General features: G+C 49.1%; 57 protein-coding genes (2 of these 57 running past the window's edge). 23 read left to right on the top strand and 34 right to left on the bottom strand.

All coding sequences use genetic code 11. The annotated features are described in order from the left end of the window. The 13 genes from emrA to OGX99_RS00700 form a co-directional block, all read right to left on the bottom strand. Positions 1-7: the 5' end (the start) of a multidrug efflux MFS transporter periplasmic adaptor subunit EmrA gene (emrA, locus tag OGX99_RS00760; RefSeq protein WP_286542303.1), read on the bottom strand. The gene continues 1,166 nt to the left of window position 1, outside the view; the window shows 7 of its 1,173 coding nt (coding positions 1-7); the start codon lies at positions 5-7; its stop codon lies off the left edge, out of view. A gap of 129 nt (positions 8-136) precedes the next feature. Further along, the gene (gene emrR, locus OGX99_RS00755) at positions 137-667 is read right to left on the bottom strand and encodes a multidrug efflux transporter EmrAB transcriptional repressor EmrR (protein WP_003037300.1); all 531 of its coding nucleotides are present in this window, start codon (positions 665-667) and stop codon (positions 137-139) included. A gap of 90 nt (positions 668-757) precedes the next feature. Beyond that, a complete protein-coding gene (gene ygaH / locus OGX99_RS00750) occupies positions 758-1,093 on the bottom strand; it encodes an L-valine transporter subunit YgaH (protein ID WP_151218178.1) in 336 nt (111 codons plus the stop codon). After that, positions 1,083-1,820, bottom strand: coding sequence for an AzlC family ABC transporter permease (locus OGX99_RS00745; RefSeq protein WP_151218177.1), 738 nt, complete (start codon positions 1,818-1,820; stop codon positions 1,083-1,085). Before OGX99_RS00745 ends, ygaH begins: the two co-directional genes overlap by 11 nt. Positions 1,821-1,942: 122 nt before the next feature. Further along, complete coding sequence (locus tag OGX99_RS00740; RefSeq protein ID WP_187253094.1) at positions 1,943-3,127, bottom strand: MFS transporter; 1,185 nt, start codon at positions 3,125-3,127, stop codon at positions 1,943-1,945. A gap of 149 nt (positions 3,128-3,276) precedes the next feature. Continuing rightward, on the bottom strand, positions 3,277-4,272 hold the full coding sequence (gene proX / locus OGX99_RS00735; protein WP_151218175.1) for a glycine betaine/L-proline ABC transporter substrate-binding protein ProX: 996 nt from the start codon (positions 4,270-4,272) through the stop codon (positions 3,277-3,279). Positions 4,273-4,461: 189 nt separating this feature from the next. Further along, positions 4,462-5,526, bottom strand: a complete 1,065-nt coding sequence (proW, locus tag OGX99_RS00730; RefSeq protein WP_278238482.1) for a glycine betaine/L-proline ABC transporter permease ProW — start codon at positions 5,524-5,526, stop codon at positions 4,462-4,464. Beyond that, on the bottom strand, positions 5,519-6,721 hold the full coding sequence (gene proV, locus OGX99_RS00725) for a glycine betaine/L-proline ABC transporter ATP-binding protein ProV (RefSeq protein WP_151218173.1): 1,203 nt from the start codon (positions 6,719-6,721) through the stop codon (positions 5,519-5,521). Before proV ends, proW begins: the two co-directional genes overlap by 8 nt. 354 nt (positions 6,722-7,075) lie before the next feature. Continuing rightward, positions 7,076-8,035 (bottom strand): class 1b ribonucleoside-diphosphate reductase subunit beta, encoded by a 960-nt coding sequence (gene nrdF / locus OGX99_RS00720; protein WP_151218172.1) that lies wholly within the window; start codon positions 8,033-8,035, stop codon positions 7,076-7,078. A gap of 10 nt (positions 8,036-8,045) precedes the next feature. Continuing rightward, entirely contained in the window at positions 8,046-10,190 is a 2,145-nt protein-coding gene (nrdE, locus tag OGX99_RS00715; RefSeq protein WP_187258896.1) for a class 1b ribonucleoside-diphosphate reductase subunit alpha, read from the bottom strand. Then, complete coding sequence (nrdI, locus tag OGX99_RS00710) at positions 10,163-10,573, bottom strand: class Ib ribonucleoside-diphosphate reductase assembly flavoprotein NrdI (protein ID WP_210905299.1); 411 nt, start codon at positions 10,571-10,573, stop codon at positions 10,163-10,165. Before nrdI ends, nrdE begins: the two co-directional genes overlap by 28 nt. Continuing rightward, positions 10,570-10,815, bottom strand: coding sequence for a glutaredoxin-like protein NrdH (gene nrdH, locus OGX99_RS00705; RefSeq protein ID WP_151218170.1), 246 nt, complete (start codon positions 10,813-10,815; stop codon positions 10,570-10,572). Before nrdH ends, nrdI begins: the two co-directional genes overlap by 4 nt. A gap of 204 nt (positions 10,816-11,019) precedes the next feature. Next, positions 11,020-11,451 carry a carboxymuconolactone decarboxylase family protein gene (locus OGX99_RS00700; protein ID WP_151218169.1) on the bottom strand — a complete coding sequence of 144 codons (432 nt, stop codon included), beginning with the start codon at positions 11,449-11,451 and terminating at the stop codon, positions 11,020-11,022. 90 nt (positions 11,452-11,541) lie between these two features. On the opposite strand from OGX99_RS00700, the gene pdxR reads away from it, so the two are divergent. Both pdxR and OGX99_RS00690 read left to right on the top strand, forming a co-directional pair. Then, positions 11,542-12,876 (top strand): MocR-like pyridoxine biosynthesis transcription factor PdxR, encoded by a 1,335-nt coding sequence (pdxR, locus tag OGX99_RS00695; RefSeq protein WP_151224232.1) that lies wholly within the window; start codon positions 11,542-11,544, stop codon positions 12,874-12,876. 122 nt (positions 12,877-12,998) lie between these two features. Beyond that, positions 12,999-13,349, top strand: a complete 351-nt coding sequence (locus OGX99_RS00690) for a DUF2002 family protein (protein WP_061068432.1) — start codon at positions 12,999-13,001, stop codon at positions 13,347-13,349. Positions 13,350-13,385: 36 nt separating this feature from the next. On the opposite strand, the gene alaE is transcribed toward OGX99_RS00690, so the two are convergent. Next, positions 13,386-13,835 carry an L-alanine exporter AlaE gene (gene alaE, locus OGX99_RS00685; RefSeq protein WP_151218168.1) on the bottom strand — a complete coding sequence of 150 codons (450 nt, stop codon included), beginning with the start codon at positions 13,833-13,835 and terminating at the stop codon, positions 13,386-13,388. A 555-nt stretch (positions 13,836-14,390) separates the two neighbouring features. Between alaE and stpA the strand changes: the two genes are divergently transcribed. Then, complete coding sequence (gene stpA, locus OGX99_RS00680) at positions 14,391-14,792, top strand: DNA-binding protein StpA (protein ID WP_187253087.1); 402 nt, start codon at positions 14,391-14,393, stop codon at positions 14,790-14,792. Between the two features lie 36 nt (positions 14,793-14,828). Here the strand turns inward: stpA and OGX99_RS00675 are convergent, their stop codons facing one another. From OGX99_RS00675 to OGX99_RS00665, 3 genes are all read right to left on the bottom strand, one after another. Beyond that, complete coding sequence (locus OGX99_RS00675) at positions 14,829-15,008, bottom strand: GDFGVC terminal motif YodC-like protein (RefSeq protein ID WP_151218167.1); 180 nt, start codon at positions 15,006-15,008, stop codon at positions 14,829-14,831. A gap of 80 nt (positions 15,009-15,088) precedes the next feature. Beyond that, positions 15,089-15,616, bottom strand: a complete 528-nt coding sequence (locus tag OGX99_RS00670) for a rhodanese family protein (RefSeq protein ID WP_151218166.1) — start codon at positions 15,614-15,616, stop codon at positions 15,089-15,091. Between the two features lie 9 nt (positions 15,617-15,625). Then, a complete protein-coding gene (locus OGX99_RS00665; protein WP_137346398.1) occupies positions 15,626-15,925 on the bottom strand; it encodes an ArsR/SmtB family transcription factor in 300 nt (99 codons plus the stop codon). Positions 15,926-16,109: 184 nt separating this feature from the next. On the opposite strand from OGX99_RS00665, the gene OGX99_RS00660 reads away from it, so the two are divergent. Both OGX99_RS00660 and lysM read left to right on the top strand, forming a co-directional pair. Next, entirely contained in the window at positions 16,110-16,268 is a 159-nt protein-coding gene (locus OGX99_RS00660; RefSeq protein WP_003037242.1) for a YqaE/Pmp3 family membrane protein, read from the top strand. Between the two features lie 95 nt (positions 16,269-16,363). Next, positions 16,364-16,813, top strand: coding sequence for a peptidoglycan-binding protein LysM (gene lysM / locus OGX99_RS00655; protein ID WP_137376263.1), 450 nt, complete (start codon positions 16,364-16,366; stop codon positions 16,811-16,813). Positions 16,814-16,825: 12 nt separating this feature from the next. Here lysM and csiR read toward each other — a convergent pair whose 3' ends face one another. The 7 genes from csiR to OGX99_RS00620 form a co-directional block, all read right to left on the bottom strand. Further along, positions 16,826-17,512 carry a DNA-binding transcriptional regulator CsiR gene (csiR, locus tag OGX99_RS00650; protein WP_151218165.1) on the bottom strand — a complete coding sequence of 229 codons (687 nt, stop codon included), beginning with the start codon at positions 17,510-17,512 and terminating at the stop codon, positions 16,826-16,828. Positions 17,513-17,557: 45 nt separating this feature from the next. Beyond that, positions 17,558-18,958, bottom strand: a complete 1,401-nt coding sequence (gene gabP, locus OGX99_RS00645) for a GABA permease (RefSeq protein ID WP_187253086.1) — start codon at positions 18,956-18,958, stop codon at positions 17,558-17,560. 136 nt (positions 18,959-19,094) lie between these two features. Beyond that, positions 19,095-20,378 (bottom strand): 4-aminobutyrate--2-oxoglutarate transaminase, encoded by a 1,284-nt coding sequence (gabT, locus tag OGX99_RS00640; RefSeq protein ID WP_151218164.1) that lies wholly within the window; start codon positions 20,376-20,378, stop codon positions 19,095-19,097. Between the two features lie 25 nt (positions 20,379-20,403). Further along, entirely contained in the window at positions 20,404-21,852 is a 1,449-nt protein-coding gene (gene gabD, locus OGX99_RS00635; RefSeq protein ID WP_151224231.1) for an NADP-dependent succinate-semialdehyde dehydrogenase, read from the bottom strand. A gap of 23 nt (positions 21,853-21,875) precedes the next feature. Then, the gene (gene lhgD / locus OGX99_RS00630; RefSeq protein WP_151218163.1) at positions 21,876-23,144 is read right to left on the bottom strand and encodes an L-2-hydroxyglutarate dehydrogenase; all 1,269 of its coding nucleotides are present in this window, start codon (positions 23,142-23,144) and stop codon (positions 21,876-21,878) included. A 19-nt stretch (positions 23,145-23,163) separates the two neighbouring features. Beyond that, positions 23,164-24,141: a glutarate dioxygenase GlaH gene (glaH, locus tag OGX99_RS00625; protein ID WP_151218162.1), complete on the bottom strand. Its 978-nt coding sequence runs from the start codon at positions 24,139-24,141 to the stop codon at positions 23,164-23,166. Between the two features lie 306 nt (positions 24,142-24,447). Then, positions 24,448-24,792, bottom strand: a complete 345-nt coding sequence (locus OGX99_RS00620; protein ID WP_044713312.1) for a PapB/FocB family fimbrial expression transcriptional regulator — start codon at positions 24,790-24,792, stop codon at positions 24,448-24,450. A 654-nt stretch (positions 24,793-25,446) separates the two neighbouring features. Here OGX99_RS00620 and OGX99_RS00615 point away from each other — a divergent pair. Beyond that, positions 25,447-26,121, top strand: coding sequence for a hypothetical protein (locus OGX99_RS00615; RefSeq protein ID WP_151218161.1), 675 nt, complete (start codon positions 25,447-25,449; stop codon positions 26,119-26,121). Positions 26,122-26,245: 124 nt separating this feature from the next. On the opposite strand, the gene OGX99_RS00610 is transcribed toward OGX99_RS00615, so the two are convergent. Continuing rightward, a complete protein-coding gene (locus OGX99_RS00610) occupies positions 26,246-26,821 on the bottom strand; it encodes a hypothetical protein (protein ID WP_071891779.1) in 576 nt (191 codons plus the stop codon). A 19-nt stretch (positions 26,822-26,840) separates the two neighbouring features. After that, positions 26,841-27,068 carry a PapB/FocB family fimbrial expression transcriptional regulator gene (locus OGX99_RS00605; RefSeq protein WP_229235785.1) on the bottom strand — a complete coding sequence of 76 codons (228 nt, stop codon included), beginning with the start codon at positions 27,066-27,068 and terminating at the stop codon, positions 26,841-26,843. An 820-nt stretch (positions 27,069-27,888) separates the two neighbouring features. On the opposite strand from OGX99_RS00605, the gene OGX99_RS00600 reads away from it, so the two are divergent. Beyond that, the gene (locus OGX99_RS00600; protein ID WP_052755115.1) at positions 27,889-29,259 is read left to right on the top strand and encodes a sensor domain-containing diguanylate cyclase; all 1,371 of its coding nucleotides are present in this window, start codon (positions 27,889-27,891) and stop codon (positions 29,257-29,259) included. Between the two features lie 56 nt (positions 29,260-29,315). On the opposite strand, the gene OGX99_RS00595 is transcribed toward OGX99_RS00600, so the two are convergent. Genes OGX99_RS00595 through OGX99_RS00585 form a run of 3 tightly spaced genes read right to left on the bottom strand, consistent with a single transcriptional unit; the run spans position 29,316 to position 32,267 of the window. Then, entirely contained in the window at positions 29,316-30,830 is a 1,515-nt protein-coding gene (locus OGX99_RS00595; RefSeq protein ID WP_151224227.1) for a tripartite tricarboxylate transporter permease, read from the bottom strand. 10 nt (positions 30,831-30,840) lie between these two features. Next, a complete protein-coding gene (locus OGX99_RS00590; protein WP_087050849.1) occupies positions 30,841-31,275 on the bottom strand; it encodes a tripartite tricarboxylate transporter TctB family protein in 435 nt (144 codons plus the stop codon). Positions 31,276-31,289: 14 nt separating this feature from the next. Next, positions 31,290-32,267, bottom strand: coding sequence for a Bug family tripartite tricarboxylate transporter substrate binding protein (locus OGX99_RS00585; RefSeq protein WP_151218159.1), 978 nt, complete (start codon positions 32,265-32,267; stop codon positions 31,290-31,292). A 152-nt stretch (positions 32,268-32,419) separates the two neighbouring features. On the opposite strand from OGX99_RS00585, the gene tctD reads away from it, so the two are divergent. Both tctD and OGX99_RS00575 read left to right on the top strand, forming a co-directional pair. Next, positions 32,420-33,094: a transcriptional regulator TctD gene (gene tctD / locus OGX99_RS00580; protein ID WP_003826032.1), complete on the top strand. Its 675-nt coding sequence runs from the start codon at positions 32,420-32,422 to the stop codon at positions 33,092-33,094. Next, positions 33,081-34,523 carry a sensor histidine kinase gene (locus tag OGX99_RS00575; protein ID WP_187253082.1) on the top strand — a complete coding sequence of 481 codons (1,443 nt, stop codon included), beginning with the start codon at positions 33,081-33,083 and terminating at the stop codon, positions 34,521-34,523. The genes tctD and OGX99_RS00575 overlap by 14 nt, the downstream gene beginning before the upstream one ends. Positions 34,524-34,596: 73 nt before the next feature. Here the strand turns inward: OGX99_RS00575 and OGX99_RS00570 are convergent, their stop codons facing one another. After that, positions 34,597-34,803, bottom strand: a complete 207-nt coding sequence (locus tag OGX99_RS00570) for a fimbria/pilus periplasmic chaperone (RefSeq protein WP_279574292.1) — start codon at positions 34,801-34,803, stop codon at positions 34,597-34,599. A gap of 1,012 nt (positions 34,804-35,815) precedes the next feature. Between OGX99_RS00570 and OGX99_RS00565 the strand changes: the two genes are divergently transcribed. The 11 genes from OGX99_RS00565 to OGX99_RS00515 are packed head-to-tail and all read left to right on the top strand — an operon-like array spanning position 35,816 to position 48,939. Continuing rightward, positions 35,816-37,231: an undecaprenyl-phosphate glucose phosphotransferase gene (locus OGX99_RS00565; RefSeq protein WP_151218158.1), complete on the top strand. Its 1,416-nt coding sequence runs from the start codon at positions 35,816-35,818 to the stop codon at positions 37,229-37,231. After that, entirely contained in the window at positions 37,221-38,507 is a 1,287-nt protein-coding gene (locus OGX99_RS00560; protein WP_151218157.1) for an outer membrane beta-barrel protein, read from the top strand. Before OGX99_RS00565 ends, OGX99_RS00560 begins: the two co-directional genes overlap by 11 nt. Position 38,508: 1 nt before the next feature. Further along, the gene (locus tag OGX99_RS00555) at positions 38,509-39,066 is read left to right on the top strand and encodes a polysaccharide biosynthesis/export family protein (protein ID WP_151218156.1); all 558 of its coding nucleotides are present in this window, start codon (positions 38,509-38,511) and stop codon (positions 39,064-39,066) included. A gap of 2 nt (positions 39,067-39,068) precedes the next feature. Next, on the top strand, positions 39,069-41,198 hold the full coding sequence (locus OGX99_RS00550; RefSeq protein WP_187253081.1) for a GumC family protein: 2,130 nt from the start codon (positions 39,069-39,071) through the stop codon (positions 41,196-41,198). Beyond that, positions 41,195-42,406, top strand: coding sequence for a lipopolysaccharide biosynthesis protein (locus OGX99_RS00545; RefSeq protein WP_151224225.1), 1,212 nt, complete (start codon positions 41,195-41,197; stop codon positions 42,404-42,406). The genes OGX99_RS00550 and OGX99_RS00545 overlap by 4 nt, the downstream gene beginning before the upstream one ends. Then, positions 42,403-43,773 carry a capsular biosynthesis protein gene (locus OGX99_RS00540; protein ID WP_286542292.1) on the top strand — a complete coding sequence of 457 codons (1,371 nt, stop codon included), beginning with the start codon at positions 42,403-42,405 and terminating at the stop codon, positions 43,771-43,773. Before OGX99_RS00545 ends, OGX99_RS00540 begins: the two co-directional genes overlap by 4 nt. Positions 43,774-43,777: 4 nt before the next feature. Beyond that, positions 43,778-44,767 (top strand): glycosyltransferase family 2 protein, encoded by a 990-nt coding sequence (locus tag OGX99_RS00535; RefSeq protein ID WP_151218153.1) that lies wholly within the window; start codon positions 43,778-43,780, stop codon positions 44,765-44,767. A 14-nt stretch (positions 44,768-44,781) separates the two neighbouring features. Then, entirely contained in the window at positions 44,782-45,993 is a 1,212-nt protein-coding gene (locus tag OGX99_RS00530; RefSeq protein ID WP_286542290.1) for a glycosyltransferase family 4 protein, read from the top strand. A gap of 1 nt (position 45,994) precedes the next feature. Continuing rightward, the gene (locus OGX99_RS00525) at positions 45,995-47,107 is read left to right on the top strand and encodes a glycosyltransferase family 4 protein (RefSeq protein ID WP_187253078.1); all 1,113 of its coding nucleotides are present in this window, start codon (positions 45,995-45,997) and stop codon (positions 47,105-47,107) included. A gap of 2 nt (positions 47,108-47,109) precedes the next feature. Further along, positions 47,110-47,517 (top strand): hypothetical protein, encoded by a 408-nt coding sequence (locus OGX99_RS00520; protein WP_151218151.1) that lies wholly within the window; start codon positions 47,110-47,112, stop codon positions 47,515-47,517. Between the two features lie 30 nt (positions 47,518-47,547). Continuing rightward, entirely contained in the window at positions 47,548-48,939 is a 1,392-nt protein-coding gene (locus tag OGX99_RS00515; RefSeq protein WP_286542287.1) for a DUF4832 domain-containing protein, read from the top strand. 46 nt (positions 48,940-48,985) lie between these two features. Here the strand turns inward: OGX99_RS00515 and galE are convergent, their stop codons facing one another. From galE to OGX99_RS00500, 3 genes are all read right to left on the bottom strand, one after another. After that, a complete protein-coding gene (gene galE, locus OGX99_RS00510) occupies positions 48,986-50,002 on the bottom strand; it encodes a UDP-glucose 4-epimerase GalE (protein WP_187258883.1) in 1,017 nt (338 codons plus the stop codon). A gap of 67 nt (positions 50,003-50,069) precedes the next feature. Further along, positions 50,070-51,008 carry a glucosamine inositolphosphorylceramide transferase family protein gene (locus tag OGX99_RS00505; RefSeq protein WP_151224222.1) on the bottom strand — a complete coding sequence of 313 codons (939 nt, stop codon included), beginning with the start codon at positions 51,006-51,008 and terminating at the stop codon, positions 50,070-50,072. Positions 51,009-51,231: 223 nt separating this feature from the next. Further along, positions 51,232-51,867 carry a carbonic anhydrase gene (locus tag OGX99_RS00500; RefSeq protein WP_003037157.1) on the bottom strand — a complete coding sequence of 212 codons (636 nt, stop codon included), beginning with the start codon at positions 51,865-51,867 and terminating at the stop codon, positions 51,232-51,234. A 259-nt stretch (positions 51,868-52,126) separates the two neighbouring features. Here OGX99_RS00500 and OGX99_RS00495 point away from each other — a divergent pair, with 259 nt between their 5' ends. Beyond that, complete coding sequence (locus tag OGX99_RS00495) at positions 52,127-52,636, top strand: anti-virulence regulator CigR family protein (protein ID WP_286542284.1); 510 nt, start codon at positions 52,127-52,129, stop codon at positions 52,634-52,636. Between the two features lie 78 nt (positions 52,637-52,714). Here OGX99_RS00495 and OGX99_RS00490 read toward each other — a convergent pair whose 3' ends face one another. Further along, positions 52,715-54,463 (bottom strand): sigma-54 interaction domain-containing protein, encoded by a 1,749-nt coding sequence (locus OGX99_RS00490; RefSeq protein ID WP_286542282.1) that lies wholly within the window; start codon positions 54,461-54,463, stop codon positions 52,715-52,717. Between the two features lie 380 nt (positions 54,464-54,843). Between OGX99_RS00490 and dpaL the strand changes: the two genes are divergently transcribed. Next, positions 54,844-56,079 (top strand): diaminopropionate ammonia-lyase, encoded by a 1,236-nt coding sequence (gene dpaL / locus OGX99_RS00485; RefSeq protein WP_286537828.1) that lies wholly within the window; start codon positions 54,844-54,846, stop codon positions 56,077-56,079. 11 nt (positions 56,080-56,090) lie between these two features. Further along, positions 56,091-57,227 carry the 5' portion of a YgeY family selenium metabolism-linked hydrolase gene (locus OGX99_RS00480; protein ID WP_187253074.1) on the top strand. It continues 48 nt past the right edge of the window, so the window shows 1,137 of its 1,185 coding nt (coding positions 1-1,137); the start codon lies at positions 56,091-56,093; its stop codon lies off the right edge, out of view.

Raw genomic sequence — 57,227 nt, 5'->3', positions numbered from 1 at the left:
CGCTCATGTTGTTCTCCACGATCTTCTTTTTATCACATCGGCTGAGCCGACCTGTTTATCAGACAGGCCAGCAGTATGCGTGCTGGCCTGTCGGTTTTTTCATTTATAAATCTGGATTTCTGAGCGAGTCGACGCCTTAGCGCAGCGCTTCTAACACCGCGCCATCCTGCTCCATCTGATCAAGACGGGTCAGAAGTTTACGGGTAATTTGCTCAAGCTGATCTTTTTCGGTGGTGCTAAGAGATGACCAGAGCTGGTGCAGGCAGTTATGCTGAGGCGGTAACACCTCCTGCAAAAATGCATGGCCTTTCTCGGTCAATTGCAGATGCAGACAGCGGCGATCGTTATCGCTTTCACGACGTTCGATCCAGCCACGTTTTTCTAACTCATCCGCGATGCGGGTGGCGTTAGTACGTGACGATCCAAGCGCGCAACTCAGTTCAGAAGGCTGAATACTGTGGTTTTCCTGAGACTCCAGCGTAATTAACGCCATAAACAATGTCTCGTTAATCCCTTGAGCTTTCAGCATCTTATTGCGGTTTTCCAGCAGCTTGCCTTGCATGTGCATGCAGAGACGGGTCAGAAGCACTTCCTGATAAGGGAACTCTTCGTAGCGGCTGGCGCGAAATTTTAGCATTTGTTCAATGGGCGTAAACGAACTATCCATTTGGGTATAACCTCATTAATTTCAGCCGATATAGTAACGACAGTGACAAATAAAGTAAATGTATTATTTATTTAAAATGATTTTTTTTATCTATAATCCAACCAGCATTTTCCAGGCTAATCCATAGCCCAGAGCACTCAGTAACGTTGGAATGATGATGCTGCGGGTCTTATAGAAGCTTGCGCCCAGTATGACAAACCCCACCAGTGTAGGCACAAACCGACGAGTGTCGTGCATCACTTCCGGTGCGGTAGACACCACCAGCAGGGCGCAAATTGATGCAATGCCAATGGTGTCGAGTAATATCCCCATCGCGCCACGCTTCGCCGGGCGAACATTCCCCACGCCAAGACGAAGCGGCAAATAGCGGAAACAGTAGTTAACACAGCCGACCAGCAGGCCAAGCAGCAGAACCTCATAGCTCATCAGGACCTCCTTGCCAAAATGACTGGATGAGTGCGGTCAGACATCCGCAGACAATGCCTGAAAGGATAGCTGCTGGAATGGAAAACAGCGTAACGCCAGCTAACGCCCCGGCCAGTGCAGCAGTTACGCAGAGCGCCTGTTGACGCTGGAAAGAGGCGAGCAGGAAGCTCATGAACAGTGCCGGGAGCATGAAGCCTAACGCCGCCTCAACCGCCGGGTAATCCTTGAGTAAACCGCTGCCGGAAAACGCGCCGATCACCGTACCAAACACCCAGGAGGCCCAGGAGCATAGCGCAATACCGATCATCCAGTTTTCACTCCAGCGCCGGTTATCCCGTACCAGCTTCGCCGTTGCGGCAGCAAAGACTTCATCGGTGAGGCCAAAAGCCCATAGTGCGCTTTTGGGCTTGCTCAGTCGCTGGGCGATGCGGCTGCGCAGGGAAGGGCCATACAAAATATGACGGACGTCCATCGCCATAACAGTAAGGGCCGCGACCCACAGTGAACTGCCTGCGGCGAGCATCGTGGTGATGACAAACTGGCTGGCTCCAGCATAGATAATGCAGGAGAAAAAGACGCTTTCAACGGGACTAAAGCCAAGACGAGTGGCACTAAGACCAAAAGCAAAAGCGACTGGAATATAGCTGATGACTATCGGCAGGCTATCTTTGAAACCTTCAGTTAGCGTTGCAGAACTGGGTTCAGGTTGGGGAACAGGGCTTTCCATAGGGCTATAGGCTTCATTACCGAAATTAATATAACTTGGTTCAATGAGTTATAACCTTAGCAGACTGATGGGCTCCTTAACACCCTGCGGAGCCCAATCAACGGTAAACATGCGCTATACGCTTAATTTACGGCTTCCTGGCGGTGAAAACCTCGCCACCAGACTAACAGGTTGAGTATGGCAACGGTCATACCTGCCAGACAAACGCCAGCCCACCCGGCGTGCTGCCAGGCAGAAGCTGAAATCAGCGAACCGGCCGCCCCGCCGATAAAATAGCTGGTCATGTATCCGGCGGTCAGGCGATTACGTGCGTCTGGGTGAATGCGATAGATAACCGTCTGGTTGGTGATATGTACACCCTGAACGGTGAGATCCAGTACCAGGATGCCGATAATCAGCATGGGTACGGAACTATGCCCCAACCAGATGGCCCACCAGGAGAGCAGCAGTAATAACAAACCTGCAGTGGTGGTGAGATGCGATTTTCCCTTATCGGCAAAACCACCCGCCGGACGCGCACCTAACGCTCCGGCAGCGCCAGCCAGGCCAAACAGTCCGATGGTGCCTTCGGAATAGTTAAACGGCGGTGCAGCGAGCAAAAACGCCATTGAGGTCCAGAGAATACTGAAATTAGCAAAGGTCAGGCAGCCCAGCATCGCGCGGGTACGCAGCAATTTATCATGGGTAAACAGACTGAATACGGAGCCTAACAGCTGTGGATAGTTAAGATGAGTCTCTGATTTCATCTTTGGCAGGCCGCGCCAGAGCGCAATCGCCATCAGCGCCATTAATACCGATGCGACCCAAAATACGGTACGCCAGCCGCCAAGATTAGCCAGTAATCCCGCTACGGTGCGCGCCAGCAGAATGCCCAACAGCAGGCCGCTCATAATTGTGCCGACAACCTTACCGCGCTTGTCCGGCGTCGCAAGCGTTGCCGCCAGCGGAACCAAAATTTGTGCCACGACGGAGAACAACCCGGTCAGAGCGGTGCCGAGGATCAGCATGGCCAACGACTGGCTGCTGGCGGTAATCAGCATGCCGCCTGCCGCTAACAGTGTCATAGAAACGATCAGCATTCGACGCTCAAACATATCGCCAAGCGGTACTAAAAACAGCAGGCCGGCGGCATAGCCAAGTTGGGCTGCGGTGACGATAAACCCTGCAGTACTGGCAGATAGCGAAAAGTTACGCGCAATGGTGTCGAGCAGCGGCTGTGCATAATAGTTACTGGCGACGGCAAGGCCGGTGGCGATAGACATTAACAGGATTAGCGAAGGGCTAAGTCCCTGAGTGGTTTTCGTCATGGTTTTCAACTGAATAATGGATTGCAGAAAACAATCATAACGGAAGTGATTAAATGTTGCTGATTTGTTGGGTGATGGATTGTGCGGTTTAGAGGAGATAGAGGGAAGCAGGCCGGATATGCCTTAGCGTATCCGGCACTCAGGCGATGTTATTTCTGCGCAGCCAGCGCTTCATTCACCCAGCCGTCGAACTGTTGCTGGTGGGCTTTGATCCAGCCGTCAACGTGACCCTGTACGTCAGCTTCCGAGGCTTTCCCATCATGCATCATCGCGTTCTGCGCGTTAATATCTGCCAGCGGCAGCTTCATGATAGCGAACAGTTTCGCGGCGGCCGGGTTTTTCTCCGCCCAGGCTTTATTGGCGACGATATGCATCGTGTTCACCGGGAAGCCGTAGTTGGCACCGTTTGGCAGTTTGGTATCAATGCCTTTCTGTTCGCCTGGCAGGGAAGAGAACGGCACCTGCAGCCAGACCACATCTTTACCCGGTTTCATCACGTCGCTTACCCAGTACGGTGTCCAGGTGTAGTAAAGAATGGGTTTGCCTTCTTTAAAACGCGTAATGGTGTCGGCCATCATCGCCGCATAGTTCCCGTGGCTGACCTCGACGGTTTTTTCCAGATCGAAGGCTTTGTTCTGGTGGTTAATAACCGCTTCACAGCCCCAGCCCGGTGAGCAGCCCATCATGTCTGCTTTTCCATCGCCGTTGGTGTCAAAGATTTTGGCGATCTTCGGATCTTTTAACTGGGCGATGTTGGTGATTTTGTACTGCTCAGCGGTTTTTTTATCGATCAGGTAACCCTGTGCTGCCCCCGTAACGAATACCCCCTCGCGATAAAACTTTTTATCTCCGCCCGCCGCGGCGTACATATCATCATGCAGCGGCTGCCAGTTCACAGCGGTAAACGTTGCATCGCCAGAGGCAATGGAGGTATAGCCGACGTTGTAGTCAACTTCGCTGGTTTTGTTAACGGTATAACCCAGCTTCTCCAGCGCGCGGGCGACCAGCTGCGTCTGGAAAGATTCTTCAGAGATAGTGCTCTGGATTGGCTGTACGGTGATGCCTTTGCCCGGCAGGTCAGAAGCGAAAGCGCTGGTGGAGACAAGGGTGGCAAACGCTGTGGCAATAATGATTTTCTGTCGCATCGTTGTTCCTTATTGCACTTCATCCTTCAAGCCGCCTCTTTGTTGGCTGCACTCATGCACCCCAGTCATGTACTAGTTGTACGCTCCCGGGGATACATTCGTTTGCCGCCGCGATGCAACTTGAACGATTTTGCGCAAGTTAATGAATTGTAGGCCCGGTAAGCCATGCGCTACCGGGCAACGGGTGAATTACTTCGTGAAAGGGCGAGTGATAAGCCCAACGGGACCTGTGGTGTACCAGCGGCGGTTGCCACGGCTACGCGAGTCGCGACCGACGGCCTGCGTCAGGCGGTCGAGAATGATGGCGAGGATCACAATCCCAACTCCGCCAACGGTGGCAAGCCCCATATCCAGACGACCGATGCCGCGCAGAACCATCTGACCCAGTCCGCCGACGGCAATCATCGAGGCGATGACGACCATTGAGAGCGCCAGCATCAGCGTCTGGTTAACCCCGGCCATAATGGTGGGCATTGCCAGCGGGAGCTGCACTTTAAACAGCATCTGGCGCGGGCTGGCACCAAACGAGCGTGAGGCTTCAATCAGATCGGCTGGCACCTGGTTAATCCCCAGAATGGTCAGACGCACAATTGGCGGCAGGGCGAAGATAATCGTCACCACCACGCCCGGGACGTTACCAATACCGAACAGCATGACAATCGGCACCAGATAGACGAACGCAGGTGTGGTTTGCATCGCATCCAGCAGCGGGCGAACAATTTTTGCCGCCCGAGGGCTACGTGCTAACCAGATCCCCATCGGCAGACCGATCACCACGCAGAACAGCAACGCGGTCAACACCAGCGCCAGGGTTATCATGGCCTGCGACCACGCGCCGATGGCACCGATTGCAATCAATGAAATCAGCGTAGCAACGCCCATTCCAACGCCGGAAATCTGCCAGGCAATCAAGGCGAACAGGATAATCGCCACCGGGGCTGGCATACCTAACAGCAGCTGTTGAAAGCCGTTGAGAATGTAATCCACCGGGACGCGAATACCCTGGAAGACCGGACGGAAATGAGTAACAACCCAGTCGATCCCCTCAGTGACCCAGCTATCGAGCGGGATCAGCGTTTTATGGAACGGATCCATAATATTGAAATGCTCTGGCGCCGGCGCGGGGGCGCTGGTCAGCCAGTCCGCGCCACTGCCGTCAGCGGGCGCACCGGATGGCGTACTCCAGGCATCTGCAGTTTGTGCGGCGCTGTCAGTCGCTGGTGTGGTATCCCACGGATTAGTTTGATCAGCCATTGTTTACCCCCTCACGATCTAAAGCCTGTAACAGCATGCGTTTTGAAATGACGCCCACATACTGCTGTTCCTCATCAACAACCGGCACCGCGCACGGGGCCTGGCCGACATGAGAAAGCAACTCGCTGAGAGGAGTTTGTGCATCGACGGCTAGCGGCTCATCGATCAATGCCGCTTCAATACCTTGCGCCTGACTTAACGCTGTTTTTAATGAGTCGATAGAGACAACACCGACGAATTTGTTGCCTCGCTCGATCACATAACCATATTCGCGATCTTTGTCCTGCAATAATTGCAGCGCAGAACGTGGGCCCACCCCAGGCGTTTTTCGAATTAAACCCTCGGGGCTACGGCGTGATATATCTTTCGCACTGAAGACCTGGCTAATATCAACGCCACGGAAGAAGGTGCGGACATAATCATTGGCCGGATTATTCAGAATTTCATCTGGCGTACCGACCTGCACCACTTCACCGTTTTGCATAATGGCAATTCTGTCGCCAATACGCATGGCTTCGTCGAGGTCGTGCGAAATAAAGACCACGGTACGTTGATGCTTCGACTGCAGTTTTACCAGTTCATCCTGCATCTCTGTACGAATTAAGGGATCGAGTGCTGAGAAAGCCTCATCCATTAATAAGATGTCAGGATTAATGGCTAACGCACGGGCAAGTCCCACACGCTGGCGCATCCCTCCGGAGAGTTCATCCGGGTATCCGTGAGCGTAATTCTCCAGACCAACCTGACGTAGCGCATCTAAGGCTTTTTCACGACGTTCATCGGCGCCAACACCGGCTAATTCCATACCGAATGCCGTATTGTCCAGAACCGTCATGTGCGGCATCAGGGCAAAGGACTGGAAGACCATCGCAATCTTTTTTCTGCGCACCTCGCGAAGCTCGGCATCGGATATCCGGGCGATGTCTACACCGTCAATCAATACCTGTCCGCGGGTGGGTTCAATCAGGCGATTGAGAAGGCGTACCATTGTGGATTTACCCGAACCAGATAATCCCATGATGACAAATATCTCGCCTTCTTCAATGGCCAGACTGGCGTTCTTAACGCCAAGCGATAGCCCTGTTTTATCCAGAATCTGCTCTTTTGAAAGTCCTTTTTCAATATATTTGAAGGCTCTCTGCGGATGCTCTCCAAATATCTTATAGAGATTTTTAACTTCTAATTTAATTGCCATGCAATAGAATGATTCCTGTTATTTGTTTATATCGATATATTACCTGATGGAAATAGTGACCTTTTTCTACCCTAACATACTGAGAATCTGAGACAACCCTGAATTTGGCTGTGGCACGAATATTGCCGAAGGCCAGGTGGCGGGATTTCCCATGATATAAGGGCTGAACGCGAATGTGAGTTGCTTGATATTTTTTGTAAATGGCAAGGGAAAAACGCCTGAATTGATGAAATGCAGGCGAATAATGCGGCTGGTATTGAGTGTAGATCACACAATTATATTTGCGCGATAAAAGTGTGATCCTGTTAAAATATTTCCGCGAAAATTGTACGGAATTTCCCGCGAAAATGAGTCCTAGAAATTCCAGTCGTCGTCTTCAGTTTCGACCGCTTTTCCCATCACGTAAGATGAGCCAGAACCCGAGAAGAAATCGTGGTTTTCGTCAGCGTTAGGCGATAGTGCGGCAAGGATTGCCGGGTTGACCTCCGCCATTTCTGGCGGGAATAATGCCTCATATCCCAAATTCATTAATGCCTTATTGGCGTTGTAACAAAGGAAGGCTTTGACGTCATCTACCCAACCGGTCTTTGCATACAATTCTTCCGTATAGCGCGCTTCGTTATCATACAATTCCATCAACAGGTCGAAGGCAAAATTCTTTAACTCCTCACGTGCGGATTCGGAAATATGTTCCAGACCTTTTTGAAATTTATAACCAATGTAATACCCATGAACGGCTTCATCACGAATGATCAGACGAATAAGATCGGCAGTATTGGTCAATTTGCCGCGGCTGGAAAAATACATCGGCAACCAGAAACCGGAATAGAACAGGAAAGATTCCAGAAACACGCTGGCAATTTTCTTCTTCAGCGGTTCGTCGCTGGCGTAATGTGCCAAAACGATCTGTGCTTTGCGCTGGAGTGGGGGACTTTCTTCACTCCAGGCGTAAGCCGCATCCACATCTTTGGTCTGGCACAGGGTGGAAAAAATAGAGCTGTAGGAACGGGCGTGCACCGCTTCCATAAAACTGATATTCGACAGCACCGCCTCTTCATGCGGTGTTAATGAATCTGCCATTAATGCTGGCGCGCCGGCAATATTCTGAATGGTGTCGAGCAGCGTCAGCCCGGTAAAAACGCGGATCGTCAGTTGCTGTTCAGCAGCGTTCAACGTTTGCCAGGCCGGGATATCATTGGAAAGCGGAACTTTTTCCGGTAGCCAGAAGTTACTGGTCAGGCGATTCCAGACTTCGAGATCTTTATTATCCTCAATCTTGTTCCAGTTGATGGCGCTAACGCGGGATAATGTCATTTTGTTCTCCTTACAGCGCGCATGACACGCAGCCTTCTATTTCGGTCCCTTCCAGCGCCAACTGACGTAGTCGGATGTAGTACAGCGATTTGATGCCCTTACGCCAGGCGTAAATCTGCGCTTTGTTGATATCGCGCGTAGTGGCGGTATCGGGGAAAAAGAGCGTCAGTGAAAGCCCCTGATCGACATGGCGCGTTGCCTCAGCGTATGTATCGATGATTTTTTGCGGACCAATCTCCCAGGCATCCTGATACAAGGCCAGATTTTCATTGGTCATGAACGGGGCAGGGTAGTAAACGCGCCCGGTTTTGCCCTCTTTACGAATCTCCACTTTCGACACAATCGGATGAATGCTTGACGTGGCATGGTTGATGTAGGAGATAGAACCAGTGGGCGGAACCGCCTGTAAATTCTGGTTATAAATACCGTAGCGCATCACATCTTCACGCAGTTGCGCCCACATCTCGCGCGTCGGTAGCGTAATGCCGCTGGCGGCAAACAGTGTGCGGACCTTGTCGGTTTTTGGCTGCCAGTCGCCCTGCAGATACTGGCTAAAATACTCGCCGCTGGCGTAGCGGGACTGCTGGAATCCGGCAAAGGTTTTACCGCGCTCGCGGGCGAGCTTCATCGATGTATTCAATGCATGCCAGGTGATGGTGTAGAAATAGAGATTGGTGAAATCCAGTCCTTCCGGCGAACCATAGGCAATCCCTTCCCGCGCCAGATACCCGTGCAGGTTCATCTGCCCAAGGCCAATCGCGTGCGACGCGCTGTTTCCTGCTTCAATCGAGGGTACGCTGCGAATATGGCTCATGTCCGAAACGGCGGTTAAGCCGCGAACAGCTGTCTCCACGGTGCGGCCAAAGTCGGGTGAATCCATGGTATGGGCAATGTTCAACGAGCCGAGATTGCAGGAGATATCATGCCCTGTATGCGCGTAATTGAGGTTTTCATCGTAGGTGGAGGCGCTGTTAACCTGCAAAATCTCTGAGCACAGATTGCTCATATTGATCCGACCGGCAATTGGATTGGCACGATTCACCGTGTCTTCAAACATGATGTATGGGTAGCCTGACTCGAACTGGATCTCTGCCAGCCGCTGGAAGAAATCGCGGGCGTTAATGTATTTTTTGCGTACGCGTTCGTCGGCGACCAGTTCGTCATACCGTTCACTCACGGCGATATCACCGAACGGTTTGCCGTAAATGCGTTCCACGTCATACGGTGAAAACAGCGCCATCCGGGCATTTTCTTTCGCCAACCGGAAGGTGATGTCGGGGATTACCACGCCAAGCGAGAGCGTTTTGATACGGATTTTTTCGTCGGCGTTTTCACGTTTAGTATCTAGAAAACGCAAAATATCCGGATGGTGCGCGTGCAGGTACACCGCGCCCGCGCCCTGACGCGCACCGAGCTGATTTGCATAAGAAAACGCATCTTCCAGCATTTTCATGACCGGGATCACCCCGGAGGACTGGTTCTCAATGCGTTTAATGGGCGCACCCGCCTCGCGCAGGTTAGAGAGCAAAAAAGCCACGCCGCCGCCGCGTTTGGAGAGCTGCAGCGCCGAGTTGACCGCGCGTCCGATTGACTCCATGTTGTCTTCAATACGTAACAGGAAACAGGAGACCAGCTCGCCGCGTTGCTGTTTACCGCAGTTTAAAAAGGTTGGCGTGGCGGGCTGAAAGCGCCCGGAGAGCATTTCATCGGTCAGTTGCGTCGCAAGCGCTTCATCGCCCTGCGCCAGAGTGAGCGCCACCATCGTCACCCGATCCTCAAAGTCTTCCAGATAGCGCTTACCGTCGAACGTTTTCAGCGTATAGCTGGTGTAGAACTTCCATGCGCCGAGGAATGTCTGAAAACGGAATCCACTGGCGTGGGCGTGGTCAAATAGCTTCAGCACAAACGCGCGATTGTAGCGGCTTAACACGCTGGCATCGTAGTAGCCTTCATCCACCAACGTTTCGAGACGCGCCTGCTGGCTGGCAAACGCCACCGAATTGGGGCGGACGTGGGCGGCAAAGAAAGCCTCCACCGCCTGATGGTCTTTGTCGAACTGAATGCGCCCGGCTTTATCGTACAGATTCAGCATGGCGTTCAGGGCGTGATAATCCAGCGTCTGCTGCATTACACGTTCTGCGGTTGTCGTTGCCAAAATTCGCTCACTCCTTTTCGAACGTTGTTGATATCGCTTTGGGTGCCCATTAGCTCAAAACGATAAAGCCACGGCACGCCGCATTTTTGTGAAATGACATCACCCGCGCGACCGTAGGCATCACCGAAATTGCGGTTGCCGGAGGCGATCACGCCACGGATTAACGCCCGGTTGTGCGTATCGTTTAAAAAGCGGATCACCTGTCTCGGAACAGCGCCAGCCGTGCCGCCACCACCATAGGACGGCACGATTAAAATGTAAGGTTCGTCTACCCGGATCCGCTCGCGTTCATTAAGCGGGATGCGAATGGCAGGCATCCCCAGACGCTGCATAAAGCGGTGCGTATTTTCGGAGCTGCTGGAAAAGTAGACGAGTTGACTCATGCGCTGACCACTTGAGGTTCAGGACGCAGACGGTTGATCATATCCGGGCGAAATCCTGACCAACTGGTTTCCCCTGCGACCACGACCGGTAGCTGGCGAAAGCCTTGAGCGCGCAAGCTATCAGCCTGGTCGGGCTGTAAATCGACGTTCACCATCTCAAAGTCGAGGCCACGGCTTTCCATCGCTTTCTTGGTGGCGTGGCACTGAACACAGTTATTGCGAGTGTAAATAACAATGAGCATGATTCGTATTTCCATTAAAGGGTGAAAGAATGACGCTACAGACAGCGTCAGGTTGTGTGCATCTTGATACAGATGATACTGGATGTAGTTTTAAAAATATTCAACCATACAATATATGGGAATTTTAAGTTGATTAGGGCATGAGTGAGGAGTGTGGCGGGGAAGAAGATTGTTGCCGGACAGAGCTATCCGGCAACCGATAAATCACATGCGCATTCCCACAGCCAGGCGGTTAAAGCAGTTCATCAGGCTAATGGCAAACGTCAGGTCGCTAATTTCTTTCGCGCTAAAATGGTCGAGCAGCGGCAGATAAACATCGTCTCCGGCATGGGTGCTGGCGATATCGGTGACGGATTCGGCCCACGCCAGCGCCGCACGTTCCTGCTCGCTGAAGTGGTGACTCACCCGCCAGCCTGCCAGCGCGTCCAGTTTAGCCTGCGCAACGCCTGCTTTGCGCAGCGCTTTACTGTGCATTTCCAGACAAAAGGCGCAGCCGTTGATTTGCGAGACCCGCAGGTAAATCAGTTCCGTCAGCGTAGGTTCCAGCGCGCAGTTCTCCAGCGCTTTGCTTGCCTGAACCAGAGCGTTATAGATTTCAGGACTGAGTTCATAATAGGGCTGGCGTAACATGGTCATGGTATTTCTCCTCGTTTGGATAACCCGCAATGTAGCACTATAATGGACTGCTACAGAGAGCCATATTGTTGCAAAAAAAGCAGACCATAAATGCCGCGCTATCAACAAATCGCCCGCCAGTTAAAAAATGCCATTGAGACAGGTGAACTCAAACCAGGCACAAGATTGCCCTCCAGCCGGACGTGGTCCCAGGAACTGGGGGTTTCGCGTTCGACGGTGGAACATGCCTATGCCGAGCTGGTGGCTCAGGGCTGGCTCGCGCGGCGAGGACAGGCAGGAACATTTGTCAGTGAGCAATTGCGCCTGGAAAAGGCACCTGCGTCTCCCGCGATCTTCGCCGGAGAAAACCCCAGACCGCAAGCTTTTCAGATGGGATTACCCGCACTCGATCTCTTCCCACGTGACGTCTGGGCGCGAGTGATGGGTCGGCGTTTACGCACCCAAACGCGTTTTGATCTCGCGGTGGGCGATGTTTGCGGCGAACGCGCGTTACGTCAGGCGATTGTGGATTACCTGCGCGTTTCACGCAGCATTGAGTGCCAGCCGGAGCAGATTTTTATTACGTCAGGCTATGCGGCATCAGTAACGTTAATTCTGCGCGCTCTGTCTCAACCTGGTGAGGGAATGTGGGTCGAAGATCCCGGCTTTCCGCTGATTCGGCCCGTGGTGGCTCAGGAACAGATTGAGCTGATGCCGGTGGCGGTGGATAGCGATGGTCTGGATGTCTGCGCTGGGATCCGCGACTTTCCACAGGCGCGTTTTGTCATGCTCACACCCGCACACCAAAGCCCGCTGGGTGTGGCCCTGTCATTAGACCGTCGCCATCGGTTGCTGGAGTGGGCGGCTCGCGAACAGGCGTGGATTATTGAAGATGATTACGACAGTGAATTTCGCTACCACGGTAAGCCGTTGCCGCCACTTAAAAGTCTGGATGCGCCCCAGCGAGTGATTTATGCCGGCACGTTCAGTAAATCGATGTTTCCGGCGTTGCGCACGGCATGGTTGGTGGTCCCTCTGACTCAGGTCGAACGTTTTCGTCAGCAGGCGGCGCTAACGGCCTGTAGCGTTCCGGTTTTATGGCAGCAAACGCTGGCGGATTTTATGCAAGATGGTCATTTCTGGCGGCACTTAAAACGCATGCGCCAGCATTATGCCGAGCGGCGTCAGTGGATGGAGAACGCCCTGACTGAACAAGGATTCAGCGTCATTCCTCAGGAAGGGGGGATCCAACTGGTGATGACCGTAGAGGGAGATGATGTTGCGTTAGTGCGCAAAGCGAATCAGGCCGGGCTTGCGGTTCAGGCGTTGAGCCGTTGGCGAATAACTTCGGCTGGAAAGGGGGGGATCTTGCTGTCGTTTACCAACATCAGCTCGGTTGTAATGGCGCAACAGGCGGCAAATCAACTGCGGCTGGCACTGACATAATCTGTAGGGTTCTTACGATATTCGTCCCACCCTGGTCACTCGTTTATGGACTTTTCTGAAAGCGTTGCTAATGCTGAATCAGGTAAGGTAAGCCCGCAGTAAAAGATAACGAGGAAAATAATATGTATTTACGACCTGATGAGGTGGCGCGCGTACTTGAAAAAGTGGGCTTTACCGTTGATGTAGTGACTCAGAAAACGTATGGCTATCGTCGTGGCGAAAATTATGTGTACGTTAACCGTGAAGCACGCATGGGACGTACCGCATTAATTATCCATCCCACGCTAAAAGAGCGAAGCTCTTCGCTGGCAGAACCTGCGACGGATATTAAAACCTGCGATCATTACCAACAATTTCCACTGTATTTAGCCGGTGAGACACACGAACACTATGGTATTCCGCACGGCTTTAGCTCGCGAATTGCGTTGGAGCGTTATCTGAGTGGGTTGTTTGGCGACGTTAGCTCAAACTAATAATGCGACTGGCAGGGCCAGTCGCGAAGAGACCTGTCAGGCTTTAGCCTGGTGATAGCTGCTGACCTTAAACAGGCGGCGGCAATAATCAAGAAAGTAGCCATAGACCGCGCCCATCAGCATTGATACCACGATATTCGAACTGACTGCAGCCGTAATCTGGTGCCAGTCTGCGCCAACCGTCAACAGAATAATCACATACACTGGCGACTGGAAGGTGACATAAGCCAGCACGTCCGCCAGATTTTTCCCCCACCCAGCCTGCGTGGTTTTGCGTGCCGCGCGCATAAATAAATCGCGGTACATGCCGTATGGCCACGCGATCAGTATGTTAATGGGGATAGCAACGAGTCTGGAGTACAGGGACTGTTCGAAGCTCATTCCTGAAAGGAATATTTCGATCAACATGTTCACGACAGAACAATAAACAACCATCGCGAACGTGTCTGCTACTGCATGACGCAAGCGTGACTGCGGAGAGAACATGTTAATGCTCCTTGTAAAAAGAGAAAAAAAGGTTTTGAATACCTTTCTGATAGTGATTTGTCTTGCTGCATTCGCGTTTGAATAGGATATCTGGCTGGATAATAACTATCAACTAGCTTAAAATTTTTATTTATTACCTTTTTGTCGATAAAATGCTCTGTAATGGTGTGTTTTTTGTTCGTTTTGGTGTTTTCGTTGCTGGGTTAAGAAAAAATGTTTTAGATCAACTGGTTATGGTTATTTGTTTTTATGAATTTTTTGCGCTCCTTTTCTGAATGTTGACCAATGTTCAATATATCTACTCGTCGATTCTGCGCGATAGTGTGGCCTGGTTATCAAGTGACGCATCGAGATACCTTGAAGGTATATTTATCGTGGCTATCAGAGGAACGGAAATATTATATAGATAATATAAAAATTGATGCCATAAATACCTGTGTTGGCTTTTTGTTATATAACATACGAATAAATTAGACTGGAAATATAATAGGTAGTTGCATACAATATTTAGCGTAATACCATTTTTATGTTTTACGTTAAAGAGGTTTTGTTAATATGAGTTCAATGTTAAAAAACTTAAATAATATCCGCTCGCTGCGAGCAATGGCTCGAGAATTTTCTGTTGAAGTGCTGGAAGATATGCTTGAAAAATTCAGAGTTGTGACCAAAGAACGGCGCGATGAAGAAGAACAGCTACAGCGCCAACGTGCAGAACAGCAGGAAAAAATTAATACCTTGCTGGCGCTGATGCAGGCAGACGGGATCAATCCGGAAGAGCTGCTGAGCATAACGTCTGTGACGGCACGTTCAGTTAAAAAACGTCAGCCGCGCCCGGCGAAATATCGTTTTACCGATCTCAATGGTGAAACAAAAACATGGACTGGACAAGGTCGCACACCGAAGCCAATTGCCGAGGCGCTGGCTGCCGGTAAATCGCTTGATGACTTTTTGATCTAATTATGAATGCGGTGAGGGTGTCCTCACCGCTTATTTTCAGCAAACGCCGAAATCACCTTCTTCGGTATATCGCGTCACATCAGCCGCTTTCAGCGTGAATTTCTCACCGCTTTCATTACTGGCTTGTACCGCCACAATTTGATCGTCATTGACTTCGACAACTTTCAGTTTGGGGCCGCCCATGCGCGGTTGAACCAGATCGCCAGGTTGAAACATAGTGCACTCCTTTATTTATCGCAGAACTCACCATAGATCACGTCAATCGGCGGGTACAGCGCTGTTTCAAGGTTTACCGCTTAATGAGTACGTCGGTTCCAGGGCATGATGTCCAGTAATCGTGCCATGCCGCAAAAGCCGGTCACACCAGCGAGTATCAGCCCCGCGCCGACAAAACCGCTCAGCAGGAAGAAGGCGCTATTGACGGCGTAACCCAGAATGACGCCGAACAGGGCAAGGCTACCTGCGGCTATCTGCACCTGACGCATCAGCGGTAACGGTTGTGAACTGTCTTTTGCCACCGGCAAACCTGCAGATTTCCAGCCGTCAATTCCGCCCTCCAACAACCAGACCTGCGCAGGAGCGGCAAGAGCACTCAGTTTTGTCGCCGCGTTTTGTGTACGTTTGCCAGACTGACAGTGAAAGATAATCTTTTCGGCGCGGAGATTCGCAGGCAACGCCCCATGCTCGAGCGTCGATAACGGGGCCAGATGCGCCTCAGGGATATGTTCGTGCAGATACTCGTCAGCATCGCGGATATCAATCAGTTTTGCGCCTTGTGCGACCAGCGTCTGCGCTTCGCGTGGGGAAATCGTCCCAATAGTCATGATGGCTCCTTATGGGCAATAAAGTGTCTTTAATGTGGCGATCAGCGAATTCACGGCCGCATTTTTGATGGAGTACAGGATGCGCTGGGCATCGCGTTGGCTGTCTATCAGGCCTTCTTCTCGCATACGTGCCAGGTGCTGCGAAGTGGCGGAGGGACTGAGGCCGGTAATACGGGCTAACTCGCCCGCGCTGGTACCGGGCGAACCGCAGAGCATGCACAAAATCAGCAACCGCTTCGGGTTACTCATCGCTTTGAGCAGAGCGGCAGCCTGTTCCGCGCTGGCCTGGAGTTGTTCAAGTTCTGTCATATTTATTTAAGCATAATCTAAATTAAGTAAATTCTAAAATAAAAAATCAACCTACGCCAGCGTCAAAAGCGTAAAAGAGGGTAAAACAACAGGGCGAGACGGGAGGAGTTAGCTACACTGATTAGTCTTAGAGATAAAATCTCTTTTTAAACAATGGTTAATTTTTTGCTTGTAGGGAGTATGTATGGGTTTCTGGAGAATCGTTTTTACTATTATTTTGCCTCCGCTCGGCGTGCTGCTGGGTAAAGGATTCGGTTGGGCTTTTATTCTCAATATCGTTCTGACGCTGCTGGGCTACATCCCAGGTCTGATCCACGCCTTCTGGATACAAACGCGTAACTAATTCCCCTTCTACAACGGCGCTTTGGCGCCGTTTTCGTTGTGCTCCTTTCTCCTCTGCTACACTTTTCAGGTTGATTGTTTATTATCGAGGTGGATATGGGTCTCTTCAATTTTGTAAAAGATGCGGGTGAGAAACTGTGGGATGCGGTCACTGGAAATCATGACACAGCCGATCTGGCAAAAAAAGTGCAGGAACACCTGAATAAAACCGGTATTCCAGATGCGGATAAAGTGGACGTCCAAATTAACGAAGGCAAAGCCACCGTTTCTGGCGATGGATTAAGTCAGGAGGCGAAAGAAAAAATCCTGATAGCGATTGGTAATATCTCTGGTATTGCCAGTGTCGACGACCAGGTTAAAACCTCTGCGCCCGCGAGTGAAAGCCAGTTTTATACCGTGAAATCGGGGGATACCCTGAGCGCTATTGCCAAACAGGTTTACGGCAACGCTAATCTGTATAATCAAATATTTGAAGCAAATAAACCGATGCTGAAAAGCCCGGATAAAATTTATCCCGGGCAGGTTTTACGTATTCCGCAACAATAATAATGTTCAGGTTTATTGCGTCAGCAATTTGCCGGACATCGCCTGTTGAATAATCGGAATCGGCGTCAGCAGGTGCTGACGCATTAATTCGCTGGCTCGCGGGGCATCGCGTGCCAGAATTGCTTCGATCAGCGTTTGGTGCTGATCGTGTTTATCTTCCAACATCTCAACCGACAGCACCGTTTTTCGCAGCCAGATAAACCGGTAGCGCGCCGCCAAATCGAACAGTCGTTCGCGCATTTGCAGCAAATATTGTGAACCGCAGCCGGAGACAATCGCTGAGTGAAACGCCTGATGGCGCTGATCCCACTCGTCGAGCATCTGTTCACTGGCGTCAATCGCTTCAAGCTTAGCGAGCATATGCGCCCGCGCCAGAATTTCAGCTTCCCAGGCATCGTCGCCGCGTTCAATCGCCAGCGCGACCAGCATGGCCTCCATATTGGCGCGGGCATCGAAAATATCGAGCAACTCCTGCTCGGACATTGGGGCGACACGATATCCTTTCTGATTGACCACCGTGACCAGCCGCTCGGCAACCAGTTGCGAAAGCGCTTCGCGTAGCGGTCCCACGCCAAGATCATAACGCGAGGTCAGCAGGCTCATACGCAGTTTTTCATCAGGCTGATACACACCGCGGATGATGTCGTTCTTCAGCCAGCGGTATCCATCAATGGCCGTCGGTTGGTGAATGGCGGTCATGGTTTCACTCCTGAACGGATTTCCCGGCCTGAGCCGGGAACAGGTTTAATGCGTATTTTGCAATGGTGCTTTTTGCCACGATAGCAGTTTTTTCCAGCGCGACATAATGGGCACGGTACAAATAATTCCTATGGCTAACAACCCGGTAGAGATAACTTCCAGCTGTTGTGCCGGGCGAAACAGCATTACCACCAGCACAAAGATAATAAACGCGATCACCAGCCAGGTTAGCCACGGATAAAGCCACATTTTCAGTTTGATTTCACCACCTCGCGCCAGCAGGATTTTACGCATCCGCAGTTGGGAAATCGCAATCACCAGATACACCAACAGTGCGATGGCGCCGGAGCTGTCGATCAGGAATTTGAATACTTTGGCCGGGGCATAATAGTTGACGACCACAGTGAGAAAGGCGGCACCTGTCGACAGTAACACTGCAACATAAGGCGTTTTACTGCGGTTTGTTTTGCCCATAAAAGCGGGTGCATCGCCGCGACGACTCAGGGAGTAGAGCATGCGTGATGAGGTATACAGTGCGGAGTTCAGACAACTAGTCACCGACAACAAAATGACGCAGTCCATGATCAGCTTCGCATGTGGGATATGCAGTAACTCCAGCACTGAACGATAAGAGCCCACTTCTTTCAGTCCCGGCATGTTCCATGGGATCAGCGCCACTACCACGAAAATAGAGCACAGATAGAAGATGGAGATACGCCAGATAACCGAGTTGGTGGCGCGGACGATGTGTTTATCCGGGGTATCGGATTCGGCGGCGGCGATAGTGACAATTTCCGCGCCCATAAAGGAGAACATGGTGATCAGCATCGCGCTGAGCACAGCGCCGAAACCGTTGGGCATGAAGCCGCCATGATCCCACAGGCGCGAAACCCCACTGACTTCGGCATAAGGGTAGAAACCGCTAATCGCCACCGCGCCGAGGGTTATAAACGCCAGAATGGCAATCACTTTGCACAGCGCCAGCCAGAACTCGAACTCACCATAATTTTTGACGCTCAGCAAATTACTGCCGGTTAATGCCAGCGTGATAACCAGAGAAAACAGCCAGATAGGGATGCCCGGGACCCAGGAGTGAAGAATAATGGCGGCAATATTCGCTTCCAGTGGGATCACCAACACCCAGAACCACCAGTACAACCAACCGATGGTATAACCTGCCCACGGGCCGATGGCCTTATCGGCATAGGTAGAAAACGATCCGGTATCCGGGGTGGCGACGGCCATTTCGGCCAGCATACGCATAATCATCACCACCAGTAACCCAGCGAACAGGTACGCTAATAGCACTGCGGGACCGGCTTCTGCTATCGCCACGCTTGAACCGACAAATAAACTTGCGCCGATAACTCCGGCAATAGACAGCATGGTAACGTGGCGTGATTTCAGCCCGCCCCCTAAATCATGTGATTGTGACACTTGCCCCATCGTTTAAACCTCTCGAAAGTATTGCACTTGGGAGAGCACCCCGGCATTCCCGCGCCGGGGCACGCGTATTATTGTTATTGATCTGTTTGCCGGATAAGGCGCATTTGCATCGCCATCCGGCTCGGATGCAGGGGTGTTAACCTTGCTTCGCCTCGGCAAAACATTGAGCGATGATGTCCAGCCCCTGGTGGATTTGCGCATCTTCAATGGTCAGCGGGACAAGGATGCGCAGGACGTTGTAGTAAGGCCCGCAGGAGAGCAGGATCAGTCCTTTATCACGCGCACGCGCGACAATTTCGGCGGTCAGTTTGGCGTCTGGTTTTGCATGGTCGCCATCTTCGAACAGTTCGATAGCAATCATCGCCCCCAGCCCGCGAACGTCGCCAATCTCGCGGTGGGTTTCCGCAATAGCCAGCAGACCTTCACGCAGGGTTTGCCCCAACTCGTTGGCTTTTTGCAGCAGATTTTCCTGCTCGAAAATGTTCAGTACCGCCAGCGCGGCGGCACAGGCAATCGGATTACCAGCATAAGTACCGCCCAGCCCGCCCGGTGGAATAGCGTCCATGACGTCGGCGCGTCCGGTCACGCCCGCCAGCGGGAAACCTCCGGCGATGGATTTTGCGAAGGTGGTGAGATCGGGCGCAACGCCCATCTGCTCCATGGCAAACAGTGTACCGGTACGGCCCGCGCCACTCTGGACTTCGTCAGCAATCAGCATGATGCCGTGCTCATCACAAATGGCGCGCAGCCGTTGCATAAAGGCCGGTGAGGCGGCGTAAAAACCTCCCTCGCCCTGAACAGGTTCAATCACGATGGCGGCAACGTCTTCCGGTGCGGCATCATTTTTGAAGATGCGATGAATGCTGGCGATAGCATCGTCGTCACTGATGCCATGCAGCGGGCACGGGTAAAGCGCGCGATACACATGGCCAGGCATCAGCCCCATTCCGGCAGAGTACGGGTTTACTTTCCCGGTCAGAGACAAAGTGTAATGGGTACGACCGTGGTAAGCGCCGCTAAAGGCGATTGTGCCGGTGCGTTTGGTGGCGGCGCGGGCGATTTTTACCGCGTTTTCCACCGCTTCAGAACCAGTCGTTACCAGCAGAGTTTTCTTGGCAAAATCGCCCGGCACTTTCTTGTTCATGATTTCGCACAGCTCCAGGTAAGGCTCATAGGCCAGCACCTGGAAACAGGTATGGGACAGTTTTTTCAACTGCGCTTCTACCGCAGAGACAATCTGCGGGTGCAGGTGGCCGGTGTTTAGCACTGCGATACCACCGGCAAAATCGAGGAATTCGCGGCCTTCAACGTCCCAGACCCGACAGTTTTCTGCTCGCTCGGCGAAAATAGGGTGGATCTGTCCTACGCCACGGGGAACGGCGTTGCTGCGACGTTGCATGAGTTCTTTGTTGGTGCTCATCAGGTGTTCTCCAGTATTTGTATTATTAAAGGCCGATGCACATGTATTTGATTTCTAAGTAGTCTTCGATGCCGTATTTTGAACCTTCACGGCCAAGACCGGAGGCTTTGATTCCTCCAAATGGAGCGACTTCGTTGGAGATGATGCCGGTGTTAATGCCGACGATGCCGTATTCCAGAGCTTCGCCAACCCTGAAAACGCGGCTCAAATCACGGGCGTAGAAATAGGCTGCCAGACCAAACTCGGTGTCGTTGGCCTGAGCGATGACATCTGCTTCGTCTTTAAAGCGAAACAGCGGCGCCAGTGGGCCAAACGTCTCTTCTTTGGCGACCTTTGCGTTGTCAGGCACATCCACCAGAATGGTGGGCTGGAAGAAGTTCCCGCCGAGCGAGTGAGGTTTACCGCCCGCGATAATGCGCGCGCCTTTATCCAAGGCATCGGCGATGTGCTCCTGCACCTTGGCGACCGCTTTTTCGTCGATCAACGGTCCGGTGGTGACGTCAGGTTGCAGACCATCGCCGAGGTGCAGTTTGCTCACAGCCTGCTGAAGTTTTTCGGCAAAACGCTCATACACACCGTCCTGCACGTACAGACGGTTGGCACAGACGCAGGTCTGCCCGGCGTTACGGAATTTCGAGGCCAGCGCGCCTTCCACGGCTTTGTCGAGATCGGCATCGTCAAAGACGATAAACGGTGCATTGCCGCCCAGTTCCAGCGACACTTTTTTGATGTCTTTGGCGCACTGTTGCATTAACTGACGACCAATTTCGGTTGAACCGGTAAATGACAGCTTGCGCACCAGCGGGTTGCCGGTCAGCTCGTTACCGACTGCGCTGGCTGAACCGGTCACCACGCTGAAAACGCCTGCCGGGATCCCGGCGCGATTAGCAAGCTCTGCCAGCGCCAGTGCGGAGAATGGCGTCTGGCTGGCGGGTTTGAGCACCATGGTGCAACCTGCCGCCAGCGCCGGACCTGCTTTGCGGGTGATCATCGCCGCCGGGAAGTTCCACGGCGTAATCGCGGCGGTAACGCCGATCGGCTGTTTGATGACGATCAGGCGTTTGTCAGCCTGATGGCCAGGTATCGTATCGCCATAAATGCGTTTGCCCTCTTCGGCAAACCACTCAATAAAGGAGGCGGCGTAGGTAATTTCGCCTTTGGCCTCCGCCAGTGGTTTTCCCTGTTCCAGGGTCATCAGACGGGCGAGATCGTCTTGATGCTCAATCATCAGATTGAACCAGCGGCGCAGAATGTTGGCCCGCTCTTTGGCGGTCAGCGCACGCCAGGCGGGCAGCGCGCGGTTGGCGGCGTTAATCGCTTCGCGGGTTTCATCCGCCCCCATTTTCGGTACGCTACCCAATTGCTGACCGTTGGCGGGGTTGGTCACCGCGAGGGTCTCGCCGCTGTTGGCGTCACGCCAGTTGCCGTCGATCAGTGCCTGCTGGCGAAATAAGGTTGGATCGTTAAGTTGCATAATTGCTTCCTGTCTTCATCGTTTTAGCGGGTGAATGCGGCGTGTAATGTCTCCACGCTACGTGCCGCACGCAGCGTGCGTCCGGGATTACTCTGGTTCTCAAGCAGCGCATGAACTTTACTGACAATATGCGCGCCGATAGGGATTGCTGACGTTGCCGCAGGAGAAGGGGCATTACAGGTATGAATTGAACGTGGCGTGGTCACAAACAGAAAATCATCGATCAGTTTGCCGTCAGGTGATACCGCCTGTGCCCGCACGCCCGCAGGCCAGGGCTGCAGATCGTGTTGCGTCAGGCTCGGGCAGTACTTTTGCACCAGTCGCAGATAACCGCTTTTGCACAACGAATTCTTCATTTCGCCAAGCCCGGATCGCAGGTTGTTTTGCAGCACGCGACGAATACCGGAAGAGCCGAAGATCTCCAGCGTATCGCTCAGTGAGAAGTCGCGCTTACGGTAGCCTTCGCGTTTAAACGCCAGCACCGCGTTGGGGCCGACCGTGACGCTGCCGTCGATCATGCGGGTGAGATGCACGCCGAGAAACGGCATCGCCGGATCGGGGATCGGGTAAATCAGATGATTAACTATCTGGTTATGTTCTGATGCCAGACGAAAGTATTCGCCACGGAACGGACATATGATAAAGCCGGGTTCGACACCGAGCATTTTCACCAGTCGATCCGCCATCAGCCCGGAGCAGCTAATTAGCGTCGCACCTTCATACTCCTGACCCTGACGCGTATGGACGATCACGCCCGCGGCATGCTCTTTCAGCGCGCTGACCTCGGCGTTGTAAACAATCTCACCGCCCTTGGCCTGGAAAATCTTCGCCATCGCGGCGGTCACTTCACGGTAGCTGACGATCCCGCTCGACGGGACGAAAATACCGCCCAGACCGGTGATATTCGGTTCACGCTCGCGAAGCTCCTGCGCATTCAGCCATTCACGCTCAAGGCCGTTAGCGGCGGTGCGATCCCATAGCGCACGCATGCGTTCCATTTCCAGAGCGGAAGTGGCAACCAGCATTTTTCCGCAGACGTCGTAGCGGATGCTGTTTTGATCACAAAAGGCTTTGGTGGCGCGATTTCCGGCCAGGCAAAACTGCGCCTTCAGGCTGCCAGGCGTGTAATAGACCCCGGCGTGGATCACACCGCTGTTATGGCCCGTCTGGTGACAGGCCGGGCCGGACTCTTTTTCCAGCAGCGCGATTCTGGCGTCCGGATAGACATCAATCAGTTGCATGGCGGTCGACATGCCGATAATACCGCCGCCAATAATCACAAAATCATACATCCGCTTTTTTCCTTCGCGCTTACTGATGGGTCTGGTAGTGGTTGGTCGCGTAAGCGAAATAACCACGCTGGCGCATCAGTTCGCGGCGCAGGTCAGGATGCGAGGTGAAACGATCGCGACCGTGTAGCCAGAACAGGTTGTTGATCAGCAGGAATTTACCGACTGAAACCGGTACGGAAATAATGCTTTTGCTGGTTTCCAGCGCGTCGGACAGGTCGCTCAGCCAGACGCCTTCTTCATAGTCTTTTGGCTGGACGAACTGGTCGATGTAACGCATTACCGGACGACCCTGCTGGTCAACGTCAAACACCGGATGGAACACTTCCTGGCTCACGTTTTTGCTTGGCGGTGCGGCAAAGCGCATGGGGCGGCGTGCCAGCGGATGGGTAAAGTACTGCTCCAGATGTTCCCAGTCGTCGAGGTGCAGCAGCAGCGAGTTACCGCCGGTCATGTTCTGCTCGTCAATCTTCATCATCAGTACATAGTCTGTTACCTCTTCGAGGTAGGTTCCGTCGTTATGTAGCTCCATAACACGGTGCGGCTGACGCAGATAGCTGTCTGAGTTATCGACATTTTTCACTACAAAACGTGCATAGTATTGCCCACTCATCGCATCAAAATTGGAGCGTCCAATAAGATGCGCAACCGCCGTCGCCAGCTTGACCATCTCTTCTGCCTGCGCCACATCATCCACGCCAACGGCATTGATCAGCAGTGCGCCTTCGGCACGATCGAGCAACGTTTTCAGCAGCAGAGGTTGCAACTGATTGCCGCAAAGGTCATCAAGGATTTTGCCGACTTTGAATCGCAGGAAGGATTTGTATTCCAGTGCCTGTACCGGCCACTGCGCCACGGCTTGCAGAAATTGCTCAGTGGTCTCAGCGGAAAAAGTCAGCTCGAGCAGGCGTGGGGACTGGGCTGATGGTTTCAACGTGAAACCGCTGTAGTGCTGGGCTGGATCTTCTGCGTTAGGTTTTACGGCAGTCAGTGCGTTCATCAAATCGTTCCTCTCAGTAGATTGTCAGGGAGATATGGCGCAGCTCATTTCGTAGCCATAAATTAAAAATATCTACATTTTTGAAAAACGCGCACAGAATGAGCTTCTTTGTTTATTATTTGTGATCAAAAGCAACAATTATTTAACATTGCAAACGGTGTGGATATCACGGGGTGAGGCGGGAAGGCGAGCTATCAGGCGTCATACCAGCAGATTTTTTGTCTATCTAACTTTTTGGTTATTAATGAATTTTTTGAGTGGTGCCACGTGTTCCACGTGGCCAATTAGTCTTTTTCTTCTTCAGATTTATGGCGACTGCTTTGATTGCTCAGTTGCGCTATTGGCAGAGACCGAATACGACTGTGAATACTCGGCGTAGAAAGGGTAGATGGTAATAATATCGTCGCTAATACTCTGTAACTGACGCAGTTTAACTGAGAAGTAACTTAATGAAGTTTTATTCGCGTTGCAGGCATCTTTGCGTTTCTTCCCGACGACCAGGAAATCTTTTAGTGCTGCAATATTATTCCTGCTGTTGATGCGAGCGATTTTAATTAAAACATTGAAATGTTCTTCGCTGAGGCTTCCATTTGACAAAGAACGATAGCTACGTGGACGGCAGTGTGACTGAGAAGGATGGCGCTGTGACATAAAAGGATCCATGGCTTTGGTTTCAAAAGTTCATTTTTTGCCATAGAAAAATATAAAATTTAATAATTTGTAATAACTCTAATTTAATCTAAAATCCGTAAAAATCAATAATCTAATTTTATATAAATTTATATAAAAAATGATATATATAACGAGTTCATTATTGTGAAGCATGAGCGAATGATTAAGTGTTTATCGATCCTGGACGGCGATGTATAGAGTAGGTTTTCAAGTGTTTTTATGAAATTTTGCGGTGGTGATTATTTTCCTTTGGTTGATGAAACATATTGTTACATTTTAACTTGAGTTATGGATTATTCTTTGTTTAGCGATATATTTTATTAAATTTATATAACTTTTATTTGTAATAACGATACGTGCATTTTTATATCACAATTCGTTAACTATTTTATTAACAATTTACTGTGTATTTGTTAGGTTGAATAACAAAAAAAATAGCCACTTTTTTTCCATGTTTACACTTGGTCTTATTTTACTATCATAATACAAAGTTAAATATGGCTGGGATAGATGGATGATTAAATGAAGTATACTTTATCAGCAAAGATATTCATTAGTGCTCTGGCTGTAAGCACAGTTTTTATCGCATGCTTGCTTTCCTGGATTGTCACTTTGTAAATGTGGGGTGAAAAAATGAGCTCTAATGAAGAAATTGATTTATTAGATTTTATAAAGTATGCCTTTAATAAATATCTACTAATATCATTTATCGTGTTTTTCTGTATTGTAATAGGTGGCGTGTTTTGTTACATCAATAACGATAAGGTGACGTTAACACTTGATATTACACCGAAAGTTTACTCACCATTTTTTTACACTTCATGCAACGATGATGTTGAATGCCGTAATGAAATATTCAAAACATTATTGGTGTCCAGAGTTGATAGTCGCTTTAGTGTCAATGAAAATAAAAAAAGTAATACCCTGAATCTGAAAGCCTTGGTTTCCAGGAATGAAGCAAATGAAATTGAGAACTCACTGCTCTCTCTTAACGCCGCACTCAATGCATGGTATGCAGATGATGTCGACAACGTATTGCAGGAGTTAAATGCGCGGCACGCTGATAATAAATCAACAGAGACCCTATCGCGTGCCTATCTAATCGCAGTGGCAACGAAACGTTATTTGGATAAGGGCGATATTGTTATTATATCAGAGCCGGTAGTGGTGGCTCGATACAATACTACTATGGTTCTTTTATTGTCAGCGCTTGTAGGACTTATTTTTTCTTTGTTATTGGTGATGTTAAGCTACCATAACCGTCAAGAAGAAAATAAATGTATAAATTGTCAGTTTAATATTAAGTAAACTGCTCCACTTAACGTAATTACGCCCCTGATGATTTGCATCGATAAGGGGCGTTAAAATATTCATTAACGTATAGAGGAGAGGAACTTAAAACGGAGTAGAATGATTTTCTCAAGTATCTACATTAAAAGCTAGCTATGACATTTTTGAATTCATGAAGATGATTCAATTTTAAATAGTTTAGACCTGCTTTCCTGTGCGCATACAATGTTGGTGGTGTACGTCCAGTCTTTTCTGCAATCTCTTTTATCTCAACACCTATAAATGAGAGCCATAATGCTTCCCATTGATATTTTGTAAGCCCCAATATGCCGTTAGCACAGTGAGGATGACGGGAGCGAAGATAAGTACTTCTTTCAATGGAATCTTTTAAATCCGCAATCGGCGTTCTGATGTCATAGGCCCTCAGTCCGGTCATATCGACAAAACGTCTTTCATTCGCATTTTTTTGATCATATAACACAATGCCTTTCCAGCCGTAGTTGTTGGAAATCTTACGCGTCATATCGAGCATTTTGATACGTTGTTTAAGGGTACTACCCGTGGTTACTAGCAACATGATGCCGATGCTTGCTGATGGATAGCAAAACGCAGGCGAAAGGTCTGATTCATTTATCCATGTGAAATCCACCAGGTTCTGGATGGCTAACTTCAGATAGCTATTAGCCGATACGCACACGATCTTAATATTATTACTCATTTTATATGAATTAGGTAAGTTAATTAATATTTGCACAATACCAAGGGTACATCTGTACGACGGAGCGACTAATGCGTTGCAATTGCCTGAGTTTAATTGACAGACAACTCTGTGAGATGCCGCTGATAAGACAAGCTTCATTTCGTTTTAATCCATTAACTAAATGAAGTTCGAGTGCGTATATAATCTTTTCACTATATATACTGGATATATCAATAAGCAAATGGAAATGGGTTTTATCTACCATTCCTGGTGTTAGGGTCCCTGGCGCTGGAATAGAAGAGTAATGTTCTGCAAAGCCATCCTTAATGTTCATTTCTTCCTCATGGCGCAAAATGATAACTATTGGCTTGAATGGTTCATTGATGAACTCTTCTTTAATAATAGCTTTAACATTGATTTAGTAAATAGCTCACAGTTTTATATTTGGCATTTTTGCGGGTTGATTTAATTCAGGAGTTACAAAAAATCCAATAAAATCAATTGTGAAGATGTTTTTTTGTTAATTATAACATTATGTGTTTTGATGAATTTGGCGATAATGCTCCTGGTATTTATTAAATAATGATAAAGGTTTAATCAATATAATAGAAAATTGATGTTTATTAAATGTTAAATTTATTAAAAATAATATAATTTGAATAAAAATCTAATAATTACCATGTGGACTAAAATGTGCATCGATCTAACATAAGAAATGTGCAATGCATTGCCAGACAACCGACTGGTGCAAATTAACTATTTTGTGTGATGAAAGCATAAGTACTTCTGGTAACTGGATGTGTAAGCCATACGAGTATAACTTTTTAAAAATCTCTAAGGCACCTACGTTAATTTTTTTTAGGAGGATTACTTGCTATTATGAAAATTATAATTTTTTTTGTGTGTGGTAACAATATCGACACAAAATAGTGAATTTTATGTCAATAATAAATTTTATACATCTGGCTGATGAGTAATTTAATTTTCTTAGAAAACATACAGTTGTATTATGACTAATAAACTTTATTTGCAAAGGAAAGATAAATAATATAAAAATGCCAGAAATATTCATCACCTGGATAAGTATGAACAAAAAAACGTATAGATTTAGTAATGGGTGGATTATTGGTTTTTATGTTATATTGATCGTCTTGTATTTGGGCGTGGGGTTATGTCTTTCGCAATTTAAAATAAGTGTAAAAAACGTCCCGCAAACAACATACTTAATCGTCATTGTGGGACTGTTGTTTCTCTATACAATAATGTTTTTGTTTATGCTGTTTCAATATCTATGTCGAAAAGAGTTATCCTATATCTTTATTCTGGGTATAGCATTTATTAGCTGTGATATCTATTTTATTGAAACGATCTATATTGTGCAGGCGCTGATTAATGATAGTGTTTCAATCGAACAGAGAAGCAATGACATTGCTATCTTTTACTACTTTCGGCAATTGAGTTTTATCATTACGCTGTGTATCGGCATTAAAGCGTATAGAAACGATACGATTGTCATTGAGGATAAACAAAAGAAGCCGATACTGGAGATGATAACGGTCATCGTTGTGGTCGCAATAGGTATTCTTGCTCATAATTTATCAAGTTATAATCCCGATGTCGTGATAGATATCACCTGTTTAAAAGACGATCTGGTGACGTTGCATTGGGAATTAAGATACATTTATTCGTTAATTGCAGGTTGGGCCATAGCTTTAGTCTACCTTACGTTGAAAACCCGATTGAACAATGCGTTGTGGGTCAGTATCGCTCTGATGTGCTGCTCGGCGATATTAACCAATTTATTACTTATCACTCTTGATGAGTACAGTATGTATATCTGGTACGTCAGTCGCGGACTTGAAATAATAAGCGCATTATGCGTAATCTCAATTTTAATGTTTAATACTTTCCTGCTACTAAAAAGAGAAACGGAATCCTCTATGAGAGATGCACTAACCAAAATTTATAATCGTAAGCTGTTCTATAAAACACTTAACTCTGCCATGCTACGTGGAAATGTTTGTGTGTTGATGCTTGATATTGATAAATTTAAGAGGATTAACGACACTTATGGACATCAGGAGGGAGATAAGGTGATCGTCTCCATCGTTTATATCATTAATAAATCGATTCGTGACTCCGATGTATTTGCTCGGGTGGGGGGAGAGGAGTTTGGCATTTTATTAAAATGCAATGATAAACAGGAGGCTATGGTGGTGGCTGAGCGGATTCGACAAAATGTAGAAAAACTCACGTTACCGCCAAATGTATTTGGTATTAAAGAACAGATGACCATAAGCATCGGGGTTTATTTTAGTTCTCCGAAAGATGAATCGGGTGATAAAGTCGTTTCCTATGCTGATGCTGCACTTTACGCCGCAAAAAATGCAGGCAGAAATAAAGTGATGTATTACTGCGGTCCCCACGAGCTAACGTGTCCGTGCGTACAGCCATAACCAGCAGTATGTTAGCCGGCCAACAACGCCATCGCGTAGTTGGCCGGCAATATTGACTAACCTGCATCTACCTGCGGTTTACTGTTACGTTTACGGATCAGGCGCAGCACCGGCGGGACCACAATAACTACTACCGCCATTACCAACAGCACTTTTGCCACGCCGCTGGCCCACAGAATATCCAAACTCCCGTTACTGATGGACAGCGCCCGGCGCAGGTTCTGCTCCAACATTTCCCCGAGAACGAAGCCTAAAATTAACGGCGACATCGGGAAGTGCATTTTACGCAATATGTAGCCCAGCACGCCTAAGGCAACCATCAGCACCAGATCGAAGGTGGTGCTGTGGACGGCATACACGCCCACGGCTGAAACCGCTGCAATAGCCGGTACTAAAAACCACAGCGGGATGGTCAGCATACGGGTAAACAAACCGATCAGCGGGATGTTCATCACCAGCAGCATCACGTTGGCAATCAGCAGCGCTGCAATCAGCCCCCAGACGATATCCGGCTGCTCGGTAAACATGGCCGGCCCCGGTGTGATGTTGTAAAGCGTTAGCGCGCCCATCATTACCGCCGTGGTGCCGGAACCCGGCACGCCGAGCGTCAGCATCGGAATGAACGAGCCGCAGGCCGAGGCGTTGTTTGCTGCTTCGGGGGCCGCCACTCCGCGTATATCACCTTTACCGAAGCTGTCGCTGTTGCCGCTGAGTTTTTTCTCCGTCATGTAGGTGATAGCACTCGCAATGGTCGCGCCTGCGCCGGGCAGGACCCCGACGAAAAAGCCAATCACCGACGAGCGCAAGGTTGCGCCAGCGCACTGCGCGCCTTCTTTAGCGTTAAATAGCATGCGACCCGTTTTACGCACCAGCGTCTGGCCACTGCTGGTATGTTCCAGCATTAACAATATTTCTGAGACAGAGAACAGCCCAATCACCACCACGATAAACTGCACACCGTCGGAAAGATGGACACTGTCAAAGGTAAAGCGATAAACCCCGGTATTGGCGTCTACGCCGACGGTCGCGAGTCCCAGACCGATGAGCGCTGCCAGAAATGATTTCAGCGGATTTTGCGCCATCATGCTGCCGAGGCATGCAATGGCGAAAACCATTAAGGCAAAGTATTCAGCCGGACCGAAGGCCAGCGACCACTGGGCTAATGCCGGGGCAAACAGAATGATGCCGCCGATAGCGATGAGCGAACCAAAGAAAGAGCTGACCGCAGAGATAGAAAGCGCCACACCACCGCGGCCTTGCTGCGCCATCGGGTAACCATCCAGCGCGGTCATAATCGCCGCCGCATCGCCGGGCACGTTCAGCAAAATCGACGAGATTCGCCCGCCGTATTCACAGCCGATATAGACTGTCGCCAGCAGGATCAGCGCAGACTCAGCAGGCAGGTGCAAAGCGAAGGCCAGAGGCAGGAGGATCGCCACACCGTTGATTGGCCCCAGTCCAGGCAACAGCCCGACAATGGTACCGACAAAACAGCCAATCAGGGCGATGACCAGGTTTTCCGGCGTCATGGCCACTGCGAAACCTTGTGAAAGATAAATCCAGGTATCCATCGTTTCTCCGTTAACCCAGCCAGGCGCCGAGAGGTAAGGTGACGTCAAGCAGGCGGTCAAAGGCATACCACAGCAGAATGCCGAGCACCGCGCCCGAAATACCCGCAGCCGGAATGGTTGCGCCGAACAGCATGCCAATCACTACGGTGAGAATGGCGGTGGCGATGGGAAAACCGAGCCATTCGAAACCCCAGGCGTACATCAACAGCACAATTACCATCGTCAGCAGCTTTTGCAGCACATGACGGCGGGGCCAACTGATAGTGTCGGGATGGCGCAACAGCAGCGCCACGGCACAGACCAGCATCAGACTGATAATGCCAAGCGGAAAGGGACGCGGCCCAACTGGCTCATAGCTATATTCGCTGGTGATTTGCCAGGCCACGAACAGCCCGGCTATACAGAGCAACAGCCAGATACCTGCAAAAATACGATCGCTCATCATCTTTGCCTCTGTGCTTATTTCGCCAGACCGAAGGCTTTCGCCTGCTCACGATAATCCGTGACCTGCTTCTTCACGTACTCGTCGAGCTGCTTCCCGCTCATGTTGAACTCGAACAGGCCACGGAGATCGCGCTGCTTTTTAAACTCATCGGTTTGCTGGAGTTTGTTAAAGGCATCGACCCACCACTGATACTCGGCGTCGCTGACTTTTGGCCCAACGTAGAAACCACGGATGATTGGCCACACGAGGTCATAGCCTTGCTCTTTGGCGGTGGGTACGTTGGCTAACTGGCCCGGCAGACGTTGATCGGAGAACACCGCGAGCACGCGGATTTTGTCGCCGTTGAGATACGGCACCATCTCACTGAGATCGCCGGAAACTACCTGAACGTGATTCCCCATCAGCGCGGTAACCGGTTCGCCGCCGCCTTCAAAGGCGACGTAGCGCATTTTGTGCGGATCGACGTTTGCTTTTTGCGCCAGTAGCGCCGACTTCATCCAGTCCTGACTACCAATAGAAGCTCCCGCGCCAATCACCACGCTGTTGGGATCTTTCTCCATCGCCGTCAGCAGGTCTTTCAGCGTTTTCCACGGTGAGTCCTGGCGTACGGCAATCATGCCGTAGTCAGTGCCTACGCTTGCCAACCAGCGGACATCATCCACGCCGTAGCGACCAAACTTGCCTTGTGACAGGTTCAGCAGCGAGCCGCCGGAGAAGGCAACGACGGTACCCGCTTCAGCAGGACGTTGCGCGACGATAGCGTTATATGCCACAGCTCCCACGCCGCCGGGCATGTAGGTTACGCGCATCGGTTTTTCGATAGCGCCGGTTTCCATCATGCTCACCTGAATCAACTTACAGGTGAGATCAAAACCACCGCCGGGTTTAGCAGGGGCGATACATTCCGTGCGCGATGGCGCTTGTTCCGCCAGAACAGAGGTACTCATCAATAACATGCTTGCAGTAAGGGTACGAAGTAATTGTTTTTTCATTATTTATCCTCACGCCGGATGACCGGATTTCAGGTACGGAAGATTATTTTTGTGATTATGTGAGCCGATGTGTAGCAGTTCGGTTGCATGATTGTTAAAACATTAACCTTTCAATTCCCTTTCAATGCGGCAGAAACTTTACAGGATGTGATATGCGTCTCTTATTAGCGGAGGATAATCGTGAGTTAGCTCACTGGCTGGAGAAAGCGCTGGTGCAAAACGGTTTTGCCGTCGACTGCGTTTTTGATGGCCTGGCGGCCGATCACCTTTTACATAGTGAAACGTACGCGTTGGCGGTGCTGGACATCAATATGCCGGGGTTGGATGGCCTTGAAGTCGTTCAGCGCCTGCGCAAACGCGGGCAGACGCTTCCCGTTCTGCTGCTGACGGCGCGCAGCGCGGTGGCCGATCGGGTGAAAGGATTGAACGTTGGGGCCGATGATTATCTGGCAAAGCCGTTTGAAATCGAGGAACTGGATGCCCGGCTGCGGGCCCTGCTACGGCGCAGTGCGGGGCAGGTACAAGGTATACAGCAATTAGGGGAACTGGCGTTTCACGATGAAGGCTATTTTCTCTTGCAGGGGCAACCGCTGGCACTCACCCCGCGCGAACAGGCATTGCTTACGGTGCTGATGTATCGTCGATTGCGACCGGTTTCGCGTCAGCAGTTATTTGAACAGGTCTTCAGTCTAAGCGATGAGGTCAGCCCTGAAAGCATTGAGCTGTACATCCATCGTCTGCGTAAAAAGCTACAGGGAAGCGATGTGCGTATTGCCACGCTACGCGGCTTGGGCTATGTGCTGGAGCGCAGCGATGAAGTGGGTTAAACCCCAATCGTTGTATCTGCAACTGCTGATGTTTCTGGGCCTGCCGCTCCTGTTGTTGTGGGGGCTGTCGGCATTTAATAGCTATGTCAGCGCGCTACAGGCGGCGACGCAGGCGTATGACCGGACGTTGCTCTCGTCTGCCAGAACTGTCTCCGAGCGGCTGGTAGTACGCAATAAACAGTTGGAAGTGAATGTGCCGTGGGTGGTACTGGACAGCTTTGAACTGAATATGAACGACAGATTGTATTACAAGGTGGTCGATCCAGCGGGGAAGGTTATCTCTGGTTATGACGATTTACCTGCGATGCCACCAGCAACTTCGCGCACGCGGCTTTATCCGGCGCTGGCGTGGTTTTATCACACTGAATATCGTGGCGAGGCCATTCGCGTAGCGCGCCTGCTGCAGCCCGTCAATGAGGGCGGTATTGTCGGCATGGCTGAGATTTATGTCGCCGAAACGCTGCAATCGCGACGTTATCTGGCGCGGCAGCTGTTGTTTTCATCGTGGGTTTCGCAAGGGCTGCTGGTGCTGCTCACGCTGGTGCTGGTTGGCTGGCTGCTGCGCCGGGTATTACGCCCGATGCGCCAGCTGTCTTCGCTGATGGTGCGTCGTGAGCCGGGGCTGCTGACGCCGCTGCCGGAGCTGTTGCCGTGGTCGGAAACCCGCCTGTTGATCGTGGCATTCAACCGCTATCTGGACCGACTTCGCGGCCTGATCTCTCGCCAGGAGCGCTTCAGTGCGGATGCTTCCCATCAGCTTAAAACGCCGCTGGCAGTGCTGAAAACTCAGGCGGCGGTGGCTCTGGCCAGTCAGCAACCGCAGCAGTGGTATGAGAGTTTACAGGCTATGAGTACCACGCTGGATAACACCATTCAACTGACTGAAAGGCTGTTACAGCTGTCGGCGGTGAAGCGTAAAGAGCAAGGAGAAAGGCACTTTTCACCGGTTAATTTGTATGAGGTAGTGCAAACCAGCTGTTTCACGCGACTGGCGCAGGCGCGCAGTAAAGGGATCGATCTGGGCTATGAAGGGGAACAGGACGCGGTGTGGGTTGAGGGCGATGAAGTCCTGCTCGGGGAACTGTGCGGAAATCTGCTGGATAACGCACTGAAATACACGCCGCCGCATGGCGTAGTGACTGCCCGACTGCGGCGAGAGGGAGAAGCAGTGGTATTGGTGGTTGAAGATAGCGGGCCAGGCATTGATGAACAAATGGTGCATCAGGCGCTGCTCCCGTTTCATCGCCTGGATAACGTCGGCAATGTTCCTGGGGCAGGAATCGGTCTGGCGCTGGTCAATGACATTGCTCGTCTGCACCGCACGCACCCGAAGCTATCACGGAGTGAAGCACTAGGTGGGTTAAGCGTGCGGATGCGTTTTTTATGTCTGGAGCGAGAAGAGCAGGGGCGCCCTGCGCCCGTTATTTAAAGGTCATCGTCGTATTGACTAGCCCGTAATACGGCTGACTTATGGCCGTCGAGTTTCAGAATTGGTGGCGTAATTAACATTGCAAGTTAGCTGGCGTCTCAACGGGATTACCCTTATCCAGCCACGTCTGTACCATATTTGGCTTGTATGTATTATTGTTGACGTCAAACATCGCCACTTTATCATTCTCATTATAAATAATGCGAATTTGCCTCAAGTTAATTGCGCTGTGTGTGGTGCTAACGACGCACAGCAACAGATAAAAGGATACTTTATTCATCAGGTGTACTTTCCAGACTCAGGGAACAGTGCCATCCATAGCATCAACGTCCGTTATTCGCTGCTGCGCCAGTATTCGCGGCAAGCAAAGCGACCAGCATACTGCTGATGAGTAAAGTTTTTTTCATCATAACTCCGTTAAATTTATTATTTACCCAGAAGATTACTTGTCAGAGGCACAAATTCAGCTGGAGTACATCAACGTCAAAAAATGATGTAGGACTTCATTTGAAATGAAACGATTAACGTGCGTAAATCGCTCAGCAAGTCATCCGCTGCGGATGCTATTTATTTGCGATAAGTAAGTAAACTAAATTTTTTGAAATAATTAAGTGGCTTTATGAGGCTTTTGTATATATGCCTTAACAAAGGTGTGTAAAAATTTATTGGAGTAGCTTGCTCTATTCTTAACAAGTTTTTAATGTTGTCATTTATTCTCTTTTGTTTATTTTCATAAACGTGTTGATGAGTGCTGAAAATTCTGGTGTTAAAGGTGTTTGCACGCAGAATGTTGACATTAGTGATATGTAATACATATTTTTAGTATGGGTAATGATAACGTTGCTAATTATTATGCTGTGAATGTATTGCTATGTTCTTTTTATAACGAATATTATTAATATAATTATTGATTATCTCTGTCGTTCACCGGGGCTTTTGCTGCAGGGCGTAACACTGTCAGGGTTGGAAGAAGTGTTACTGCTTGTAAGGTTAACCTGTTGTCAGGTGGCATCACTTGATTCTATCTGCTCATAGCTTATGGGTTGTGATCTGTCAATGGCAATTATGTTGCAATTAGCCATATTTTTATATGATACAATCAAAAATAAACGTCAATAAATGCTTAATTTAATCAATATGTTAAGTTTGTGTGGTGCGAAACTCATCACATTGTATTACATTGTTTTTTACATTTACTGACAGTGTGCCATTGCGTTTTTTAGACTTGTGATATAATTAGCAACATTAAATGGAAAAAAATGATTAAAGATCAATAAATAATAGGCTGAGCTATGCTTAAAAACTCGCTAAAGATTAGCAGCCAGGGATATCCAGTCTTTCTAAAACTGGTCGATTTCATTGTTATCAATGCGACGTTAATCTTTAGCGCCCATCTGCTGGGAGTGGAGCCCTTTAACACTATTGCCATCCTGAGCATTCTGTTCTCAGTTTTTTATTTGCTATTTGCTGAATACATCAAAATGTATCAGCAAAAGATTAAAACAATCGGTCTGCGAAACCAAAAACGGTTGGTTGTTTGTACGCTTCTGGCCATTTTTTGTAACGAGCTGGTCACTGTCGCCGTGGCTGAACCTGAATCGCTCGGAGCCTTAGACCGACTGCCTGCGCCTTTTTATTCAGCGATTATTTACTGGTACTTCATTCCATTACCTTTTCTTTATTACATTCGCTTTTTCATTTTTAAATATTCAACGAAAAAGAGTATGCGCGTAGCGATTATTGGTCTGACTGACAATGGTCTGGCCGCAGAAAACGCGTTAATGAACGAATACGCCAACATCACATTAGATTTGTCATTTTATGATGAGCGCGCCTTATCCCGTTGTGGAGATATCGTTGATAAAGTCAAAAGCCCCTTTCGTGGCCCGGTGATTAATCTGGTCGAGGAAGCCAGGCAGGGCAATATCGACGAAATCTATATCGCTTTACCGATGGTGGCCTTGCACCGTATTCGTCATTTCCTGGCGATGATGTCAGACACCACCGTCGATACCTATATTGTCCCGGATTTCTATACCTACAGTAACAACATGTCCAAGTTGCGCTCCATCCACAATCTGCAAACTATCGGTATCTTTAGTTCGCCGTTTGAAGGGGCGGGGTCGTTTATTAAGCGAGCGGAAGATCTGGTGCTGGGCAGCATCATTATGGTGATGATTTCTTCACTGATGTTGGCAATAGCCATTGGTATTAAACTCACTTCCCGCGGGCCGGTATTTTTCAAGCAAGATAGGTATGGCCTGAGTGGGCAAAAAATTAAGGTCTGGAAGTTTCGCTCGATGCGTGTGATGGAGAACGCCGATACGGTTATTCAGGCGACAAAAAACGATCCACGTGTAACGAAATTCGGGAGTTTCTTGCGCCGTACCTCGCTTGATGAACTCCCGCAATTTATTAACGTATTGCAGGGAAGTATGTCGATTGTCGGCCCCAGACCCCATGCGGTTACGCATAATGAGCAGTACCGCAAACAGGTCGAAAATTACATGATCCGCCATAAAGTGAAGCCTGGGATCACTGGGCTTGCACAGATCAACGGTTTCCGCGGGGAAATCGATGCGCTTTATAAGATGGAAAAACGGGTTCAGTACGATATTGAGTACATTCAAAACTGGTCGTTATGGCTGGATATCAAAATCATCATTAAAACTATTTTCAAAGGATTTGTCGGTAAGAATGCATACTAAATTGATAGTGATTACCGGAATCGTGATATCGCAGCCCGCATGGGCTGATTTAACCCCGAAATCACACATTGGCTTTGCGGGAATCGACTTCCAGGGCAAGGTCGCTGTGGATTATGGTTATAATGATAACGTTTCTTATCAGCCACATAGCAGCGATGCTATCGGCTCCTCGTTTCAGAGCGCAGCGCCTGTTCTGAGTATGATCGGAGAGCGCGGTCAGGATAAGTATTTACTGATGTACTCCGGAGATTATCGTAACTACTCCAGTGATTCCGCTGATAACTATAACGATCATTTTTTTCGTTTTAACGGTGCCTGGCGGTACGGGCTCAAGCATGGTCTAACCCTCAATCTGGAAGATACGCTTGGGCATGAATCCCGTGGTCGCGGTATTACCGAGGGTTTTCTCCCGGGCCAATTCGAGCAGTATGGGATTACATCTCCACTGACGACGAATTTTATCAACAGTGAATTGCGTTACAGTTACGGCGCACCTGATGGGCGTGGGAAAGCTGAACTGGCGTTGTTGTATAAAAAACTCACTTTCGGCAACACGTCTGATGTACGGGACAGCAGTGACGATTTCTACAATTATATTCAGGAACAGGAATGGCACGAAAATAGCCTGGTGGCAGAAATTTTTGACCAGTACACATCCAGGACGCGCTTTCGCTATAGCTTTATTACTAACCAACGTCACTATGATAACAACTCAGAAAAAGACACAAATGAGTATTATTTACTGTATGGCCTGAAATCGCAGTTGACGGGGAAAACCAATGTCGACATGAATATTTCATGGTTGTACAAGACATTTGAAAACAGTGCCAACTCGCAGGATTTTAATGGTCTAAACTGGGACATAAAAGGAGAGTGGAAACCGTTACAACAGTCTGTTTTCACCGTCCACTCGGCGCAAAGCATTAAAGACCCATCGGAAGTTGGGGGATATATTTTAGTGACCCAGTATGGTCTTTCTTACCAGCATTTCTGGTTAGGCAACCGTTTTTCTACCTTACTGGATTACTCATTTACCTCGGAAGATTATAAAAAACAGAATAAGGATCGACATGATAAAGATGGAGTATTTAGCGTAACCATGAGCTATGACTACACGCCGTCGGTTAATTTTGAGATTAAATATCAAATAGATACATTGAATTCGAATAAGGATACTGACTCGTTTTATATCGGTCCCAACGACAATCAGGAAGTCATTAGAACGTTGGGTTATGATAATTCTATGATTATGCTTAAAGCTAAGGTTCAGATCTAAAATGAAAATAATAGAACTGTGCGCGGTTTTGCTATTCAGTATCCTGATGGTCGGATGCACAACGTCCAGCCCGAGATTAATGGACGATCCTGCTGCTGTTCAGCAGGATTACCGGCTTGGCGCGGGGGATACTGTCAATATCGCTGTTCATGGCCAACCCGATATGACGATGCGGTTTATTTTGGATAAGAGTGGCGAGATTAATTTCCCATTCGTGGGTGCTCTTAAATTAAACGATAAAACCGTCGATCAGGTGACTAAAGAATTAACTCAGCGTCTGACTGGTGATTATTTTACCACTCCGATGGTGACAGTGAGTATTGCCGAGTTCCGTAAATACTATGTTTCTGGCGAGGTGAAAAGTCCGAATGGATACGCCTATGAGCCAGGTCTTACCGTCGAGAAGTCTATTGCGCAGGCGGGGGGGTTTACAGACCGTGCAGACCGTCAAGATATCAACATTCGCCTGTCGGGTAGCAATCAGCTGCTTGAGAATGTCGATTTAACGCACTCTGTTCATCCTGGGGATGTCGTGATTATTGGCATGGGGTTCTTCTAACGATGAAACTATCTATAGTGGAAAACGGCAAAAAACGAGAAAGCACTGTCGAATTCTCCCGCTTTGCTAAAGAGTTGAAAAAGAACGCCTGGAAAATCGCGCTGGCCGGTATCGTTGCCGGGGTCGTTGCTTATCCGTTAATCAGCATGATGTCCTCAAAGTATGTGTCAACGGCAACGGTGCTGATTAAGGCGCAGGCCGATAACGTTTCTCCGTTTCCACAGGTTGATGGTTTCGATTCAACGCGCAGTGGTTACTATGAAACGCAATACGCGTTGATGCATTCACGGATTGTGCTCGAGCAAGCCGTCCGCGATATGAAGCTGGATGAGAACCCAGAATTTATCGGGGAAAAAACCGATGCTCAAGGGGCGGATAGCAGTGAAAGTCGGCAACTGAGAATAGAGCAGGCGCTGAAAACGTTGTCGAAAAACCTGAATGTCATTGGTATTCGTACAACGAACCTGGCCTCGATTACCTATGAATCGACTTCGCCTCAGGTTGCGGCGCACATCGCCAACGGTGTCGCGCAGGCTTTCATCAACTATACGGTGGAGCAAAAGCGTCTGAAAGTGGAGCAAGCCCGCAAACTGAATTATGAAAAAATGGAAGAAATTCAGAAGTCGATAGCGAAGCAAAAAGAAGATATGGAGAGTTATCTGAAAAATGCCGGGCTGCTGACCTTTCGCGGTATTGATGGTTTTGAAACGGAGCAGTTAAGTATCGTGACCAATCGCCTGGCCGATGCGACTCAGCGTCGTGTTGCCGCGGAATCTGTCTATAACGAGGTGAACGGGGGAGGGAAGTCCGCTGAGAGTGTTATCTCGCTACCTTCGGTCTCTAACCACGCCCAGATTCAGGATTTACGCATTGCGTTAATTCAGGCGCAGCGTACGTTGTCTGAATTGCGCAAAGTCTATGGGCCAAAAAACCCGGCCATTTTAAAAGCAGAAGCTGATGTGCAGTCGATCCAAAGCCAAACGGGACGGGTGTTGGGTGAACTGAAAGTGGGTTTACGCCAGCAATATCTGGCGGCGCTTGCGGATGAAAAGAACTACCAGCAACAATTGGCTGAGCAGAAAGCGATCTTCCAGAAAATGGCGTCAAAACGGGATGCCTGGAACAGCCAAAAACTGGCGTTAGATAAAATGGAAGATCTGTACAAATCGCTTTATCAGCGTACTCAGGAGCTGTCGCTCTCCGGCGTGAATGCTGATGCGGTGTTATACGATCCGGCTGTTCCAGCATTGAAACCGGCGAAGCCGAATAAATCACTGCTGTTGGTGATGGTGGTCATGCTGGTGGTGGTGTTCAGCATCATGTATTTCATTGTCAAAGCGGCGATGGATAACTCAATCGGTACGTTGAGTCGTATGAGAAAACGCCTGAACGTTGTACCGCTTGGTGAAATCCGTCGTTTTAGTGGGATCTCTGGGCGCGCGCAGGTGCGTGACATGATCCTGAAGAACCCGCTGAATGCCGATATTGTGCACGGTATCCGTACCCGGATTATGCTCGATAACCGGTCATTACAGACGCTCATCGTGGCGTCAACGGAGCACGGTGAAGGACGTTCTCTGCTGGCGAGTTTGTTGGCGAACTCCTTTAGTTTCGATCAGAAAACTCTGCTTATTGATGCGGATTTCTTTAATACTGATGGGCTCTCTTCTGAACTGGCGTCGGCAACATCCGCAGGTCTGGCGGAACTGTTGCGCGGGGAGACTGAGCTTAAACAGGCGCGGATTACGCTCAGTGATAATCTCGATTTTATTCCGCACGGCAAGAGCGCAATCTCTTCTTTACTGATGCTGTCGTCGGGTCACGTTGAGCCCTTAATGCGCGAGCTGAAATCGCACTATCAGCGCATCATTATTGATGTCGCAGCTGTGAATCAGAGTCAGGATGTTCAACTGATTAAACGCGCCGTTGATGGGGTGATTTTCGTCGTGAAAGCTGGGGCGGGGTCCGCCGGGCAAATCGCCAACGCGCTGGATAAGTTGGAGGAAAATAACGGCGCGGTTATTGGCGCGGTACTCAATGCGGTTGAAGAAAAAGATCTTGAGACGCAAGAAGGTTTACGTTCACTCAACTTTAGTACCGATCAACTGATGACCACGCCAGGCCGCGTATGAGTCTACTGAAGAGCGCTTCCACGATAGCCGGTTCATCAGTCATTTCGCAATTGATTGGTGCGCTGTCTATCTGGTTGATTTCACACAAGTATGATATGGCGGAGGTGGGGCTGTATGCGCTCAACTACAGTATCGCCGTGGTGGGCGCTCAGGTATGTACCTTTGCATCACAGCTGTTAATTCCGAAACAACAGGAAGAAGAACTGGTGCAGAACGTCGTGTTCTGTCTGATCCAAAGCACGATTATTGCCTTACCGTACGCCGTAGTGACCGCATGGTTGTTTCACCAGAATATCCTGTTTCTCTATTTGCTGACGCTGGCAACGGCGTGGGTTTTAATCTCAGAGAACCTGTCTCTACGCACGGCTAACTTTCGTTTTCTGATTTTCCAACGCATTTCTGTCTCGGTAGTGGTATTCCTTTCGGTACTGGTGACGCACCATGTGCAGCTGTTTTATTGGGCATGGGCGTGCGCGACAATGGCACTGACCGTCAGCTGCATTTTGCATTCGTTTGACGTTCGTTCGGTAGCAATTCAACATTTGCGGCCTACCAGTAATTGGCATTTTTTCAAACAGAATATTCATCACATTACCAAAGTCGGCAGCGCGGAGGTGTTGGCGATGGCCAGCAGCAATTTGCCGATTATGCTGATTAACTTTTGGTTCTCCGCGCTGACGGCGGGTTATTTTTCCGTGGTTAGCCGCTTCTGTCTTGCGCCGGTGGTGATCATCGGAAACGCGGTGCGCAATACTATTTTTTCCAAGTGGTCTATCGACTTCAGAAATAACACCTTTAATTATCAGGAATATACCAGGGTACGGATGCTGTTGTTGTTACTGGGGGTTATCTGTACCCTCGGGGTGTTTATTTTCTATCCGATAGTAATGCGGCTGGGCTTCAGCGAAGACTGGATTAACTCCATTGAGACTTCACGCTACATGTTGCCCTATTTATTCCCAGCGCTGGCGATAAGCCCCCTAACGGTGATCGAGCTTATTTTTGGCTCTCACCGCTACTTTCTGCGCATCCAACTGGAACAGCTGGCGATTGTGTTATTCGCTTTTGTCGTCGTCCCTTATTTTTATAAAGACTACGCCACGTCGGTCATTCTGTTTTCTTCCCTGACATTTATTCGCTACGCCTTCATTTATCTGAAAATGAATAAGCGAGCCAATCTTCTGAAAGACAAGCCGGTGATACTATGACACTGAATACCGGATACTATTTACAGGTTTATACTTTTGTCACGCTGATTCTGTGTGGTCTGGTGCAATACTTTACCGGCTTGCAGTCGGTGCTGTGGATCCCCTTTTTCCTGACCCTGTTGATGGTGGGATTGTTGGTGATGCAGACGCGCGATGGCTCCCTGCAACTGGACGCGCAGGAAACGATTGTGCTGGCGCTGTACTTCTCGTTTCTTATTTTGGCCGGAACATCAACGCTGATTCAGGGCGGAATTACCGTTGCGATTGTGGCATTCAAAAACGAAATCGGATTGTCGTTGGTGATGATCTGCTTGCTGCTGGGATTTTGTCGGGAATCGCAGATTTATCGTGTTACACGCTTTCTGTACTGGGTGTTTTACGCGCAGATCCCGGTAATGATTTATCAGGTTTTACTGGTCGTTCCCCAGCGCGTCGCGGTGCGTGGAGAAGATGAGAAATGGGATTCCGTGGTTGGTACGTTCGGCGGAGATCCCATGGGGGGCGGTAATACTGCCGCAATGGGCCTGTTTTGCCTGTTGATTATGTTGTTAAAAGTTTCTGAGTATAAGCACGGGCTGACCACGTTTAAATCCATGGCCTTGCATATCGTTCTTGGGATCGGGTTATGCATTATGGGTGAAGTGAAGTTCGTTATACTACTTTCACCAATATTCCTCGCGTGGGTGTGGATCTCCCCGAGCTATGTCAAAGACGTGAGTAAGGTTAATCTAAAGACATTGCTGATTATTGTCGCAGGAATGCTGCTGCTCGTTAGTCTGTCGATAGTGATCCTTGCGTACTATTATTCTTCCGCGTTTGGCGGCGATCCGTCGAAAAGCGCGTTGAGCATTTTTATTGACTCCTTAAGCTATATCTTTGATCCGAACTACATTATGCCTACCGGGGAGTTAGGGCGTTTTACGACCTTCCTGTTCTGGTTGAAAAATAACGATTTGTGGGGACTTACAGGAACGTTATTTGGCTACGGACTCAATGCCACTAACAGCGGTAGTACGGTATCGCCGGGCTTTTTGAATATTATCTATAACTTAATCCTCGACTCGACTTCCCTGAGTATGCTGCTGTGGGAGGTCGGCGTTATCGGCACGTTGCTTTTCATTAGCTTGTTCATTTATATCCTGAAAGTTTGTCAGCCAAAGCCATTACTGACACTTGCACAGCTGGACCAGCAGGATCTCCAGTTGCTGAGTTTTGCACCAGCGTTTAACGCTTTTGCTATCAGTTGCTTAATCAGCTTACCTTACAGTCAGATACTGATGATTATACCGATGTTACAATTCCTGTTCTATTTATCACTAGGATCGAGTTTGGTGATTCGTCGAACCGTCCTTCGCTGCGTAGGGTAATTGTATGGACTATAAACCGTTTATTTCAGTGAGTATTAAAACGCTCAATGAATCTGAATGTATTGAGAAAACGATTGACAGTATCCGTAAGCAGCTTGTTGATTATCCACACAAAATTATTGTGGCCGACAGTCTTTCAACGGATAACACCCAACAGCTTGCGATCGATAAAGGGGCGACCGTAGTGTCATTAACTAACCCAAACGATCGTTGCTGCGGCGTCGGGCATCAGTTGGGTTATCTTTATAGTGAAGGGGAATATCTGTTGCTGATGGATGGCGACATGGAGTTGGAAGAGGGCTTTGTGGATCAGGCCGTCGCGTTCTTGCAGGCTGAGCCGGAATATGCAGGCGTCGCGGGAACCGTTGAAATGGACGATGCCGTTAACTATGAGTTTAAATCGCGTAAGCAGCGAATAAATAAGATTTATCCCCTGGGGGATAGCGACCATTTAGGCGGTGGCGGATTATATCGCCGCTCGGCGATAGAGAAAATTGGTTATCTTACCAACCGTAATTTGCATGCTTATGAAGAAGCCGAACTGGGTCTGCGTTTACTTGATGCGGGTTATAAATTGCGTCGTCTGAATATTCCGTATTTTATTCATACTTCGCATACCATGCCGACCTTTCAGTTGCTGAAGCACCGCTGGACAAGCGGATACTATCAGGCTCCTGGCGAGCTTCTACGCTGTGCCTGGGGAAAACCTTATTTCAGTAAAGCGTTAAAAATGGTTAAGAACGAGGCGATTTTTGCTGTTTACCTGATTGCCTTGTTCATTGCGGCAGTGACCTTCAATCTCGAGCTTTTCGATATTGCATTTCTTCCGTTGCTTGTCTTTGTTGTCTTGAAAACCGTGCAGAACCGATCGTTATTGAACGGATTACAGAGCGTAATGAATCTGGCCGTGCTTTCTGCGGGGCTTGTTAAGGGGTTGACTAAACCGATACGCGATCCGTTGACTCCGCCTGACAGTAAAATCATTCATGAATAACCAAGGCTGGCGCAATGAAAGTTTTATTAGTGAATAAGTTTTTTTTCATTAAAGGCGGCGCGGAAACGGTTTATTTTCAAGAGCGCGATATGCTGAAACAGGCCGGAGTGCAGGTTATTGATTTCTCTATGCAGCATGAGAACAATTTCCCTTCGGACTATGCGGATTATTTCGTCAACAATGTGGATTATCACAAAGAAAGTAATCTGCTGGGCGGGCTCAAAACGGCGGTTAACTTTATTCATAATTCCCAGGCCTGCAAAAAGATGCTGGCGTTATTACAAAAAGAGCGTCCGGATATTGTTCACTTTCATAATATTTACCATCAGTTAACGCCGGCATTGATTAAAGTAGCGCGCAATTTTGGCTGCAAAACGGTACTGACCGCGCATGACTACAAGATCGTCTGTCCCGCCTATTCGATGCTGCGCGATGGCAAAGTGTGTGATTCTTGTATTACCGGGACGGTTTTCAATGCCTTCAGGTATCGTTGTCAGGAAGGTTCCGCCTCAAAAAGCATACTGCTCTCTTTAGAGGCGACCTGGCAGTATATTGCGCAAAATTACCAGGCGCTGGATGTGATCGTTTCGCCAAGCGTCTTTTTACGCGGCGTATTGCTACGTAAGCTGCCGAACTCTCGCATTGATGTCATCGTTAATGGCGTTGATGATAGCCGTCCCTTGGGTGAGATAAGCGATGAGGGCTATATGCTGTACTTCGGTCGCCTGAGCCGTGAAAAGGGAGTGGCAACGTTGTTGGCGGCGCATCAGAAAATGCAGAATAAAGCGCCGCTGAAAATTGTGGGCCACGGCCCGTTGCACGACGAATTGGTTGCCCAATACCCGGATGTTGAGTTTTTAGGTTATGTGCAACAAGGGGAGGCTCTCGACAAGCTTATCAAGCATGCGCAGGCGGTGATCCTTCCTTCTGAATGCTATGAAAACTGTTCGATGGCGATATTAGAGGCGATGTCCTTGGGCAAGCCGGTGATCGGGTCGCGCATCGGCGGCATCCCGGAACAAATTCGTGACGGTATTGAAGGGATTTTATTTGAACCTGGCAATGCGCAGGAGTTGGCAAATGGGATGGACGCCCTGGCCGACTCGCCAGAAAAGGCGCGGACTATGGGGCTGCAGGGTCGTGCGCGGTTGAGTGAGAAATATGCGTTGAGTAAACATATGGATACCCTACAGGCGCTGTATAAAGAATTGCTGAGCAGGCCATAGCATGAGTAAAAAAATAACGGTTTTTGGTACGCGTGGAATTCCTGATGTATTGGGCGGTGTGGAGACACATTGCCAAAATCTTTATCCAGCCATTAAACAGCAGTTTGACGTTGATATATGTGTGATTGCTCGCTCGCCGTATGTAAATTACAAACGTTCGATCTATAAGAAGGTCGAAACTTACGCGCTGTGGGCTCCCAAAAAGCGCTCGCTGGAAGCGATTGTCCATTCCGTTTTAGCGGCGTTCAGGACAAGTATCGACCATTCGGATATTGTGCATGTCCATGCTATTGGGCCTGGCCTTGTGATCCCATTACTACGCATGTTAGGCAAAAAGGTGGTTTTCACCCACCATGGGCCCGATTACGATCGTCAGAAGTGGGGATTCGTTGCCAAAAAAATATTGTTGCTGGGCGAACGTTGGGCAGTGCGATATGCCAACGAAGTGATTGTGATCTCTGAAGTCATTAATCAACTGATCCAGAAAAAACACGGTCGCTATGATGCGCATTTAATTCACAATGGCGTCAATGAGCCGCGGTTGTTATCTGAACAGACCATCGACAATACGCTCTCCCGCTTTGGGCTACAGCCGAAAAATTACCTTGTGGTGGTTGGGCGGTTTGTGGAAGAAAAAGGGATGCATGATGCCATCGCCGCCTATCAGTGCAGCGGTTTGACCATGCCGTTGGTGCTAATTGGCGATGCGGATCATCCAACCGAATACAGCATTCGCCTCAAAAAGCTTGCCGCAGATACACCAGGCGTTGTGATGACTGGTTTTTTACGCGGTGATGAGCTGCAGGCGGTGTTTTCGCAGGCCCGGCTGTTTGTGATGCCTTCATACCATGAAGGTTTGCCCATTGCGCTGCTGGAAGCGATGTCATTTTCTCTTCCTGCCGTCGTCAGTGATATTCCGGCAAACCTCGAAGTTCAACTTCCCGCCGAGGCCTATTTTAAGGTCGGAGATGTGGTTAGTCTTGCCGAGAAATTAACCCAGTGGGCGCCAACCCATAGTGTGGACTATCGTGTATATTTACAACACTATAACTGGCATGAAATCGCCAAAAAGACGGTTAACGTCTATCACTCAATTAATAAAGATATAGGTTAATTTTGACCAGTTATCAAAACCGTCCCCCTGTCATCGAACGATTTTATACTCATCTTGATGAGACGATTGCGCAGGAATTGACCCCTGAACAGAAAGAAGGGGTGGAAAATGCGATTCTGGCCTCGACTCTGGCTTCGCGGCATCAGATCGATATTCGGCGAAGTTTTCCCTTTTTCAGTAAGCGTTATTATCTGGTTTTTTTGTTTGGCAGAGATTTACGCCGCCAGCACCGCCAGGAATCGACCCTGTCGAGAATGTTGCTCACTTTTTTGCTGCTGATTGCCGTGCTGTTCGTCACCTGCTGCGTATTGTTGACGCTGTATATGATCAAATCCGCGTTAGGTATTGATGTGTTCCAAAATTTTCACGTAGGTATCTGGGATTGGTGGTTAAGTCTGAAAAACCACTAGCGTTAACAAACCTGTGGAGGCATTACTGCGATGAAGTGTAAATGGGTTTCTGCGCTGTTGTTAATGTCCTTTCCGTTAACGGTCATCTCCGCATTAACGACCGTAACCCCCAAAGCATTAACTGGCCCGCTGACCAATCCGGGGATCGGCGTGGCAAGTTTTCATCAGGGATACGGTGAAACGCTGAGTCTGGCTGATTACCCCAATACCGGGTTTGAATACGACCGGTTTTACTGGCAAGAACTGGAACCTGTTGAAGGTCAGTATAATTTTGCGCTGGTGGATGCTGCCTTCAAATACGCGGCGGCACATCGTCCTGCGATGAACGTCGGGTTACGGTTTATGGCGCTAGCCGACCCAGGGGACGGTTCAAAAATTCCCGACTGGCTAATTAAAAAAGGCGTGAAAGGTACGTGGACACCCGATAATAAAACATTTATTCCGGATTTAGATGACCCTCTGTTTATTGAATACAGCCAGCGTCTGCTGAACGCATTCGGAAAACGCTACGACGGTAATGAGAATCTCGCTTTTGTCGATATCGGCATGGTGGGGGCCTGGGGAGAGTGGCATAACAGCAATTTCCCTAATCTGCAGCCACTATTGGAGCGATACACCACGGCGCAGTTGGACCGCTATGTTGCAATGCATTTTTCCGCCTTCCCCTCGACCCCGAAAATTATGTTGATGAGCGGTGGACAAAGCCTGGCGAATGCGGTGGCGCGAGGGGCGGGATGGCGGGCGGACTGCTGGGGTGATCTGCGTGTATTTTCAGAAAACTGGAACCATATGGCCGATGATTACCCGCAGCGATTACTGGCAGCACAGCAGAGTTATGCAGGGTTTAACGATGCCTGGAAACGTGCGCCGGTCAGTCTGGAAATCTGTTCATATATGCAAGACTGGAAGAATACTTTTCATTATACGCGTGCCGAAGTGCAGGGTATTTTTGACTGGGCGGTCAAGCAGCACGCCAGCACCATCAACCTGAAATCGAGAACGATCCCAAGCGATTATCGACCGATTGTCGACGATGCGCTGACCAAACTGGGCTATCGGTATCGCTTAGCGTCTCTGAGTCATGAATCAGTGTGGGACGGTGGACCAACGCTGGTATTAAACAGTATCTGGTATAACGAGGGTAACGCACCGATTTATCTGCCCTACACGTTGGCATTTCGTGTGGTGGATAGCGCTAATAAGGTCGTTGCGCAGGGTAATGCGGCGGATGATATACGGCACTGGTTGCCTGGAAAGTATCAGGTCAGCTATGCGTTGCCCATCCCGGGACAACTCGCGAAAGGTCAATACGCGATTGAGGTCGCGATACTGGATAAATCCGGCGCGGCACGAATTAACTTTGCTAACGAAGGGAAGCAGAGCAGCGGCTGGTATCGCGTATCAACGATTACTGCACGCTAGCCCGTTACGACAACGAGCCTGACCGTCAGGCTCGTTACAGGGCATATCAGATGTTATAACCATTCGGGTTATTTTTTTGCCAGTTCCAGGTGTCACGCATCATTTCATCAAGGTTGTAGACCGCCTTCCAACCGAGCTCTTTGTATGCCAGTGACGGGTCAGACCAACATTCGGCAATGTCTCCGGGTCTTCTGGCGGCAAACTGATAATGAATTTTGGTCTGGGCCGCTTTCTCAAACGCCTTAATCAGATCAATCACGGAATAACCGACCCCGGTACCGAGATTAATCACCTTGTAGGCAGCGCCTTTGTTCTGGCAATCAAGCGCGGCTAAATGACCAGTCGCCAGATCCATGACGTGGATATAATCACGCACGCCGGTTCCGTCAGGGGTTGGATAGTCATTACCATACACCGATACGGTTTTTAGCTTACCAATCGCGACCTGGGAGATGTATGGCACCAGGTTGTTTGGGATACCGTTAGGATCTTCACCAATGCGACCCGATGGATGAGCGCCGACTGGGTTGAAATAGCGCAGGCAGGTAATGCGGAAATCAGGTTGCGCACGCGAGAAATCGGCCAGAATCTGTTCGACCATTAATTTAGAGGTGCCGTAGGGATTGGTGGTACCGCCCGTGCGTGATTGCTCGCTCAACGGCACGCTTTCCGGATTACCGTATACCGTAGCTGATGAGCTAAAAATGAATCGGTTAACGCCTGCGGCCAGCATCTCATCCAGTAAAACCAGCGTTCCTGTGACGTTGTTTTCATAGTAGGCAAGAGGTTCTTTTATCGACTCGGAAACCGATTTGAGCCCTGCAAAATGAATGACATCGGTGATGTGATGGTTGGTAAAAATGTTTTTTAAGGCCTGTCTGTCGAGAACATCGGCGATATAGACAATGGGTTCCTTTCCGGTAAGTTCCGCGACCCTGTCCAGCGATATCCGACTCGCATTTGCCAGATTATCGATGACAACGACATCATCGCCTCTTTCCAGTAGTGATAAAACAGTATGTGAACCAATATAACCTGCACCACCTGTGACAAGAATTGCCATACAGACTCCAGAAAAATGCTAGAAACCCGAACAATTTTCTACCAATGTCACCTGAGAATCCAGTGAATCAGTTGTGTTGCCGGGAAAGGTAGATGTTTCTGTATTTTACCATAAATTTATATGATAGTTTTTTTAAGATAGCCAACAGACTGAACTTATTGATTTTTGTATCATAAGCAATGAAATTATTTGAGAAATTCAGCGTATGAACACCGTCACTGTGGTTGATCGATGAATTGATTTGTTCGATCAGATTCTCATCAAAGTTAATATCGTTAAGTGTAACTAGTTCTTTGATATAGATAGATTTTCCATAAGTTTCGGGCGTGCATTCCTGGGTGAGGAAGTACATTTTATTATCGACAAGATAAGGGGTACCAGCTCCTCGATGATGATGATTACTCACCTTTAATGTAGGGGTGATCCGCTGCCACTGACCGTGAAGATGCTCTGCGGAATGAATAATTATTTTATTATCCATGGTGGTCGACAAAAGATAGCAAGTTTCATTTATTGAAAGAAAAATGTTATCTGTGACTTCGGTATCAGAGAGTAGAACTTTAATTTTCTTCCAGCGCGCAGGAAACTCTACCGACTGGAACAGGAGCACTTCTTTTCTTTCTGATGATTCTGGGATCATGAAGAGTTGATTGTTAATATTAATCAGGAAAGGGAATGACAAATGACACCTCAGGTCGTCAAATCCTTCAAGTTTCACATCATCAATTTCAGTTAGTTCACGATCAAGAATGCGGCAGCGGAGCGTGCCTTTCGAGTTGCGGAAGCTAAAAGCTTCATAAAAAACATACAGTTTGTCGTCTTTTTCAATAAGAAAAGGATCGGCCTGAAACGTATATTTCTTTTTTAACTGCTGCGCAGTAGATTTATTCAATATTTCCAGCGTGTTATCAGGAAATAAGTGTATACCATGATCCTTAATAATCATGATATCCCACGACTCATGATAGAATAACATGTTTATTATTCTTTTTATTTTCGCTTGCATTCGTACCTGCTCCTTTTTATCGCTTGCACCATGTATGAACAGCTACTTGCGGGGCAGCTCATGAGACTTGTCGCAATGTCGCAATGTCGCAATGTTGTATGAATGTGCGAAAACCGCGTGGTAACACCTGCGGTTATTTTAATGTTAGTAACAAGGATGTTTTTTGTCCATAGCACCAAAGTAGGTAAAAACTATCCAGAGCATCCTTGCTCCAGTGGAAGAATTACTCGAAATGCACCTGCGGGTTTTCAGCAAGGGAAACGTAGGTTTTGCTGTTTTTATCCAGGGTACGGATTTCACCGCTTTCGATGTCATATACCCAGCCGTGCAGACGAAGCGCATTATTTCGCAGTCCAACCGCGACACAAGGATGCGTTTTAATGTTGTTGAGCTGCGCGATAACGTTCTCTTCCACCATGGCGTTAACTTTATCGATTGGGTTAGCCCAGGTTTTTTTCTCGACCACGGCTTTCGCGGCATCGGCATAGTGCAGCCAGTGAGCCACAGCAGGCATCGGATCCAGAGGCTGGCTATCGGCGATGGCTTTCATTGCGCCGCAGTTGGAGTGTCCGCAGATGACGATATCCGTCACGCCAAGTGCCACAACCGCGTATTCAATAGTCGCGGATACGCCACCCGGTTCCGGGCCGAAAGAGGGGACGATATTACCGGCGTTGCGGATAACGAAAAGCTGTCCGGGGTCTTGCTGAGTAACGAGTTCTGGCACCAGGCGGCTATCGGAACAGGAGATGAAAAGCGCTTTAGGATTTTGGCTGGATGCCAGGCTGCGAAAGAGTTCCTTGCGTTGAGGGAAAATCTCTTTTTGGAAGTTGAGGAAGCCCTCAATGATATGTTGCATAGCAGTGTCTCTTTTCTCTGTTTAAGCAGGTTATGATGAAGATCACACTTTCCAGTTTAACACCAGCCGACAGAAGAGAAAGACTTTATAGCAGTTCTGCAACATCTTTGGCTAACTTTTCTCCACCGCGGCGAGGCGAATAGCGTGATGTGCGCTACGTGCTTTCCCCTTTTTTGCCAATAAATCGGAGTTATAGCGATAGCCAGTATTCACGCGATACCGTACATTTTTATATGTATCCACATTTTAAGGAATCATCATGTCCAGACTTCGTGCTTTAGCAACAGCTTTAGTCGCCGTTGCCGCGATGACGATGTGCGCCACCCCAGTATTGGCCAACCCCGGTAATGGCAACGGCAATGGTAATAGTGGCAACCATGGAAATAGTGGCAACCATGGAAATAGTAGCAATCATGGTAATAGCGGGAATAAGGGCAATAGCCAGAAAAGCAGTTCGCAGGCAGAACAACGTAAAAATTATGGTAAGCCGGACCATGTTGATAGTGACATCAGCTATAACGTGGCCAGACAGTATGCCGTCAGATATGGTTTGACGGGCTATAAGTCACTGCCTCCGGGTATCGCCAAAAATCTGGCGCGAGGAAAGCCGCTTCCTCCGGGGATCGCTAAGAAAAGTGTTCCATCCTCTATGCTGAACCAATTGCCGTATTATCCAGGTTATGAATGGCAGGTTGTGGGCGACAATCTGGTGTTGATTGCACTGAGTACGGCGATTGTCACCGCGGTAATTAATGGTGTGTTTGATTAAGTATTTTCGGGCTTAATTTGCTCTGTTATACCGATGAGAAGCCCGCGTTGTGCGGGCTTCTCAGTTAATAAGGAAAGCTTACAGTCCGTACAGTTTTATTTTTCGATAGAGTGTGGCAATACTGATCCCCAGTTCTGACGCGGCCTGTTTTTTGCCCTCCACACTTGCTCCAAATCGCTGGATGGCATTTTCGATGGCGTCCCTTTTCGCTTGTTTCCCTTGGTTCGCCAAAAGTCGGGGGGGCTCGGTCATCGTTGTTTTTCTGCCGTCAGCCGAGGTGAGTAAATAAGGGGGCAGATGGCTGGCATTGATACCGGCAGCTTCTCCGCGCATCACAAAAATGTATTCGATGACATTGCGTAATTCACGAATGTTACCCGGCCAGTGCCAGGCATAAAGGCGGTTAATAACGTCGTCGGGCAGCTTCTGCGGTGAACGCTGGTAACTGACCGAAAATTCATCGGCAAAATATTGTGCGAGAACAGCGATATCAGCCCGACGTTCGCGCAGGGAAGGAAGTACCAGAGGGACAACATTCAGACGATAGAATAAGTCTTCGCGAAACTGATTATTCTCCACCATCGCACTAATATTTTTGTTAGTCGCTGCAATAATGCGCACATCAATATTAATGGTGTTATTAGAACCAACGCGGGTAATTGCCTTTTCCTGCAAAACCCTGAGCAGCTTGGCCTGCAGGTGCAATGGCATATCACCGATCTCATCCAGAAACAGACTGCCGCCGTTGGCCAGTTCAAATTTCCCCATTCGTCCTTTGGGGTCTGCACCGCTAAATGCACCACGCACGTAGCCAAACAGTTCGCTTTCCAGGAGTTGCTCGGGGATTGCCGCGCAGTTAATTGTCACGAAAGGGGCGGCTTTGCGTGGGCTGTTTTGGTGAATGGCAAATGCCACGACCTCTTTACCCGAGCCGCTTTCCCCGGTGATGAGCACGCTGGCATAGCTTTTGGCAATTTTGCCAATGGTGCTTCTGAGCTGTTCCATTGAAGAAGAGTGACCAATCAGCCGCACCTGCGCGTCTGATTCATAAGGGGATGGGGTAAGGGTACTCAGGTAGTCGTATGCATCACGAAAGATGACCATAGTTAAGCGATCGTTATCCAGCGAGGAGAGCGAAATTTGTTTGCACAGTACATGGTGTTTCTGGCCTTCAAGCGTCAGCCACGCTTCTTCATCGCCATACAAGCTGTCCCCGGTTATTTCAATAGTCAGCGGTAATCCCTGAACCTCGCGGTTAAGAATACGATCGGCTGAGTGATTGGCATGCCAGATAAGACCATTGCCATCAATTGCTACAACGCCGCGGTCCATGGCATCTATCAGACGTCGAAATGCGCCGAGCGTTTCCTGCGCACGTAAACGCTCCAGACATTCAAATACCTTACTGGAGATCATCACCGCGATTTGCTCAATAAAAGTGACAAATTTATCAATCTGGCTCAATAACGTGTCACGCTGCGTCTGGGTTGAGCAAATAATGCCGATTACTCCAATCACGCGGTTGTTGAGAAAAATAGGTGCGTTCAAATCGAGCATTTCAGAACAGTAGCGGTGTTTTTCACATAACTGACAAAGCGGATGTTCGCCGGGGTTTTTGATAAGAACCGTTTCTCTGACCTGCAAAACGTGGCGGTAGATGTAGCCATTTTTTGCCACGTTCTCATTGAGCATATGCCGGTATTTACCGGTACCAGCGATGCGCATTAAAGATTCATCGATGATTTCAACGTCCGTACCGGTTATGCCAGAAATCGCGTCGGCATAATTGCATATATCATCCTGAATATTGCTGAGTACTGAAATCATGGTACTTCTCCGGCAGTGTGTCGTATTTCTCAAAGAAAATGATAAATAGGCGAACCACTACGGAAATGATTTGCGAAAAATCAATCTACTGCTTTGTTTTATTATGTTTTTTCTGTTTTATCTTCCTCGATCACACTATTTATCAACAGTGAGAATTTCTCAAATTCAGGCGATAAACTGACGCTGTAGTATTTTTAGTATCAATCATGGTGTTGCTTTAATTACTTGAAAATAAAGTCTTTATTAAAATATTTCTAAGATTTTACTCAAGGCGTAAAAAACTGGTAAGCATTTTGCTCTATTGGGAATACCGATAGCGTAAATATCTCTGTATTACCTTAACTACAGGGAATGAAATACCAGGACAATGAGGTTTTATGATGCAGGAAAACTTATCATTTTTTATCAACCAGACACCGTTTACCGAACATCCGAGCGCGCCGCTGGCACCGTTTAGTCGCCAGGAACTGGTAAAAGCGTTGAATTTTCATCGGTCTATTCCGGGCTATGCGCCGACGCCGTTATATGCGCTGCCGGCTCTTGCACAAAGGCTGGGTGTTAAAAATATCTATCTCAAGGATGAGTCTCAACGTTTTGGCCTGAAAGCCTTCAAAGCGTTGGGCGGGTCCTATGCGATGGCTTGCCATATCGCTGAATTAGTCGGCAAGGATATCAGTGACCTGCCGTTTGACGTGATGACCAGCGAAGAGGTGCGCCGCGATCTACAAACCGTTACGTTTGCCACCACCACTGATGGTAACCACGGTCGCGGCGTGGCATGGATGGCGCGTCAACTGAAGCAAAAAGCGGTGGTTTACATGCCTAAAGGCTCTTCGCAGCAGCGTCTGACGTCCATCCGTAATGAAGGCGCTACCGCTGAAATCGTCGATATGAACTATGACGATGCGGTGCGTATGACCGCGGAACAGGCACAAAAACATGGCTGGATTGTGGTGCAGGATACTGCCTGGGAAGGATATGAAAAAATCCCGCAGTGGATTATGCAGGGTTACGGCACGCTAATGCTGGAAGCGATAGACCAACTGCATCAGGTTGCACCGACGCATATTTTTGTTCAGGCAGGCGTTGGTTCGTTTGCTGGAATGGTTCAGGGAATGGTGACGGCAGCCTGGGGGGAAAATCGTCCAAAAGTGATTGTCGCCGAGGCATTGATTGCCGATTGTCTTTACCGCTCCGCACGTTCTAAAGAGGGGGGTGCGATCGCGGTGGGCGGTGATTTACTCACCGTGATGGCTGGTCTCGCCTGCGGTGAGGCAAATAGTATCGGCTGGAAACTGCTGCGTGATTATGCCAACGCATTTGCCTCCTGCCCTGATGAAGTTGCGGCGCTGGGTATGCGCATGCTGGGTAATCCGCTGGCGGGCGATCCGCAGATCGTATCTGGCGAGTCAGGTGCGGTCACTACCGGCCTGCTGGCGCTGCTGATGACATCGCCTGAACTGGCGCATACGCGTGAACAATTGGGGCTGGATGTGCATTCCCGGGTGTTGCTGATCAGCACCGAGGGAGATACCGACCCGCAACAATACCTGAATATTGTCTGGGGCGGTCAGTACCCGGGCATCAACAACTCGTTTCCTGATTGTGAGAAATAACGGAGAAACCCATGTTATCTGCAAACCGTATTGATGAAGTCATTAGAAACTGTCAGGCGCTAATCCAACAAAAAAGTTATTCGGGTCAGGAAGGGGATGTGGTTAATGCCATAAAAATAATGATGCAGCATTACCAGTTTGATGACATCCATGTTGATAAGTACGGCAACATAGTTGGTGGTATTGTCGGTAATCAGCCGGGGAAAACGCTGGTTCTCGATGGACATATTGATACCGTACCGGTCAACGAAGAGAAGTGGAGCCGCAATCCATACGGCGGCGATATCGAAGATGGCAAAATTTATGGTCGCGGCACAACTGACATGAAAGGTGCCGTGGCGGCGATGATCTCCGCCGTGGGTTTTTTTGGTCAGGACAATCAACGTAATTTCGCCGGCAAAATCTACGTTGCCTGTATTGTGCATGAAGAGTGCTTTGAAGGCATTGCCGCTCGGCTGGTCAGCGAGCGCTATAAGCCGGATTACGTGATTATCGGTGAAGCTTCCGAGTTAAACCTGAAAATTGGTCAGCGTGGCCGCGCTGAAATTGTGGTCGAAACGTTCGGTAAACCTGCGCACTCCGCCAACCCGCAGGCAGGAATTAACGCGGTGTACAAAATGGCGCAATTGATCGACAAAATTCGCACAATTACACCGCCAACGCACCCAATTCTGGGGCCAGGCATCCTTGAACTTACCGACATTAAATCTTCGCCGTACCCAGGAGCTTCGGTCGTGCCAGATTACTGTCGCGCAACCTACGATCGTCGTTTGCTGGTGGGTGAAACCAAAGAAAGCGTTATTGCCCCACTGGAAAATGCGCTCGCGGAACTTACCGCACAGGATCCACAGTTTAAAGCCTGTGTTTCCTACGCGGTGGGTCAGGAGTCTTGCTATACCGGTGCCACGATTGAGGGCGAGCGCTTCTTCCCGGGTTGGGTGTATGACGAGTCCGACGAATTCGTGCAGGCCGCTCTGGCTGGCATTCGCGAGGCCGGGTTTAATCCAACTATCACGCAGTACTCATTTTGTACCAACGGCAGCCACTATGCGGGAGAAGCGGGAATCAGAACCATCGGTTTTGGTCCTTCGCGGGAAAATCTGGCCCACACCATTGATGAGTATATTGAGATCGAGCAGTTAACCGGC

This window comes from Citrobacter sp. Cu096, from assembly GCF_030332285.1.
Lineage (GTDB): Bacteria > Pseudomonadota > Gammaproteobacteria > Enterobacterales > Enterobacteriaceae > Citrobacter > Citrobacter meridianamericanus.
Note: the sequence above shows the minus strand (reverse complement) of the source record. Positions and strands in the feature narration are given on the sequence as shown.

What these genes read in the sequence shown, in the direction of transcription:
- emrR (WP_003037300.1), bottom strand. Translation starts at nt 667, where the DNA reads ATGGATAGTTCGTTTACGCCCATTGAACAAATGCTAAAATTTCGCGCC.
- ygaH (WP_151218178.1), bottom strand. Translation starts at nt 1,093, where the DNA reads ATGAGCTATGAGGTTCTGCTGCTTGGCCTGCTGGTCGGCTGTGTTAAC.
- OGX99_RS00745 (WP_151218177.1), bottom strand. Translation starts at nt 1,820, where the DNA reads ATGGAAAGCCCTGTTCCCCAACCTGAACCCAGTTCTGCAACGCTAACT.
- OGX99_RS00740 (WP_187253094.1), bottom strand. Translation starts at nt 3,127, where the DNA reads ATGACGAAAACCACTCAGGGACTTAGCCCTTCGCTAATCCTGTTAATG.
- proX (WP_151218175.1), bottom strand. Translation starts at nt 4,272, where the DNA reads ATGCGACAGAAAATCATTATTGCCACAGCGTTTGCCACCCTTGTCTCC.
- proW (WP_278238482.1), bottom strand. Translation starts at nt 5,526, where the DNA reads ATGGCTGATCAAACTAATCCGTGGGATACCACACCAGCGACTGACAGC.
- proV (WP_151218173.1), bottom strand. Translation starts at nt 6,721, where the DNA reads ATGGCAATTAAATTAGAAGTTAAAAATCTCTATAAGATATTTGGAGAG.
- nrdF (WP_151218172.1), bottom strand. Translation starts at nt 8,035, where the DNA reads ATGACATTATCCCGCGTTAGCGCCATCAACTGGAACAAGATTGAGGAT.
- nrdI (WP_210905299.1), bottom strand. Translation starts at nt 10,573, where the DNA reads ATGAGTCAACTCGTCTACTTTTCCAGCAGCTCCGAAAATACGCACCGC.
- nrdH (WP_151218170.1), bottom strand. Translation starts at nt 10,815, where the DNA reads ATGCTCATTGTTATTTACACTCGCAATAACTGTGTTCAGTGCCACGCC.
- OGX99_RS00700 (WP_151218169.1), bottom strand. Translation starts at nt 11,451, where the DNA reads ATGACCATGTTACGCCAGCCCTATTATGAACTCAGTCCTGAAATCTAT.
- pdxR (WP_151224232.1), top strand. Translation starts at nt 11,542, where the DNA reads ATGCCGCGCTATCAACAAATCGCCCGCCAGTTAAAAAATGCCATTGAG.
- OGX99_RS00690 (WP_061068432.1), top strand. Translation starts at nt 12,999, where the DNA reads ATGTATTTACGACCTGATGAGGTGGCGCGCGTACTTGAAAAAGTGGGC.
- alaE (WP_151218168.1), bottom strand. Translation starts at nt 13,835, where the DNA reads ATGTTCTCTCCGCAGTCACGCTTGCGTCATGCAGTAGCAGACACGTTC.
- stpA (WP_187253087.1), top strand. Translation starts at nt 14,391, where the DNA reads ATGAGTTCAATGTTAAAAAACTTAAATAATATCCGCTCGCTGCGAGCA.
- OGX99_RS00675 (WP_151218167.1), bottom strand. Translation starts at nt 15,008, where the DNA reads ATGTTTCAACCTGGCGATCTGGTTCAACCGCGCATGGGCGGCCCCAAA.
- OGX99_RS00670 (WP_151218166.1), bottom strand. Translation starts at nt 15,616, where the DNA reads ATGACTATTGGGACGATTTCCCCACGCGAAGCGCAGACGCTGGTCGCA.
- OGX99_RS00665 (WP_137346398.1), bottom strand. Translation starts at nt 15,925, where the DNA reads ATGACAGAACTTGAACAACTCCAGGCCAGCGCGGAACAGGCTGCCGCT.
- OGX99_RS00660 (WP_003037242.1), top strand. Translation starts at nt 16,110, where the DNA reads ATGGGTTTCTGGAGAATCGTTTTTACTATTATTTTGCCTCCGCTCGGC.
- lysM (WP_137376263.1), top strand. Translation starts at nt 16,364, where the DNA reads ATGGGTCTCTTCAATTTTGTAAAAGATGCGGGTGAGAAACTGTGGGAT.
- csiR (WP_151218165.1), bottom strand. Translation starts at nt 17,512, where the DNA reads ATGACCGCCATTCACCAACCGACGGCCATTGATGGATACCGCTGGCTG.
- gabP (WP_187253086.1), bottom strand. Translation starts at nt 18,958, where the DNA reads ATGGGGCAAGTGTCACAATCACATGATTTAGGGGGCGGGCTGAAATCA.
- gabT (WP_151218164.1), bottom strand. Translation starts at nt 20,378, where the DNA reads ATGAGCACCAACAAAGAACTCATGCAACGTCGCAGCAACGCCGTTCCC.
- gabD (WP_151224231.1), bottom strand. Translation starts at nt 21,852, where the DNA reads ATGCAACTTAACGATCCAACCTTATTTCGCCAGCAGGCACTGATCGAC.
- lhgD (WP_151218163.1), bottom strand. Translation starts at nt 23,144, where the DNA reads ATGTATGATTTTGTGATTATTGGCGGCGGTATTATCGGCATGTCGACC.
- glaH (WP_151218162.1), bottom strand. Translation starts at nt 24,141, where the DNA reads ATGAACGCACTGACTGCCGTAAAACCTAACGCAGAAGATCCAGCCCAG.
- OGX99_RS00620 (WP_044713312.1), bottom strand. Translation starts at nt 24,792, where the DNA reads ATGTCACAGCGCCATCCTTCTCAGTCACACTGCCGTCCACGTAGCTAT.
- OGX99_RS00615 (WP_151218161.1), top strand. Translation starts at nt 25,447, where the DNA reads ATGAGCTCTAATGAAGAAATTGATTTATTAGATTTTATAAAGTATGCC.
- OGX99_RS00610 (WP_071891779.1), bottom strand. Translation starts at nt 26,821, where the DNA reads ATGAGTAATAATATTAAGATCGTGTGCGTATCGGCTAATAGCTATCTG.
- OGX99_RS00605 (WP_229235785.1), bottom strand. Translation starts at nt 27,068, where the DNA reads ATGGTAGATAAAACCCATTTCCATTTGCTTATTGATATATCCAGTATA.
- OGX99_RS00600 (WP_052755115.1), top strand. Translation starts at nt 27,889, where the DNA reads ATGAACAAAAAAACGTATAGATTTAGTAATGGGTGGATTATTGGTTTT.
- OGX99_RS00595 (WP_151224227.1), bottom strand. Translation starts at nt 30,830, where the DNA reads ATGGATACCTGGATTTATCTTTCACAAGGTTTCGCAGTGGCCATGACG.
- OGX99_RS00590 (WP_087050849.1), bottom strand. Translation starts at nt 31,275, where the DNA reads ATGATGAGCGATCGTATTTTTGCAGGTATCTGGCTGTTGCTCTGTATA.
- OGX99_RS00585 (WP_151218159.1), bottom strand. Translation starts at nt 32,267, where the DNA reads ATGAAAAAACAATTACTTCGTACCCTTACTGCAAGCATGTTATTGATG.
- tctD (WP_003826032.1), top strand. Translation starts at nt 32,420, where the DNA reads ATGCGTCTCTTATTAGCGGAGGATAATCGTGAGTTAGCTCACTGGCTG.
- OGX99_RS00575 (WP_187253082.1), top strand. Translation starts at nt 33,081, where the DNA reads ATGAAGTGGGTTAAACCCCAATCGTTGTATCTGCAACTGCTGATGTTT.
- OGX99_RS00570 (WP_279574292.1), bottom strand. Translation starts at nt 34,803, where the DNA reads ATGAATAAAGTATCCTTTTATCTGTTGCTGTGCGTCGTTAGCACCACA.
- OGX99_RS00565 (WP_151218158.1), top strand. Translation starts at nt 35,816, where the DNA reads ATGCTTAAAAACTCGCTAAAGATTAGCAGCCAGGGATATCCAGTCTTT.
- OGX99_RS00560 (WP_151218157.1), top strand. Translation starts at nt 37,221, where the DNA reads ATGCATACTAAATTGATAGTGATTACCGGAATCGTGATATCGCAGCCC.
- OGX99_RS00555 (WP_151218156.1), top strand. Translation starts at nt 38,509, where the DNA reads ATGAAAATAATAGAACTGTGCGCGGTTTTGCTATTCAGTATCCTGATG.
- OGX99_RS00550 (WP_187253081.1), top strand. Translation starts at nt 39,069, where the DNA reads ATGAAACTATCTATAGTGGAAAACGGCAAAAAACGAGAAAGCACTGTC.
- OGX99_RS00545 (WP_151224225.1), top strand. Translation starts at nt 41,195, where the DNA reads ATGAGTCTACTGAAGAGCGCTTCCACGATAGCCGGTTCATCAGTCATT.
- OGX99_RS00540 (WP_286542292.1), top strand. Translation starts at nt 42,403, where the DNA reads ATGACACTGAATACCGGATACTATTTACAGGTTTATACTTTTGTCACG.
- OGX99_RS00535 (WP_151218153.1), top strand. Translation starts at nt 43,778, where the DNA reads ATGGACTATAAACCGTTTATTTCAGTGAGTATTAAAACGCTCAATGAA.
- OGX99_RS00530 (WP_286542290.1), top strand. Translation starts at nt 44,782, where the DNA reads ATGAAAGTTTTATTAGTGAATAAGTTTTTTTTCATTAAAGGCGGCGCG.
- OGX99_RS00525 (WP_187253078.1), top strand. Translation starts at nt 45,995, where the DNA reads ATGAGTAAAAAAATAACGGTTTTTGGTACGCGTGGAATTCCTGATGTA.
- OGX99_RS00515 (WP_286542287.1), top strand. Translation starts at nt 47,548, where the DNA reads ATGAAGTGTAAATGGGTTTCTGCGCTGTTGTTAATGTCCTTTCCGTTA.
- galE (WP_187258883.1), bottom strand. Translation starts at nt 50,002, where the DNA reads ATGGCAATTCTTGTCACAGGTGGTGCAGGTTATATTGGTTCACATACT.
- OGX99_RS00505 (WP_151224222.1), bottom strand. Translation starts at nt 51,008, where the DNA reads ATGCAAGCGAAAATAAAAAGAATAATAAACATGTTATTCTATCATGAG.
- OGX99_RS00500 (WP_003037157.1), bottom strand. Translation starts at nt 51,867, where the DNA reads ATGCAACATATCATTGAGGGCTTCCTCAACTTCCAAAAAGAGATTTTC.
- OGX99_RS00495 (WP_286542284.1), top strand. Translation starts at nt 52,127, where the DNA reads ATGTCCAGACTTCGTGCTTTAGCAACAGCTTTAGTCGCCGTTGCCGCG.
- OGX99_RS00490 (WP_286542282.1), bottom strand. Translation starts at nt 54,463, where the DNA reads ATGATTTCAGTACTCAGCAATATTCAGGATGATATATGCAATTATGCC.
- dpaL (WP_286537828.1), top strand. Translation starts at nt 54,844, where the DNA reads ATGCAGGAAAACTTATCATTTTTTATCAACCAGACACCGTTTACCGAA.